The following is a 56,586-nucleotide window of genomic DNA, read 5'->3' on the forward strand; positions in this document are numbered from 1 at the left end:
CTCCCCAAGCCAAATCCTGGCCCAAGAGAATCACGATACGAAACGCTTCGCTACCGACTTCTTCAACAGCCTGCTAGGCCTTTGCCGCATCCTCGAGCAGCCTCGCCAGCTCCGCCGCCGTGACCTCGATCGCCCGGCCGCTGCGCTCGACGCGCGCCTGGATCAGGGCGCCCTGCAGCGCCGAGGTGCAGAGCACGGCGAGCGCTTCGGCGCGCGGCCGGGCAAAACCATCTTCCACCAGCTTGTCGCGGATAATCGCCACCCGCGCCGCATAGGCCTTGCGGCCGGCCTCCGATATCGCGCGCTCGCGCGGCGCCAATTCCAGGAGCACGGTCGTGATCGGACAACCGTTGCGAAAGCCCGAGCTGCGCATCCATCCCGCGAGCAGTCTCGCATGCGCGCGCAACAGCTCGCCGGTCGAGCGGCATTCGGCGGCGAGGTTTTTTACGGTTGCCGCCACGCGGCGGCCCGCCTCCTCGACCGCCGCCGCCGCGATCGACGACTTGCCGCCCGGAAAATAGTGATAGAGCGAGCCTTTTGGTGCGCCGCTGGCATCGACGATGTCGTTGAGGCCCGTGCGCGCATAACCCTGGCGGCGGAACAGCGTCACGGCGGCATTGATGATCGGCTGGCGATGTCGCGGAACGGCCGGCATCGGGGTTTCCTCCAGGCGCATAAACTATATTGATTGGTCTACATGAGCCTCCGACAGTCAAGCCGCAAGAGTTAAGGGAGAGCCTGATGAGCCAACGAGTGGGTTATGAGCTGAAGAATGGGGTCGCGCGGATCACGCTTGACGACGGCAAGGTCAACATGATGTCAACCGCGATGCTTGATGACATCGGCGCCGCGCTCGATCGCGCGGAGACGGACGCCGAGATCGTCGTGCTACGCTCGGCCCGCCCCGGCATCTTCTCCGCCGGCTTCGACCTCAAGGTGTTCGCGTCGGGCGACGCGGCCAAAAGCCTGGAGATGGTTCGCGCCGGTGCTGAGCTTGCGCTGCGGCTGATGGCGTTTCTGCATCCGACGATCGGTCTGATGGAAGGCCACGCCTATCCCATGGGCACTTTCCTGCTGCTCGCCTGCGACGTCAGGCTGGGCGCGGAAGGCCCGCACCGGATGGGCCTGAACGAGGTCGCGATCGGGATTGCGCCACCGAGTTTTGCCATCGAGCTCGCCCGCAGCCGCGTTCATCCCGCCTGGCTCAGCCGCACCGCAACGCTCGGCGAGATGTACGAACCCGCGGACGCGCTCACGGCCGGCTTCCTCGACCGCGTGGTCGCCGCCGAGGCGATCGACACCAGCCTGGCCCAGATCATCACCGCGCTGCGCGCCATCCACAAGCCGTCGCATGCAACCGCGAAGAAGCGGCTGCGCCAGCCCGCGATGGACGCCATGCGCGCGGCGATCGACCGCGAGCTGACGATGGCGGCCTACGAGGCCAGCAGCCGGGCACGGACCGCGGTGTTGGTGCCGGGCGCCGCCTGAGCGCGCTGCGGGGAATGAGCGCAACTCGGGCACTTCATGCCGCGAGATCGTGCAGGTGCACCCGGTACCCCGCTGGCGAAATCCGGTGGAACCGTGTAGATCGAGTGGCATGAGTGCCAGCAGCGTCAACGTCGTCACCCACCCCCTGATCCAGCACAAGCTCTCGCTGATGCGGGAGAAGGACCGCTCGACCAAGGGCTTTCGCGAGCTCCTGAACGAGATCGGGATGCTTTTGTGCTACGAGGTGACGCGCGACCTGCCGCTGGAGCTCGTCGAGATCGAGACGCCGATCTCGACGATGCAGGCGCCAAAGATCGCCGGCAAGAAGCTGACCTTCGCGCCGATCCTGCGCGCCGGCGTCGGCTTCCTCGACGGCATGCTGGCGCTGGTACCCTCGGCACGCGTCGCCCATATCGGGCTCTATCGCGACCCCGCCACGTTGCAGGCCGTGGAATACTACTACAAGGCGCCGCAGGATCTGTCCGACCGCACGGTGATCCTGATGGACCCGATGCTTGCGACCGGCAATTCCGCCTGCGCCGGGGCATCGCTGCTCAAGGCGCGCGGCGCCCGCGACATCCGCTTCGTCTGCCTGCTCGCGGCGCCCGAGGGCATCGCGCAATTCCAGCTCGAGCATGCCGACATCCCGGTCTGGACTGCGGCGGTCGACGAGCGGCTGAACGACCACGGCTATATCGTGCCGGGCCTCGGCGATGCCGGCGACCGGATGTTCGGGACCAAGTAGACGATCCCGCCCGCATCGGGTTACGGCCGGGGACTGTCTATTTCAGATAGTTCGCGAGATTCATGCTGAGGATTTTTGCGAGCGCCGAATAGGACGCGGTGAGCTGGGCCTGGTAGGTCGAGAGCTGCGCGGTGATCGCGGCGACGTCGACGCCGGTCAGATCGCTCGACAGCGTTTCGGCAAAGCCCTTGTAGTCGGTCTGGCGCGCGCTCGCCGTCTCGATCTGCGAGGCCGAGCCCGACAACTTCGCCTGCACCGCCGCCGTGTCGTCGAGCGCCGTGCTCGCGAGGTCGAGCGCCCGGGTGATGTCGGAGGACGACAGCGAGCTGCTGTTGGCCACGAACTTCAGGACCCGCATCACCTGCTCGAACGCGGAATTGTCGGCGGTCACGCCATAGGCCACGGTCTGGTCGGCCGAGACGCGGACCGAGGCGATTTCACTGTCCCCCGAATAATAGCTGGTGTCCGCCGTGGTGGTGGATCCCGTGCCGGTCGCAAAGCTCGTGAGGTCGACCGGCGCCGTTTCGGTCTTGCCGCCGGCAAAGACATATTGGCCGTCATACTGCGTGTTCAGCAGCGACCCCATCTGCTCCAGATATTGCTGCGCGGACGCAATCACCGAATTCACCTCGGTCGAGCTGCCGGTCGAGGCGGCGCTGAGCTGCGAGCGCAGTTGGGTGACGATGTCGGTCACCGAGCCGACCGCCGAATACATCACCTGCACCCGGCTGTCGGCGAGCGTCGCCGCATCGATATAGGACTGCGCGCGCGTGACCGAGACCTGGAGGTTGACCACGTGCTGGGCGGTCGAGCCGTAGCCGCCGAAATCGCTGGAGATCTGGCCCGACGATTCCTGGATCTGCTCGTTGGCCATCACCGACTGGATGCGCAGCGCATCCGCGATCATGGTGTTGGTCTGCGCGAAGGTCGCAACCCGCATCGCCATCGGCAACCCTCCCCTCTTTAGCCCGACTGCACGGCGTTCAGGAGCGCCGAGTACATGGTGTTGATGGCCTGGATCAGTGCGGAGGCGGCGGAGTATTTGTTCTGCAGCGTGCTCAGTCGCGCCGACTCCTCGTCCAGGTTCACGCCCGACTGCGAGGAGAGCGAATCCGCATAGGTCGATTGCGCCGTCTCTTTCGCCGTATAGGTGGAGGAGGCCTGCGACGCCTTGCTCGCGACATCCGAGACGATCGTGGCGGCGTAGTCGGCAAAGGAGCCTGTCGTCGCAGCAAGCCCGCCTGCGGACGCAAAGCTGCGCGAACTCGTCAGCGTGTCGTAGAGATTGTTGACCACACTGGCCGAGCCCGACGACAGCACCTGGCTGCCGACAGTGAGCGTCGACGAGGAATCCAGCGTGGCAAACGGCAGCTCGGAGGCGCCGGAGAGAATGCTGCTGTTAACGGCAAAGTCCGCGGCGCCGGTCCCTGTGACGACGTCGTTGAGGCCGAAATACGCAGAAAATCCTTCGCCCGAACTTCCGACCGAGCTCGTCATTTCGTTGATCGCGACGCCGTTGCCCGAACCCGTGGCAGAGACCGTCAGATGTCCGTTCGAATCGACCGACGCCGACAGGCCGGAGATGCCGTTGATGGCGGTGACGAGGTCGCCGACGGTGTCATAGGACGACAGGTCCAGATCGCCATAGGACACCAGATTGCCGCTCTGGTCGGTGATGGCGATGCGCACCGTGCCGGTCGCGGAGAGCGCGTCCGTGCTGGCGACCGCGGAGGTCCCGGACAGGCTGGTCGGCGGCGGCACCGACGAAGCGCTGTTGGACACGCTGTTCAGCGCGGAGGCCAACTGCTGGGCCAACTGCTCGAGCTGGGACTGCGCTGCCGGCAGCGTCTTGTCGCGCAGGGTGACCAGCGCCCCGATATCGCCGCTCGTGATCTGCGAGGTGATGTCGACGCCATTCACCGTGATGGCGCTGAAACTAGTTGACGACGTGACATTGGCGGCCGTCGTATAGCTGATCGTGTGCGCGCTGCTGTCGACCAGCGCCTGGCCGGAGGTGGTGTAGACCTGGAGATCGCCGTTCGACGCCGTGAAGTAGCTGACGTTCATCCTGGACGCGAGATACTGCAGCGCGGTGTTGCGCTGGTCCTCCAGATCCGCGGTCGACTGGCCGGAGGCCGCGACCTGCTTGATCTCGGCGTTGAGGTCGGCGATCTCTTGCAAATCCTTGTTCACGTCGTCGATCGAGGACGCGATGTCCTGGTCGGCATTGGAGCGCAGCTTCTGGATTCCGCTGGAGGTTTCCCGGAGCTGACTGGCCACGTCGTCGAGCGCACTCACCACATTGGATTGCAGCGAGGAGCTGCTCGGCGTGCTCGCGAGCGACGACAACGCCGACTCGAGGTCGGCCAGCGTATTGGCGAGCGATGTTCCGGTCGACGAGCTGTCGGAGGTGCTGGTCGAGCCGTAGAGTTTTTGTAGCGAGGTCAGGTAGGTATTCGTCGTATCGGCCGCGCCGAGCTCCGAGGTCGCTGATATCAGCGACTTCAGGAGCAGCTTGTCCACGGTCGAGGTGATGCCGGTCACGGTGACGCCGGTGCCGACGCCATTTGTGACGCTGCTGGCCTGGTTCGCGGTCTTCGTCGTGTAGCCGGTCGTGTCGGCGTTCGAAATGTTCGACGACGTCACGCTGATCTGGACTTGCGTGGCCGAGAGCCCGCTGAAGGCGATCAGTCGTGCGATATCGAGCGACACGGCGGCCCTCCCCGTTGCGTCAGGCGTGCCGGCTGGTGCCGCTGGAGACCGCCCGCGCGGCGGCGACGCGGCCCGAAGCGCCGTAGGGCGAGACAGCGGCGATCTGCTCGCGGATCGCCTGCATGACCGCCTCGATCCGGCGGTTGCTGGCCTCGATCGCCGCGCGCAGCCGCACCAGGTTCTCGTCCATCGCCGCGCGTAGTTTCAGGATCCGCTCCATCAGCTGCTCGCGCAGGATCCGGTCCCTGACGTGCAGGCTGGTGGTGCCCCCGGCGCATTCGGCGACCGTCCGCTCGAAGAGCTCGGCCAGGCGGTTCTTCTCGTCCACCTGCTTCAGGCGCGAGGCCGGCAACCCCTTGGCGAGTTCCGCATTTTCCTCGGCAACCAGGGTGGTCAACACGTCGATCAACCCGATCAGCGACTTGATCCGGGCATCGCCCGCGGCAACACTGGTCCTGGTAAGCTCTGCCTGTTTCATGTTCGTTGCCTTTATCGTTCTCTTAATTCTGCGGCCGGCCGCGGCCCGCCTGTGACCCGCGCAGATAGGCACCGATCGCCGTCGTTCTCGCCGCTGCGCGACGCATCTCGCCCTCGATCTCGGCGCACTCGCGCAGCAGACCGCGGCGCGTGGTCTCGATGTCATCGAGCAGCACGAGCAGCCGTCCACGATCGGCGCTGTCGGCCACACTGGCGCGCGCCACCAACCGCTTGAGGCGGAGCAGCAGCCCTTCGCCGCCGGCATGATCCCTGACGCCGCTCATCGCCTACCTCATCGCCGAGATCAGCGTGTCGTACATCTTGTTGACGGTCGAGATGACCTGCGATGCCGCGGAATAGGCCTGCTGCGCCGAGATCATGCTGGAGAACTGGCTGCTGGTATCCGTCGTCGAGGATTCCAGCTCGCTGCCGTAGATCGTGCCCGCGCCGTTCTCGCCCGAGGCCTGCAGCGCCGCGTCACCCGACGTCACGGTGGCCGAATAGATGCCGTTGCTCTGCGCCGAAAGGCCGTTCGGATCCGAGAAGGTCGCCACCGCGATCTTGTAGATCGGAATGGTCTTGCCATTGGAGTAAGTCGCCTCGACCAGGCCGTTCTTCCCGATCGCGATACTGGACAGTTTTCCGTAGGACAGGCCGTCCGACGTGATGCTGGTGAGGTTCACCGACGGCGTGGTCTCGCCCGAGGCATATTGCGTCAGGCCGTCGGTTGCGCCGACAGTGCCCAGATCGAGTGTGATGGTGCTGTCGGTGGCGCCGTCGGTCCAGCCGGTGACAGAGATCGTCGCCGGGCTCGGGCTGGTGCTCGCGAGCGAGCCGTCGCTGTTGAAGGTGATGTCGACGGTTCCGCTGGTCGTGCCTGTGGTCGTGGACGTGTCCGAGGCCGACGTCGGATTGGCAAAGCTCGCGCTCCAGGTGTTGGTGCCGGTCTTGGACCAGGTGATCTGGATCGAATTGGCGGCGCCGAGCGAGTCATAGACAGTCATCGAGCTGGTATAGGTATCGCCGGTGGCGGCATCCGACGGCAGGTTCGCAGCGATCGTCGTCTTGGTGGTGGCGCTGCCGCTGGTGGAGGCCACCTGGGTGTCGATGGCCTGGAGGCTGCTCGCCGACTCATTGCCCACCACGTTGCCCTCCGCGTCAGTGCGCCAGCCTTCCAGATAGTAGCCGTTGTTCTCCAGATAACCTTCGTTGTTGATCGTGAAGGCGCCGTTGCGGGTATAGGAAACCGTGCCGCCGGTCGTGGCGTCGGTCACCACGAAAAAGCCGTTGCCCTGGATCGCGACGTCGGTGGCGTTCGACGTCGCGGCAAGCAGACCCTGCTGGGTGATATTGGCGCGGCCGGATACGGTGACGCCACCCGAGGCATAGGAGGTCGCATTGCTCGACGCGGTGACGAGGGCGTCGAACATCGCCGACGTCGTTTTGTAGCCCGTGGTGTCGGAGTTGGCGATGTTGTCGGAGATCATCGACAGGGACTGGCTCTGCGCGCTGAGCGCGGAGATCGCCGAGGAAAGTGCGCCGGTGAGACTCATGAGAAAACTCCGGATGAAATCAGGACGTGACGCCGATGATGTTGGCGGCGCTGACGGAGACGCCGCCGACCGTGAGCGACGGCGTCGAGGTCGAGGTGTCGATGCCGGTCACCGTGCCGGTGACGGTCGTGTAGTTGAGGACCGAGTTTCCGGCCGAGTCCGTCGCGGTGACCGAGATGGTGTACTGGCCGCCGTCCGAGAGCTGATTGCCGCTGGAGTCCTTGCCGTTCCAGGTGAAGGTGTTGGAGCCGGAATTGCCGGTGCCCGTGCCGGTCCACACCGTGTTGCCCGAGGAGTCCTTGATGCTGATCGAGACGCTGGAAGCCGTCGAGGACAGCGAGTAGCCGAACGTGGCCGAGCCATTGCTGAGCGTCGCCGTGTCGGTCTTCGCCTCGACGGTGTGGCCGATGTAGTTGACCGAGTTCAGCGTCACGAGGCTGGAGAACGAGCTCGCCAGCGCCGAGAGATTGCTGTTGATCGACTGCTGCGAACTAAAATTGGCGTAGGAGGTGAGCTGATTGATGAAGTCGGTGGTCGAGGTCGCGTTCAGCGGATCCTGGTTCTGCAGCTCGCTGACGAGCAGGCTCAGGAAATCGCTCGACGTCAGTCCCGACGTGGAGGACGAGCTCGACGTCGTCGACGACGTCGTCGTTGCAGTTGAGACGGAACTCGTCGCGGACACGGTCATCGCACACCCCGGTTCAAGGCGACCGGCGCGCTTGCGCTACGGAGCAATTGCGCGCTGATCTCTGTGCTGATGAAACGGGTCGGGACGCGAATTCAGGCGCGGATTTGCGCGCGTTTGATCGCTGTTCGAGTCGGCAAAATCTGCCGTGCGTACAGCGTCAGCCGAAGATGAAGAATGATGAGATAGCGCTGGTGCGAAGGCGAGGCAGCAGGGGCTCAGCCCCTTGCCGTCTCACCCTCGCCATGCGCCTCGGCGGTGTCGGCGCCTCGCTTGGTGGCAGCGGCGACAATGCGATCGGCAAGACCAGCCGGCGCGCGCGCCGGCGGCGCAGCGAGGGCTTCGCGCAGTGCACGCGCCTGCGCAAGCAGGGCCTGCGCTTCGGTGGACCGGGACAGGAGCTGTTCGGCAGGCAGACGACGATCGTCGGGCCAGCGCGCGAGGTCCTCGCCCAGCCGATCGATCAGATCCTCAAACTCGGTGACGTCCATCGTCCGGATATCCGCCTCGCCAAGCCCGTCATAGAGCATTGCAGGCGTGGCGGAAACCGAATTCACGCTGCCAGCCGCGCCAAGCGCACCGGCATGGCCACAACGGCCGTGAAGGCGGCCGCTTGGACCGTGCCACCCCGGACATTCGCGGGGGACCGGAACCGCCAGACCGCCGTGGTTACCGCTTCGGTGCCGAATCTGCCTTGCCGCCCCGGCTCGCGGCGTCGACGAATTCCCAGGCTTCGCGCATCTCGGTCAGGCCGGCGATGATCCGCCCAAAACTCTCGCGGGCGTGCGGCCGGCCGTAGGCCTTGAGACTCGCCAGGATCAGCGCGCTGTAGGTCTGGTACAGCCGCTCGGCGACCGTGCCGCCATTGGTGAAATCGAGATTGTGGCTGAGCCCGCGCAGGATCGCGGTCGCCTTCAACAGATGCTCATGCCCTTCCTCGAAACGCCGCGCCTCATGGGCGGCCAGCGCCTTCTGGAGGAAGGTGATGGCCCCACCGAGCAGCATCGATACCGCCTTGAGCGGCGGCACGGTGGTCGCGGCTCCCCGATAGGCCTGGTTGGCCATATACGCCATCTGGTTATGCATCATCACTCACTCGATTCCACTCGATCAATCGCTCGACGAGGCGCTGAGCAGCGCCTTGAGATAGGTCAGCGTGCTGTTGGCGCTCTCGATCGCGGCCTGGTATTTCGCATACTGGGTCTGGAGCTGCGTTTGCAGCGTCGACGCCGCGCTGTTGATGTCGTCGACCTTCTGCTGCAGCTCGTCGTCGCGCGTCGTGAGATTGGTGATCAGCGTCTGCAGCGCGCCGGTCGACGAGGAGTAGTTCTTTGCGACCTGATAGAGCTGCGTGGCGATGCCGGAGGTCGACGTCACCGTGATCGACTGCGAGGTCGAACCGCTATAGGTGAACGCCATGCCGGCATAGATCGAGCCGGACGCGCCGATGATGGTGGTGCCGCTGACGGTGAACAGCGACGAATCGCCGCCGACCGAGGCCGAAGCGAGGTTTCCGTCGGAATCGACCGTGAGGTCCAGAGTAAACGATTGCGGCGACGTCCCGGTGTTGACGACGCTGAGCTGGCTCGACGACGTCGTGGTCTGCGCCGACAGCAGCTCAGTCACGCCGCTGAGATTGGTGCTCAGGATATCCGACAGCGTCGAGGTGTCGAGCTCGAGCTCGTTGTTCTCGTTAAAGGACAGGCCGAGATCGGCCATGGTCAGGCCGCCCACGGTGCTGTTCAGGGCGTTCTGGAGCGCGTCCATGATGTTGCGCATGGTGCCGTCGCCAAACAGCACCGCACTCGAGGACGCCGTGCCGTCGGTGTCGGTCGACTGCTGCGCGATGACCTCGTCCCGAAAGGCATTGTAGTTGGTGACGAACGTCTCCAGCGCCGATTCGATCTGGCTGGTGTCGGTCTCGATGCTGATGTTGAGCGTCGTTCCGTCCGGCGTTGCCTGGAGCAGGTTGAAGGTGACCCCGGTCAGCACATCCGAAATGTCGTTGGTGTCGCGGGCCATCGCGATGCCGTCCAGCGTGAACTCGGCCGACTGCGCCTCCTGAAGCACGTCGGCAAACTCCCCGGAGCTGTCGGTCACGCCAAGCTTGTTGAGGATGTCGTCGCCGGACGTGCTGGAATAGGCGATGTCGGCGGCGTCCTCGGTGCCCGTCAAGACCATCTCGTACGAGCCGCTCGACACCTGCACGATCGAGGCCTGGACGTTGGTCGTCGAGGTCTGCGCGTTGATGGCGTCGACGACGTCCTGGAGCGACATCGTGCCGGTCACCGTGATGTCGGCCGAAGAGCCGCCCTCGAGGCCGAGCGAGAAGGTCCCGGAATAACCGAGCTCGTCGGTCTGGCTCGACTGCGTGGTCCCCACCACCTTGTGCGCGGTGGCGAGCTGGCTGATCGTCAGCGTGTGGTCGCCGGTCGCGGCCCCGTTCTTGATCGTCATCGACAGCGTCGAGGACGCACTGACGTCGCCGGTCGAGCTGATGCTCGCCGAACGGGTCGAAAATGCGTTGGTGGCGAGCGAATTGACCACCGACGTCGCGAGCGACGCCAGCCCGGAATAGAGCGTCTTCAGGTCGCTCTGGAGCGTCTGATAGGCCGAGATCTTGGCCTGGTTGTTGGTGATCGACGTCGAGATCGTCGTCGCCTGCGTCGTCTTCGCGCTGACGGCGGCTTCGATCAGCGCCGACCAGTCGATGCTGCTCGAATTGGTCGTCCCGCTCGTGGTGATCGAGACTCCCGAACTCGTGGTGCTTGTGCTCGAGCTGACGCTGGTCACTTGCCTGACGATCCCCTGGGAACAACCGGGCCGACGTCATGCCGGCCCGGTCAGATCATGATCGGCCGAACGCTTAGCCGAGCAGCTTGAGCAGGTACTGCGGCATCTGGTTCGCCGCCGCCAGCGCCGACACGGCGGCCTGGGTCTTCACTTCCGCCGACGACAGCTTGGACTGCTCGGCCGCGATGTCGACGTCCTTGATCGCCGAGTTCGCCGCCTGCAGGTTCTGGGTCTGGGTCGAGATCGAATCGGCGCTGAAGTTGAAACGCGACTCCTGGGCGCCGATGCTGGCGCGCGCGGCCGAGACGGTGTCGATCGCCGTGTCCAGCGCGGTCAGCGCCGATGTTGCGCCCGACTGGGTGCTGACGTCGAGCGAGGACACGCTGAGCGAGGACGCAGTCAGGCTCGACAGCGTGATGGTGATGGTGTCGGAGCCGGACGAGCCGACCAGCACGGAGACGCCGGAGGCGAACACGCTGGAGCCGTCGAGCAGGCTCTGGCTGGAATAGCGGGTGCCGCTCGCGATGGAATCGATTTCGCTCGTGAGCTGCGAGAATTCCGAGTTGATATAGGCGCGGCTGGAGTCGGTCGTGGTACCCGAAGCGGATTCCGACGCCAGCGACTTCATGCGGGCGAGAATGTCGGAAATGTTCGAGGCGCCGCCATCGGCGGTCTGCAGGATCGCGGTGGCCTGCGAGGCGTTGGTCGCGGCCTGCTGCAGCGTGGTGACGTCGGAAGAGATGCGGGTCGAGATCGCAAGACCGGCGGCATCGTCGGAAGCGGACGTGATGCGCGAGCCGCTGGACAGTTTCGAGAGCGAGCTGGTCTCCTGCGCGGAGTTGACGTTGAGGTAACGGACCGCGGCGTTGGCGGCGGTATTGGTGTTGATCGCGGGCATTGGAGGCTCCTGTGCTGATGGGCATGACGCCGCATCGTTGAAGGCGATTGACGACGACGCGGGCGCAGCCCCGTCCACCCGCTCAAACGAAGGAGCGGCGGACGATCAGGCGGGAAATCTTTCGGAAGGAAGATTTTATGGTTAGCAGTCGGTAAACGCGGTCCGGATGTCGCGTTCGTGCCGGCACAGGAGCTGGCGAAGCTGCTGGCGGCCGCGCTTGAGGAGCGATTCCACCGCGGCGACCGTGGTGTCCATGACCTGCGCGATCTCGCCGTTGCTCATGTTCTCATGATAGGACAGGATCACCGCAATGCGCTGCTGCTCGGGCAGACGCTGCATTGCAAGCTCCAGCATGTCGTTCAGCTCGTTGCGCTCGATCACGCGCGAGGCGTCCGGCTGTCCGTCGGCGACCTCCGGCACGGCATCGACATTCTCGTTGCGCGGCTTGCGGCGCAGATCGATGCAGCGGTTGGAGATGACGCGATAGAGCCAGGTGGAGAATTTTGCGCGGCCGTGCTGCCAGCGGCCGCGATGGCTCCAGATCTTCAGCATGGTGTCCTGCACCACATCCTCGGCGTCGGCCGCGTTGCCGACGATGCGCAGCGCGATCGCATAGGCACGATCGATGTGACGTTCGACCAGCATGCGGAACGCCGTCTCGTCGTCGGCTGCCAGCCGATCGAGGAGCTCGCTGTCCTCGTCGAGCACGACATCGGCCGCAACAGGGTCGCTGTCCGGCGCGATCGAGGCCGACGAGACCAGCGGCGCATTCGCTTCCGTCGTGACTGTCGTCGCGATCTCGGCTTCGGCGGGAGCAAAAACGTCCAGCGCAAAACTCATCCCGCAATCTCCAACCCGCAATGCCGGTGGCGCATCTTCCACACGGCTTCCAGGCGTTGAACGCGGGGCGCGAACAATCCAGGCGGAGAATTTTTGTTATTTTTCAAGATGTTAGTCGGTAGCTTTTGCCGGTCGGCCGGCAAAGATTGCCGGTGACGCGCGACGAAGCGCGCATTCGTTGGGCAATCGTCGACATCGTCTCGCATCATCGCGGATCATTCATCTCGAACAGAGCTGCACAGAAAAACGCTGTGATTACGCGGCACTGAACTGATCGAGCACATCACGCAACGCGCGTGCGAATGATCGATTGTTTCCGAGTGGAAATGAACGCGAGACGACTTTTTCACTCGGCAATTTTTTCCGAATCACAATTCGAACCTAACGGATTTTTTGAATCTGTCAGTCGGCAGATGCGCGATTTTGAATCGCGCATCGATTTTTTTCGACGTCGCACGCCTGAATTCGCACGCACGTACGTTGATCGCTTCGATTGGCGGAGAATTTTGGGATGAACGTCGCAACGATCGACGCACAGCGTCGCGCGAAAATTGTTTCTGCTTGGTCGTTCGATGTTTTCGATACGTTTCTGATGCGCGCCTGCACGACGCCGGATGGCGTATTTGAAAGGACTTACGAGCTATCAGGCATTTCACGAACTTATCCGGATGTTTCTGCCAGTTTCGTTCAGCATCGAACGCAAGCCGAATCACGTGCGCGACGGACCGCGAAGGACACGCGCGGCACGAGCGAGGTGCACATCGCCGACATCTATTCCTTCTTTCCGTTCAGGCTGTTCGGCCTGAAACGCGCGCATCTTCGCGATATCGTTGAGGCCGAGTTCGAGGCCGAGCTCGAGCTTTGCCGCGTCAACCCGGACATGCTCCGGCAATATCTGGACATGAAACACCTGGGCCATCGGGTCGGTTTCATCTCCGACACCTATTGGAACTCGAACCAGCTCACGCGCCTGCTGCGTGCCTGCCGCCCGGGATTGTCCTGGGACTTCCTCTATGCGTCCTGCGACCACGGCAGCAGCAAGAGCGAAGCCTTGTTCGCGACATATCTGTCCGAACAGGGGGTCGATCCGGCGGCGTCCTTTCATATCGGCGACAATGAGCGCGCCGACATCAGGGGCGCGAAGCGCTACGGCCTCCGTCCGCGCCATTATCCGCAGGCCAGCCCGCAGCTCGCATCAAAGCTCCAGCGCGAAACCGCGATGTTCGAGCTGCTGTGTCAGGGGTGGCCGGCGCGGCTCGACCACGGCTCGCGCACGCTGCGCAGAATGGTGGCGGCGCGCAGTACCGAGACGTCGCCGGCCTTTCAACTCGGATTGACGGTGCTCGGCCCGGTCATGACGGCGTTCGACACCTTCGTCGCGGCTCGCCGCGAGGAGCTCGATGCACCCGATCGACATATCGCCGTCAGCTTCCTCGGGCGCGACGGTTTTCTGTCGCACCTGATATGGCAGAACGGTCGTGACGCCGCGTCCGCCTATATCGAGATCAACCGTCGCGTCAGCCTCATCGCCTCGGCCGACACCATGCAGCCGCTGCTCGACCTGCTCGGCAAGGTCCTGAAGATCGACGCTCCGACCTTTCGCGACATGATAAAGGTGCTGCCTCCCCCCGTAGCGGACTTCTTCGCGCAATGTCCCGACGGCATCGCGACCGGGGAGGAATTGGCGGAAGCCCTGCCCCATCTGATGGACGAGCGAGAGATCACCGCACTCGCCGCGGGCCTGCGCGCCCGACTGCTCGCCTATCTGCGCGAGGTCATTCCCGATTTCGACCGCTGCACCGATCTCGTGCTGGCCGATCTCGGCTATTCCGGCAGCGTACAGAAGGCGCTGCGTCGCATCTTCGACCAGGAAGGCATCGCGATCCGCCTGCACGGCGCCTACCTGATCTCGCTCGACGACACTGTTGACGATCTCACTGACTGCGACACCGCGGAAGGCTTCATCTCCGATCTCGTGGTCACCCCGCACGTCAAACGCATGCTGATCCGCAACGTGGCCTTGCTCGAGCAGATCTGCTGCTCCGCCGAGGGCTCGGTACGCGATTACCGGGACGGCGAGGTGCTGCGCGAAATCAATCCGCGACCCCGAGCGCAGATTGACCTGGCCTCAGAGATCCAGGCGGGCGCCCTCGCCTATGCCGCCAACGCAGGCGAAGTTGCCGCCGGTTTTGGGCTGCAGCCCCATGCGTCGCTCGATCTCGCGGCGCGCTGGAGTGCGGCGACGCTGGCGCGGCTCCTGTTGCTCCCGGACGACGACGAACTGGCGCTGCTCGGCGGACTGAAGCACGACGTCAACCTCGGCACGCACGCGCTGGCACCGATGCTCGACGCCGGCTTCATCCGCAATCAGGTCACCGCGCGCGGCCTGACCGCCGCCTGCACCTCTGCCGCTCCGCCGATGTGGCTCGCCGGCAGCTTTGCCAGCCTCTCTCCATCCTACGCTTACCTCTATGCGATGTTTGGCGCGAACCGCCTCCCTGCCGATGTCTTCGAGGAGACGCCTTGCGGCTCGTTGCAGGTGGGATTGTTCCGCGCGGGCGGCGACGCGTCGATGGAGACCGTTACTCTATACCGCACCGGTCTCGGCGAATTGCGCCTGCGCGTCCCGATCTCGCGCGCCATGGGCATCACCATGATCGTACTGCCGTTGGCAAGGGCCACGCGCGACGGCCTGCTTCACGCCGTCACCGTGCAATCAGGCGAAACCGTCCGCGACGCCGCGGAAAGCCAGGACGTGACGGCCATCCCCCGGGAGCGGCTAAGCCATGCGGGACTCACGCTGAACGGCGCCGCCTATCATGCTGCTGATGACGAGGGTTGCCTGCTGATCCCGGTCGCTCCGATGACGCAGGAGATCGCGATCCATTCCATTGCGATCACCCCGCTCGGCCACGCTCCCACCGTCCCAGACCGTCGAGAATAGTCCGCCTGATCGTGCCTCCCCGGCCGTTGAAGTGAACGGGCCGGCACGACGCAAGGGGGCACTGGAATTGACCGACGACACGCACGCACAGCTCGACGACCTCCTGCGCAAGACGGGCATCAGGCTCGGCCATGTCCAGCGCGACCGCCTCACCTGGCTGGTCGGCCGCTACGGCGCCCCGACGCTCGGCGGTCAGTATGAAGGCCTGCGCCATGGCGGGGTCATCGTCCTGACGGAGCCTCCGAGCGGAGCCGCGGCCGAGCTGTTCTATCGCTCGCTGCACTCCGGCTGCGCCGTGGTCATTCCCTTCGGTGAAAATCCCGGCTTCGATTTCCTCAAGTCAAAGCTCACCGAATTCGGCACGGTCAGCCCGAGCGCCGAGGGCCCGCACGAATTGTGGTGGGGCGGTATCGGCTGGTCAAAGCTGATCGCGAGCGCCGATGGCGCCACGATCCGGCCGCGCGTCATCTCCTTTTATCCCTATGGCAGTGATCCCGACAGCATCCGCAGCCTGAGGCAATCGCTCGACGAGCTGGAGCTGGACTCCCACATCGAGCCGATTGCAGCCGAGCTTGGCGAGCAGGTGCTGTGCTTCGAGAAGGCCGAGTTTTTGGCCCGGATGTGGCAGCGTTACAGCGAGCCGCTCCTGTTCCTGGAAGCCGGGGCGATCGTTCGCGAGGCGCCCTTGCTGCCGTCGGCGCTCGGCTGCGACGTTGCACTCCACAAGTGGAACCGCTGGGAAATGTCGGCGCGTACGCTCTATCTCGGCCGCACCGCGCGCGCCGAGCAATTGCTGCGGAGCTGGCATCATCTCGCGGCGTCCTATCCGGCGATCTGGGACGGCTATCTGCTCGACCAGGCCTGGAGCCTCACCTCCTCGCAAGGCCCGCTCGACACGGTGTGGCTGCCGCGCTGCTATCACGCGATGAGGGGCGACCTCGCCGCCGCGCGCGCCACCATCCAGTACAACGAGCAGACCACGACGACCAGCCTCGGCCCGGATCCGAGCTTCGCCGGCCTCGTCCGAGCAGCGCGTCGCGCGAGCCGGACCGGTGCGCGCGACGCCTTCATGGTCATGACGTCGGAGGCCGCCAACGAGAACGGCGTTGCCGTCATCCTGCGCGACGTCGAGGCCAATGACGCCCGCGCGGTGGCCGCTACGGTGGAAGCCGTGACCGGCGCGTTCGCGGCCGATTGCGGCGGTTACAAGCGGTTCGAACTGTCGCTCTGCGCCCTCAGAGACGATCTCGGTGCAGCCCGGGCCGCGGCGCAGCAGGCACACTACCGCATCCTGGAGATCGCGCCGGGCCAGTTGATCCCGCGCGATTTCTTCGCCGCGCACGCTCAACACGCGGTCGACCACACGGTCATGACTGCGCGCTACCTCTTCCCCTGACGGACATCCGCGACATGCTCAAGACCATCATTTTGCTCACCCACACCGTCCAGCAGCAGCGTCCGCTTGCGAACCTGCTCCGTGAATACAACCCGGATCTCGCCTTCTGCTCCGCACTCCGCGCGCAGGATCTGGCTGCCATCGCACCGGAGATCCTTCGGGATGCCCGCCTGGTGTGCTTTGCCAACGACATCCCGGTCTCCGAGAAGTTTTTGCTCCAGCTCGGTCATGGCGCCTACAAATTCCATATCGCGCCGCTGCAATATCCAGGCTTGCCGCCGGCGCCGGACGAGATCGACGGCGACGCACGGTGTTTTTCGGCTATCGCGCAATCGATGACGGTCTGGCCGGACTCGAAGACGGTGGTTGGACTGGAAACGCTGACCATTCCGGAGGGAACGGCGTTGGCCGAGCGCGAACGGATGGTCTTTGCCCGCCTCGCACATCTGTTCTGGCGCATGTCGCCGCTGATTGCCTGCGAGGCGACCGAGCTGCCCGGCGTCATCGATCCCGGCGACAGCCAGCGGCCTTCGCTGGCGATGATGAATTGAGGTCGATGGCTACGGCCCCCGTCACGGGCTAGTACGATTTCGCGAGGCCGAGCACCTTCTCCGCGATAAAACTCAGCGCGAGTTGCGGGCTCACCGGCGCGATGCGTGGGATCAGGATTTCGCGCAAATAGCGCTCGACGTGGAATTCCTTGGCATAGCCAAAACCGCCGTGGGTCATCACCGCCTGCTCGCAGGCCGAAAAGCCGGCTTCGCCCGCGAGATATTTTGCGGCATTGGCCGCCGCACCACAGGGCATGCCCTTGTCGTACTGCCACGCTGCCGACATCACCATCAGCCAGGCGGCCTCGAGCTCGACCCAGTTCACGGCGAGCGGATGCTGGATGCCCTGGTTCTTGCCAATCGGACGGTTGAACACCACGCGCGTCTTGGCGTATTTGGTCGCGCGCGACAGTGCGAGCTTGCCAAGGCCGACCGCCTCGGCTGCGATGAGGATGCGCTCGGGGTTCATGCCTTCAAGGATGTATTCAAAACCCCGGCCTTCCTCGCCAATCCGGTCCTCCATCGGGATCTCAAAATCCTCGAAGAACAGCTCGTTGGAATCGACGATCTTGCGACCCATCTTCTCGATCTCATGGACCTTGATCCGCTTGCGGTCGAAATCGGTGTAGAACAGGCTGAGGCCGTGGGTGGGCGAGCGCACCTCCTCCAGCGGCGTGGTGCGCGCGAGCAGCAAAATCTTGTGGGCGACCTGGGCGGTGGAAATCCACACCTTCTGGCCATTGACGACGTAGCGGTCGTTCTTGGCGACCGCGCGGGTCTTGAGCTGGGTGGTGTTGAGGCCAGTGTTCGGCTCGGTGACGGCGAAGCAGGCCTTCTCGCGGCCCTCGACCATCGGCGGCAGCATGCGCTTGCGCTGCTCCTCGGTGCCGAAGACGACGACGGGATTGAGGCCGAATACGTTGATGTGCACCGCCGATGCGCCGGACATGCCGGCGCCGGATTCAGCGATCGTCCGCATCATGATCGCGGCCTCGGTGATGCCGAGGCCGGAGCCACCATAGGCTTCCGGCACGCAGATGCCGAGCCAGCCGGCATCCGCTAGCGCTTTATGGAAATCATGCGGGAAGCCGCCGTCATGGTCCTTCTTCAGCCAGTAGGCATCGGGAAAGCCTTCGCAGATCTTGGCGACGGAGTCGCGGATCGCTTCCTGCTGATCGGTGAGCGCGAAATCCATGGACGTCCTGTTCCCCTTCTTGAGGTGCCGGGTTCTTGGTTGCCGGGAGGATTGCGGATGGATGCGGCAGATGCAAGCCAATAGGCGGCTTTCGGCTGGCGCATCCCAATGCGCGGCTCGCAGAGCTTCCCTCCCACGGCCAACGGTCTTGGCTTTTGGCGGCTGATGCGACACGCTGGACAAATCGTCGGAGAGGGGAGCCGCGAGGAGATCGACATGGCCGGGCTTTATTTCGAGGATTTCAGCGTCGGGCAGGAGTTCAGGCATCCGCTGACACGCACCGTCACCGAGATGGACAACACGCTGTTCAGCCTGCTGACGCTCAACCCGCAGCCGTTGCATATCGACGCGCATTTCGCTGCGCAGACCGAGTTCGGTCAGCGCATTTTCAACAGCCTCTACACGCTGGGGATCATGATCGGCATGACCGTCTATGATACGACGCTCGGCACCACCGTCGCCAACCTCGGAATGACCGACGTGACGTTTCCGAAACCGATCTTCCATGGCGATACGCTGCGGGCGACGACGAAGGTGCTCTCGGTGCGGGACTCCAAATCGCGGCCCAAGGCGGGCATCGTGGAGTTCGAGCACCATGCCTACAACCAGAACGATGAAGTCGTCGGCAAATGCCGCCGCATGGCGATGATGCACAAGAGGCCGGTCTGATGCGTTCGATGCTGTTCGTGCCGGGCGATTCCCCGCGCAAATTCGAGAAGGCCTCTCAGGGCAACGCCGATGCGCTGATCATCGACGTCGAGGATTCCGTCGTCACCGAGAAGAAGGATGAGGCACGCAAGTTGACCCTTGCCATGCTGAAAGGGCCGCGTGGGCCGCACCAGCTCTATGTGCGCGTCAACGCGCTCGACACCGGCATGACGCTCGTCGATCTCGCCGCTGTCATGCCCGGCGTGCCCGATGGCATCGTGCTGCCGAAATCGCAGGGCGGCGACGACGTGCGGCAGGTCGCGCTCTGGCTCGATGCATTCGAGGCGGCGGCCGGCTCAGAAGTCGGTTCGACCCGCATCGTCTGCGTCGCCACGGAAACGGCGGGATCGATCTTCGGGCTCGGCACCTACAAGAACTGCTCCCCTCGCCTCGCCGGCCTGATGTGGGGCGCCGAAGATCTCTCGGCCTCGATCGGCGCGACCGAGAAGGCCTCGGGCGGGGTCTTCCATAGCCCTTATCGCCTCGCGCGCGATCTCTGCCTGATGGCGGCCGCCGCGGCCGAGGTCGCGCCGATCGACACGGTCTATACCGACATCGACAATCTCGCGGGCCTGGAAGCGGAAACGCGCGCCGCACGACGCGACGGTTTTTCGGCCAAGGCGCTCATCCATCCAAAGCATGTCGACATCGTCAACGCGGCCTTCGCGCCGACGGATGCCGAACGCAAATGGGCCGAGAAGGTGATTGCGGCATTCGCCGGCAATCCCGACGCTGGCACGCTGCGGCTCGACGGCCAGATGATCGACAAGCCGCATCTGCGCGCCGCGCAGAAAATTCTCGGCCAGACCTAACTCCGGGATCGCGAGGACGGTCGAGCAGCTCCGCCCGAAGAACGCGGCGTAAGCCTCAGTCGAAGCTCTGCACGGGCGGCGCCGCCTCGGTCGGCTGCGGCGCAGGAGCCGCAGGAGACGCGACAGGCGCCGCTGCCTGAACCGGCGGAGTAGCGGCAGGTCTCATCTGGCCGCTGGCGTTCATCGCCTCGCGCGTGCGCGACGGTCCCGTTGCATTCGCGGCACGATTGGCGTCGCCACGCGTCCGCTGCCGCGTCGCCGATCGCGAACCTCCTCTGAGGCCCCATGAGCGGGCGATCGAGGGTCCGGCCGCGTAGCCGACGAAGGCGCCCGCCACCGCACCAACCGGTCCCAGCACGATGGCGCCGGAGACTGCGCCCAGGGCTGCATCGCCGGCGCGCTCCTGCGCAGCGGCACTCACTGGAATGAATGCCAGCATCGCGATTGCGGTGATCAAAGCCTTGTTCATCGGAGCGCCTCCCGTATCAGGGAAACCACTCGCCTCGAAATATGGCGGCACGACGTTTGTTTGTCGCCGGCTGGAGGGCAATACGCCGATGGAACTCGGGCATGGCTGGAACTTCCGCTGGCCCCGATCCGGCGGAGGTTCCGGAGTGCGCAGCATCAGACGATCTTGATCGACATATCCGGCAGGCCCTGGAGCTTGCACAAGAGCACATCGCCCTTGACGACGGGACCGACATTCTCCGGCGTGCCGGAATAGATGATGTCGCCTGCCTTGAACTCAAAGGCCTCCGAGAGCTTTGCGATCTGCTCGGCGACGCTCCAGATCATCTTCTCGAGGTCGGAATTTTGCCGTACCATGCCGTTCACCGCGAGCGAGATCGAGCCCTTGCTGAGATGGCCGACCTTCGCGACAGGATGGATCGGCCCGATCACGGCGGCCTGGTCAAAGCTCTTGCCGATCTCCCAGGGCTTCTTCTCCGCCGCCATGCCGTTCTGGAGATCGCGCCGGGTCATGTCGAGGCCGAGCGCGTAGCCATAGACATGGTCGAGCGCCTTGTCCGGCGAGATGTTGGTGCCGCCGGATTTCAGCGCGGCGACCAGCTCCACCTCATGATGATAGTTCTTGGTCAGCGACGGATAGGGATGATCGGCGACCGCGCCGATCGCAACGTTCTGGATCGCATCGGTCGGCTTCTGGAAGAAGAACGGCGGCTCCCGGTTCAGATCGGAGCCGCGCTCGATGGCGCGGCCTTCGGCGGCATGGCCGTCACCGTGCTCGGCCGCAGCGCGCTGGTGCCGCCGATGCGGGAGATCGGTCCCAACGAGGGCTTGCCGCCACTGCCGAAGGTCGAGCTGCTGCTCTACAAATCGAGCGGCGCCGCCTCGAAGGCGGCGACCGCCCTGCACGACTATCTCGCCCACCATCTGCGCCTAGATGAGGAGCTCGGCGGCCGGAGTGTCGGAATCGAATTGCCTTAGTCCTGTCAGCAAATGAGCTGTACAGGCGTACGTGAAATGGGGGCCGATTCACCGGCCCCCATCCGTCACTCCACGATCGCTGTCACGATTCCGGCACCGACGGTGCGGTTGCCTTCACGGATCGCGAAGCGCGACCGCTCTTCCAGCGCGATCGCCTTGTTGAGCTCAATCGTGAGCTCGGCGCTGTCGCCCGGCATCACCATCTCGACGCCATCACCGAGTCGGACAGTGCCGGTGACATCGGCGGTGCGGAAGTAAAACTGCGGACGATAATTGCCGAAAAAGGGTGTGTGACGCCCGCCCTCGTCCTTCGTCAGCACGTACACTTCCGCGCGGAAGGTCCGGTGCGGGGTCGCGGCTCCCGGCCGCGACAGCACCTGGCCCCGCTGAACGACATCCCGATCGATCCCGCGCAGCAGGCACCCGACATTGTCGCCGGCCTGCCCCTGATCGAGGATCTTCCGGTAGGTCTCGATGCCTGTCACCACCGACTTGCGGCTCTCGCCGAGGCCGACGATCTCGACGTCGTCCCCGAGCTTGACGGTGCCGCGCTCAATCAGCCCGGTCACGACGGTGCCGCGGCCGGAGATCGACTGGACGCCTTCGATCGGCATCAGGAACGGACGATCCTTCGCCCGCTCTGGCACCTCGATATAGTTGTCGAGGGCCTCGAACAGTTTCAGGATCGCCTGATCCGCGAGCGGACCGCTCTCGCCACGCAGCGCCTGGATCGCCGAGCCGCGGATTACCGGCGCGTTGTCGCCGTCGAACTTGTACTTCGACAGCAGATCGCGCACCTCGATCTCGACGAGATCGATCAGCTCGGGATCATCTGCCACATCGCACTTGTTCAGGAACACCACAAGGCGCGGCACGCCGACCTGCCGCGCAAGCAGGATGTGCTCGCGCGTCTGCGGCATCGGCCCGTCGGCGGCGGAGACGACCAGGATCGCGCCGTCCATCTGGGCCGCGCCGGTGATCATGTTCTTCACATAATCGGCGTGGCCCGGACAATCGACATGCGAGTAATGCCGCGCCGCCGTCGAAAACTCGACGTGGCTCGTCGCGATCGTCAGGATCTTCGAGTCGTCACGCGTACCTTGCGCAGCCGACGCCTTGGCGACGTCCTGATAGGAGACGAACGCGCCCCAGCCGTGATCGGCCGAGACCTTCGTCAACGCCGCCGTCAGCGTCGTCTTGCCATGGTCCACGTGGCCGATCGTGCCAACGTTGCAGTTGGGCTTGAGGCGCGTGAACTTCTCTTTGGACATAGGACACCTGTGGTGCTCGAGCTCCCGTGCTGGGTTTGCACGACTCGGGACACCGCGAGAGCTCGTTCGGCATCCGGAGCCGTTTCCGCTCCGGGCCGCATCGATTGTCAGGTGTGACGTTCGTTCAGGCGCAAAGCAGATCCACGGCGGAGAAGGGCATTAGCCCGTCCGTCATCATCAGCACTGATGTTTGCTGCGACTGCCGCATTGTTGGATGCCTGGTTCGCCGATTGCGAAGAGAGGCGCGTACATAGGGTATCGCCGCGCCGTTCGCAAGAGGGCGAGCCGCCTAAACCGGCCTCACTCACGGCCCATCGTTTAGACCGGCCTGAAGCAGCCGAGGATCAGGCGCTTGGCGCCGAACGGAGTCGCGCCCGAAACCTCAAAGCGCTTATCCTCGCGCATTTTCGCTTCAGCGGCTTCGAGCGTCGCCTTGTCGGGCCACACCTGCCACGAGAACACGATCTTCTCGCCGTCCCTCGCATCGACGGCGTGGCGGAGGTCGGCATATTGGCCGCTGGGACGTTGTCCTCCCACATCGTGCCGCAATACGGACGCCGCCGGCCGCCTGGAGCGTGATCCGCGGCCGCAGCCCCGGTTGTGGGTAGGCCTTCACAAGTAGGCCCTAGTCCAGCAGCGGCCCGATATGCTTTGATGCGTGGGGGCAGGAACCGAGACGCATGGGTGACCTGATGTACATGTTCATTCGAAAGTACACCAAGGTTCGTTCGGTCGCGGATGCCGCCCGCCGCGCCAAGAGCGGCGTCGGTCAGATCCTGAGGGCATCGCCCGGATTCAAATCTTATTATGTATTGGATGGAGGCGACGGTGTCGGGGTCGGGGTGATGATCTTTGAGGACCGCGAAAGCGCCAATGCGGCGAACGATAAGGTGCGGGAGTTTGTTCAAGCAAGCATGCATGACCTTGATCTTGGAGAACCCGAAATCATCGCCGGGGAAGTTCTGGTGAACATAAACACTGAAGCGTAGCTGTTCATAGGAGAGCCGCTCATCAGCTACGCGCAGCGAACATCAATGTCGGTAGGTCAGGCTACCGAATTTGCGAGTACGGCCCGGCTTGTCATTCACGCCTTGGCATGTGCCCGGCCGTGCTCGCGCTGCGCCAGGGCGGCCAGATTTTCGAGCGCGCACGAGAAGGCGTCAGGACGTGTATACATGGCGGAAGACGGAGCGGGTGACGCATTCACATAAAGCAAGCGCGCTGATGTTCGCGGTGTTCGCTGCGACATCGTGCGACGTGCATGCCGGCGAACAATTCGTCGCGCCGTCATCCCTGAAAACGATCGGCACGATCGACGCGCGCTTTCAGTCCTACAATGTCGAGATGGTGGAGATCACCGGCGGACGTTTTTGGAAGCCTTATCCGCGCGATACGCGCGCGCTCGTCGATCGGGATCGTTACGGCTACAGGCCGCCGATCGATTTGACCAATCGCCGTCTACGCAACCTCACAAGCGCATTGGCACCGGCCTATATGCGTGTCAGCGGTACGTGGGCGAACGCGACGTACTTTGCGGACGATGATCACACGCCATCCACACCGCTGTCGGGATTCAACACCGTGCTGACCCGCGCGCAGTGGCGCGGCGTCATCGAATTCGCGCGCGCCGTCAATGCGGAGATCGTCACATCCTTTGCCGTCAGTCCCGGCAGCCGCGATGCGCTGGGCGCATGGACACCCGACCAGGCGCAGCGTCTCGTCGCCTACACGCAGTCGCTCGGCGGCCGCATCGCCGCCGCCGAATTCATGAACGAGCCAACACTTGCGGCAACCAACGGCCCGCCGCCGGGATATGATGCGACCGCCTATGGCCGCGACTTCAAAATCTTTCGCGACTGGATCAAGCGAATCTCACCCGACACGTTGATCCTCGGCCCCGGCTCCGCCGGCGACGCGGCTTCGCCGTCGGCATCAGGTCTTAGCGCCCGCGCGCTGCTCACCACTTCCGGCGCAGGCGTCGATCGCTTCTCCTACCATCATTACTTCACGCTCTCGCCGCGCTGCAACGTCCACGACGATCCGGCGCAGGCGCTGACCGAGCGCTGGCTGTCGCGCACGGATCAAGCGCTCTCCATCTATCGCGCCCTGCGCGACGAATTCGAGCCGGAAAAACCGATCTGGCTGACGGAGACGGCGAACGCCGCCTGCGGCGGCAATCCGTCGGATGCGACCTTCCTGGACACGTTCCGCTATGTCGACCAACTCGGCCGTCTCGCGAGGGCCGGCGTTCAGGTGGTGATGCACAACACGCTGGCCGCAAGCGATTACAGCCTGCTCGACGAGAAGGACTTGCATCCGCGGCCGAACTATTGGGGCGCGCTGCTGTGGCATCGGCTGATGGGCACGACCGTGCTCGACGTGAGTTCGCCCGCGGCCGACCTGCATCTCTATGCGCATTGCCATCCCGCCATGCACGGCGCGGTGAGCCTGCTCGCGATCAACACGTCGCGCAGATCGTCGCGTTCCCTATCGCTTCCGCTCAGTGCCCGGCTCTACACGCTCGATGCCGCAAGGCTCCAGAGCGCAACGGTAAGGCTGAACGGCAAGACACTCTTGCTTGCGGCGAACGACGAACTGCCTCGTCTCGATGCCCGCGCGGTGCCGGCCGGCGCGACGCGACTGGCGCCGGCCAGCATCACGTTCCTCGTGATCCCGGACGCCGCGAACCCGGCCTGCGCCTGAAATCCCTCTAGGACCTCAGGCCATCGCGCGCCGTCTCCGGCGCAAGCAGCGTCGAGATGATCGTGATGATCGAGAGCGCGATGATATACACCGACACCGCCCATGAGGCACCGGCCCATGCGAGTAGCGCGGTCGCGATCAGCGGCGAGAAGCCGCCGCTCAGGGCCGCCGCGACATTGGCGCCGAGCGAGGCGCCGCTGTAGCGCACCTGGGTGCGGAACAATTCCGGCATGAATGCCGCCTTCGGCCCGAACAGCAATGCGTGCGTCAGTGTCATGGTGACGACGAGCGCCAGTGTGATCAGCGCGGGCTCCTTGGTGTCGAGGAACCAGAACAGCGGAAACGCCAGCGCCACCGAGAACACACCGCCGGCGAGATATAGCGCCTTGCGGCCGAACAGATCGGACAGCCAGCCGGCGAGCGGCAGCGTCGCGAACTCGACGATCGCGGCATACACGACGGCGTCGAGGATCACCTGCCGCGGCAGGCCGAGCCGCGTCGTGGCATAGACAACGGTGAAGACGGTGAGCAGATAGGCAAGGCCGACTTCGGAGACGGTGATGCCGATCGCCAGCAAGAAGCTGCGCCAGTCGCGCCGGAGCACCTCGAGCACCGGCTGCGCCAGCACCTCTTTCCGCTCCACCACCTCCTTGAAGTGCGGCGTCTCCGCGAGCTTGAGGCGCACGATGAAGCCGACGCCGACCAGCAAGATGCTGATCAGGAACGGCACGCGCCAGCCCCAGCTCAAAAAGTCGGCCTCGGGCAGCTTCGTCATCAAGCCAAAGATGCCGGTGGAGGCGGCGACGCCGACGGGAAAGCCGATCTGCACCAGGCTGCCATAGAAGCCGCGGCGATTGCCCGCATGCTCGATCACCATGACGACCGCGCCGCTCCATTCGCCGCCGAGGCCGATGCCCTGGACGAAGCGCAGGCACACCAGAAGGATCGGCGCCCAGATGCCGATCTGCTGATAGGTCGGCAGGCAGCCGATCAGGAAGGTGCCGAGCCCCATCGCGATCATGGTCGCGACCAGCATCGCCTTGCGGCCGAGCCGGTCGCCGTAATGGCCGATGATGGCGCCGCCGATCGGCCGCGCCACGAAGCCGACCGCGTAGGTCGAGAACGCCGCGATGGTGCCGACGAAGGGATCGAAGCTCGGAAAGAAAAGCTTGTTGAACACCAGCGCCGCGGCGGTGCCGTAGATCAGGAAGTCGTACCACTCGATCGCGGTGCCGAGTGCGCTTGCCCAGACCACGTGCGCCGTCGTCGATTTCTCCGTTGCGGTGGAGATGTCAGTCATTGCCGTCATGCGACCTGCCCCAGAATTCCCGCTTGCATCATGGACGACCCGATCAAGGCTTGCAACCTGTCCTTGTACTGCATCCCCACGCGAGCGCCTTGGGATGACGGGACCGGCCAGTTCAGGATAAGATCGCACGAAGGCAAGCTGCGGGAGGATGACATGACTGACAGCGCCCGCGGCACGGACGATGTTTTCGAGTGCGATGTGCTCGTGGCAGGATCCGGCGCGGCCGGAATGGCCGCGGCGATCACCGCCCGCTCCCGCGGGCTGAATGTCCTCATCGTCGAGAAGGAGCCGCGCTTCGGCGGCACCACTGCCCGCTCCGGCGGCTGGCTCTGGATCCCCGGCACCTCGCTCGCCCGCGCTTACGGCATCGCGGAGACGCCGGACCAGGCGCGCACATATTTGCGGCATGAGGCCGGCAATAATTACGACGCCGCGCGCGTCGATGCCTTCCTCGAAGCGGGACCCGAGGCCGTCGACTTCTTCACCACCAGGACCGCCCTGCGCTTCGACATGCCGCTGGTATTTCCGGACTATCATGCGGAGGCGCCCGGTGGCACGCAGGGCGGCCGCTCGATGGTGGCCCGCCCCTTTGACGGGCGCGAGCTCGGAGACCACATCAAGACGCTCGGCATGCCGCTGCCGGAGTTGACCGTGTTCGGCATGATGCTCGGCAGCGGCAAGGACATCGTCCACTTCATGCGCGCGACGGAATCGCTGACCTCGGCGGTCTATGTCGCAAAACGGCTCTCACGCCATTTGATGGACGTGCTGCGCCATGGCCGTGGCATGACGCTAACTAACGGCAACGCGCTCGCCGGGCGGCTGGCGAAGTCGGCGCTCGATCTCAACATTCCGCTATGGCTATCCTCGCCGGTGCGCGAGCTGATCGTCGAGAGGGGCGCGGTGAAAGGCGCGATCGTCGAACGCGAGGGTCGCACAATCCGCGTCAACGCCAGGCGCGGCGTGGTGCTCGCCTGCGGCGGCTTTCCGCATGACATCGCGCGGCGCAGAAAGATGTTTCCGCATGCACCGACCGGCGCCGAGCACTATTCGCCGGGACCGACGGGCAATACCGGCGACGGCCTGCGGCTCGCGGAGACTGCCGGCGGCTGCATCGAGGACCGCCTGCCGAACGCAGCGGCCTGGGTGCCGGTCTCGGTGACGCAGCGCAAGGACGGCACGCGCGGGGTGATGCCGCATTTCATCGACCGCGCAAAACCGGGCGTGATCGCCGTGATGCGCGACGGCCGGCGCTTTGCAAACGAGGGCAATTCCTATCACGACTTCGTCCAGGCCATGGTCAAGGCGGCCAAGCCGAACGAGGAGATCGCGGCCTTCCTCGTCTGCGATCACAAGACGCTGCGCAAATATGGCCTCGGCTGTGTGCCGCCGTTCCCGATGCCGCTCGGACATCATTTGCGCACCGGCTACCTCCTGCGCGGCGAGACGCCGGAAGCGCTCGCGGCCAAGGCCGGCATCGACGCGAAGGGTTTTGCCGAGACGGTCGCGCAATTCAACGCCGGCGCAGCGCAGGGACAGGACGCGGCGTTCGGCAAGGGCTCAAAAGCCTATAACCGCTACCAGGGCGACGCCCGGCACGGTCCCAACCCCTGCGTCGCGCCGCTCGAAAATGGCCCGTTCTACGCCGTCAAGATGGTGATCGGCGATCTCGGCACCTATGCCGGCATCGTCACCGATGCCAATGCCCGGGCGCTCGACGCGGAGGGCCGCGTCATTCCCGGGCTCTACGCCGCCGGCAACGACATGGCGAGCATCATGGGCGGCAACTATCCCGGTGCCGGCATCACGCTTGGGCCGGCGCTGACCTTCGGCTACATTGCCGGCCGTCATCTCGCCGAGAGTGCTGCGGAGCACAGCGCGGCGATGCGGGCGGCGGAGTGAGGGCGCACGGCACCCACAGCCACCGCTGTCATGCCCGGCGTGAACGCGCGCCAGTCGCCCTACTTGTCCTTCACCGGCACCGTGTAGTTCAAAATCAATCGCCCCCCATCCGGATAGATCGTCTGGCCCGTGATGTAGGACGCATCGTCGCTGGCGAGGAACGCGACGACGGACGCGACCTCGCTAGGCTCTCCGCCGCGGCCGATCGGGGTGCGAGACATCACGCTACGGCGCGCATCGTCGGAGGAGAAGATCGCTGACGACACCATATCGGTCAGAATCGTACCCGGCCCCACCGCGACGACGCGGATGTTGTGCGGGGCGAGCGCAACGGCGGCGACGCTCGTGAGCTGCTTCATGCCGCCCTTGGAAATCGCGTAGGTCGCAAGCGTTGGGATCGCGAGCAGCGCATTGACCGAGGACATGTTGATGATAACGCCGCCCCCCGCGCCTTGCGCGATCATCTGCTTGGCCGCGGCCTGCACGCCGAAGAAGGCGCCCTTCAGATTAACGGCGAGGACGTCATCAAAATCCTTCTCGGTGATTTCGAGAATATCCTGATTGCGCGCCACGCCGGCATTGTTGACCATGATGTCGAGCCGGCCAAACTCCCGAACCGCGGTGGCGACCACACGGTCGACGTCGGCGCGCCGCGCCACGTGGCAGTGGACCGCGCACAGCTCCTTGGGCCGCCCAAGTTCGGCGACCGTCTTGTCGAGCGCGTCGTTATCGACGTCTGATATCACCACCTTGACGCCGTCGCTGAGAAAACGCTCGGCGCAGGCCCTGCCGATGCCGCGCGCGGCGCCCGTGATGGCTGCGACCTTGCCGGAAAGTTTCATGGACGTCCTCCATCGTAGCTTGCAACAGAGATCACAAAAAGCGCGCGGGCGCGAACGGTTCTAGCGCAATCTCCGGCGCCGTGCCGCTCACGAGCTGCGCGACCAATCGCCCCGTGCGGGCCGAGCCGACCAGGCCAACATGGCCGTGGCCGAAAGCGTAGACGATGTCGCGCGAGGCCCGTGAATAGCCGATGCAGGGGCGCCCGTCCGGCATGCTCGGGCGATGGCCCATCCACATCTTGATGCGCGAGGCCGGAATGTTCTTCGGCAATTTCGGGAACATGCCGACCAGATAGTCGCGCAAAATCTCCGCGCGCTTCCAGTTGGGCGCGGCGTCGAGCCCGCCGATCTCGACCGTGCCGGCGGCGCGCAGCCCCTTGTTGGTCCAGTTCACGACCATCTTGGCGTCCGAGACCATCATCGAGTTGCGCGGACCGACCTCCGGATTTTCGATCATCACGTGATAGCCGCGCTCGGTCTCCAGTGGCAACGCGTCGCCGACGGAAGCCGTGAGCAGCTTTGAACGCGCACCTGCCGCGACCACCGCGGCATCGCAGGGGATCTCGCCGGTCTCGGTGACGACAGCGGCGAGCTTGTTGCCGTTGAGCTTGAGGCCGGTCGCCTTCGCACGCACGAATTCCGCACCGCTTGCCTGTGCGTGTGCGGCGAGCGCTGCGACATAGGCGCCGGGATCGCGGCATCGCCCGGCCTCTTCCACCACCACGCCAAACTTGTAGCGCGGATCGAGATCGGGCTCGCGCTGGCGCATCTCGTTGGCGTCAAGCTCCAGCCATTCGACGCCGACGCGCTTGCGGATGCGCCAGCCGAGATCGCCGTCAAAATTGTCACGCGACGGAAACACATGCATCACGCCGTTGCGCTCGACCAATTCGGGGACGCCGGCCTCTTCCGCGAGCTTGCGGTGCAGGAGCGGCGCGTCCTTGAGGAGATCGCGCATCGCGACAGCCGTCTTCTCGATCTTCGCCTCGGTCCAGCCCGCGAGCAGATATTTGATCAGCCAGGGCAGCGCTTTCGGCAGATACGACCAGCGGATCGCGAGCGGCCCGAGCGGATCGAGGAGATAACCCGGCACCTTCTTCCAGACGCCGGGCTCGGCCGGCGGGATCACCGAATGCGACGACAACCAGCCGGCATTGCCATAGCTCGCCGCCTGCTCGCCACCGGGCTCGCCGGGGTCGATCAACGTGACGCGATGGCCCTCGCGCAGCGCCTCGATGGCGCTGATGACGCCGATCGCGCCGGCGCCGATGATTGCAACGTGGCGGCCCATCAACGCGCCTTGTCTTGCGGAACGAAATCCTTGCCGACCGACATCGCGCGCGGATCGATCAGGCAGTGCAGGATCGACGGCTTGCCGGAGGCGAGAGCCCGCTCGAAGGCGGGCGCGAAATCCTCGGTGCGCTCGACGCGCTCGCCATGTCCGCCGAAGGCTTTTGCGTACATCGCGAAGTCGGGATTCTTGAGCTGAGTGCCGACGACGCGACCGGGATAATCGCGTTCCTGATGCATGCGGATGGTGCCGTATTGCGCGTTGTCGATCACGACCACGATGAGCGCTGCGTCATACTGCACGGCGGTCGCGAACTCCTGCCCGTTCATCAGGAAGCAGCCGTCGCCGGCAAAGGCGACGACGACGCGGTCGGGATATTGCCGCTTTGCGAGAACGCCGGCCGGCACGCCATAACCCATCGAGCCCGAGGTCGGCGCCAGCTGCGAGGCGAAGGCGTGGAAGCGGTGATGGCGGTGCAGCCAGCCGGCATAGTTGCCGGCGCCGTTGCAGACGATCGCGTTCTTCGGCAGGCGGTCGCGCAGCCAGGTCATGACCTTGCCGTACTGAAACGCGCCGGGCAGCTCGCGCGCGGTCTCCGTCCATTCCAGATAGTCCTTGTGCGCCTTGGCCGCCTCGCCCTTCCAGGCGGGCGCGGCTGCGGGCTTCAGAGTCTCGACGGCGGCGGCGAACGCCGTCGGCGTCGCCTGGATCGCGAGCGCCGGCTGGTAGACGCGACCGAGTTCGTCCGAGCCGGGATGAACATGGATGAGCTTCTGACTGGGCACGGGGATGTCGAGCAGCGTGTAGGACGAGGACGGCATCTCCGACATGCGGCCGCCGATCAGGAGAATGACGTCGGCGCCGGTGATGCGCGCCTTGAGGCCCGGGCTCGGGCCGATGCCGAGATCACCGGCATAGTGCGAGTGATCGGCGTCGATCAGCGAGGCACGGCGGAACGAGGTCGCAACCGGCAGATCGAAGCGCTCGGCGAAGCGCGCGATGCCCCTGGCGGCCTCGGCGGTCCAGCCCGAGCCGCCGAGGATGACGACCGGCGCCTTGGCACTGGCCAGCATCGCGCCGAGACGCTCGATGTCAGCCGGCGCAGGCCAGCTTACGGCCGGCTCGACGCGTGGGGCATCGGCCACAGCTGCGGTTTCGGTCAGCATGTTTTCCGGCAACGAGATCACGACCGGGCCCGGACGGCCCTGCAGCGCGACGCGGAACGCGCGCGCCACCAGTTCCGGGATACGATCTGGGCGGTCGATCTCGACGGCCCATTTCGCCATCGTGCCGAACACCGCCTCGTAGTCGAGCTCCTGGAACGCCTCGCGCTCGCGCATGCCGGTGTCGACCTGGCCGACGAACAGGATCATCGGCGTCGAATCCTGCAGCGCGATGTGGACGCCATGGCTGGCATTGGTCGCACCCGGCCCGCGAGTGACGAAGCAGATGCCAGGGCGGCCCGTCAGCTTGCCATAGGCCTCCGCCATCATGGCGGCGCCACCCTCGGCGCGGCAGATCATCACGTCGATCGGGCTGTCATGCAGCGCATCCAGTGCCGCGAGATAGCTTTCGCCCGGCACGCAAGTGACCCGTTCCACCCCCTGCGCGACGAGCTGGTCGATCAGGATCTGGCCCCCGGTGCGGGCGTTGCGAATGGTCATGACGGCTCCCTGCAAGGCTATTGCGACGCGCTCGATCGCGGCGCGCAAGTTTTGTTCCGGGCTGGCGTAGGATAGACGGAAATGCGGCGCAAGACTGAAAGGGCTCAGAGCAGCCCTGCGAGCCCGCAGGCCCGCCGAGCAGCACGCGCGGCTCGGCGAACTCGCAGCAGATTGTGCAACGCGCTTGACAAAGGTTTCGGCAAATACGGAGCGATTTAGCCGACGGCAGGCCAGCGCGCACGCTGAAACGATTTAGCGGGACCGGGCGCCGGGCCGCAGGCGGGCCACGCAGCGAAATCCGATATCGCTTGCCGAGGTATGGACCTGTTCCGGGCGGCGCGCGGCCGGACGGTAGCGACGGCAATGGTTCGGCGCGCAAAGATGCGAGCAGCCCTTCAAGACCTTTCGCGGACTGCCAGTCTGCGGCGCGCCGACATCGTGGCTGCCGGCCTCGCTGCCGCCGCGCGGATTACGCGAAACCTGCCACGGTCCGTGCGAACCGAACGTGGAATGCGACGACCACCAGTCCGAGGTCCACTCCCAGACATTGCCGATCATATCATAGACGCCGTAACCGTTCGGCGGAAACGCCGTCACCGGCGAGGTGCGTTCATATCCGTCCTCGCAGAGATTGTGCGCGGGAAAGTCGCCCTGCCAGATGTTCGCCATGTGCCGCCCGCCGGGCGTCAGGGTGTTGCCCCAGGCATATTCCTCGCCGTCGAGCCCGCCGCGCGCGGCATATTCCCATTCGGCTTCGCTCGGCAGCTCCTTGCCGGCCCATGTCGCGTAGGCAGCCGCGTCCCGGTATGCGACGTGCACGACCGGATGATCGTCGAGATCCCTGATGCTGCTGCCGGGGCCGTAGGGATGCCGCCAGTTGGCGGCGCGCATCAGCGTCCACCACTGACGCCCGTCGCCGAAATCGGTAACATGCGGGAGCGGCGCAAACACCAGCGAACCCGCATAGAGCGCACCCGTCAACGTTCCGGAGAGATCCTCCGACACGATCTGCGCCGTCGTCACGTAGCCGGTCGTGTTGACGAATTCCTTGAACTGCCGATTGGTCACCGGCGTGCGGTCGATCCAGAAGCCGTCGAGCGCGACGGGATGGCTGGGCGCTTCCTCGGAATAGTGACGATCGGAGCCCATCAGGAAGGTGCCGCCGGGAACGAAGACCATCTCGCCGGCCTTCTCATCGTCAGGCCGCCACTCGCAATGATCGACGTCCGCCCACAACATCGTGGAACCCCACTTACGACCACCTTCCCGCCTGCCTAAGAAGGCGGCTGCATCGGCGCGCAGCGAACGTGATCGCCCAGGTTGCAAAGGCTAGTTGAAGTTTTCGGGAATGTGACGTGCAATTTGTGCCAACATCGGGATGATGGTGTCCGGCGGCAGATGCCGCAGAATTGTCGCGCTTCAGTTCGAGAGTACGCGCATGGGGATGCTTCACGTTGATTCGCGCCGGCTCGACGGTTTCGAGGGCCTGCATCAAGCGGTCCACGGCACGCATGTCGACGTGATGCAGCTCGGCCGCGGCAAGCTGCGCGGCACATTGTCTCATATCGGCATCGGGGATTTTTCACTCAGCATCGGCTCGTTCAATGTCGGCATGCGCACGCGGCGCATCGCCAGCGACGAGAAGCTGATCATCGGCATGCTGCTGAAGGCGGAGGACCGCGTCGCCCATTGGTCGTTCGACATGCAGCCGTCCGACGTGCTGGTGATCCCGCCGCTGCTCGAGCATGACGGCATCTTTCATGGCGCGTCCGCCTATGCGGCCATGCGCCTCGACCTCGACGAGGTCGCCGAGGTGTTTGCCGGCCAACACAGATTGAACGATCCGGAGTACTGGCGCAGCAAAAACCATTTTCGGGCCGATCCCGCGCTCGGGCCGGCCGCCGCGGTTCGCCTCGCCAGAATTGTCGTGAAACTGACCGAGCACCACGCCGCGCTGACGGAACCTGCCGCCGAGTTCTGGCGGCGATCGATCGCCGAATGCATGGCCGCCAATGTGATCTGCTCGCTGCCATCAGACGACAGCGGCTGGCTGCCGGCGGCGAGACGGCTGATCGGCAAGGTCGAGCACTATCTCGACGAATCCGGCATGCGGCCGGTCCACATCTCGGAGATCTGCGCAGCGCTGCACGTCTCGCGCCGCACGCTGCACCGCGCCTTCCAGGAGGTGTTCGGCATGGGGCCGGTGACCTTCCTGCGCCACAAGCGCCTGTGCACCATTCACTCGATCCTGCGCGAAAGCCGTCCGGGCACCACGACCGTGTCAACGGTCGCGATGCAGCAGGGCTTCTACGAGCTCGGACGCTTCTCGCATTATTACCACACGATGTTCGGCGAATATCCGTCCCAGACCCTGGGCGTTCCGGCGCACGAACTCGTCGCCCCGCAGGGAGCCGGCTTGAGCGTTGCGCAAAACGCTTGATGTGGATCAAACGCCGGGCGGACTATTCGGCCTGCAGTGCTGCCGTTCCACGCCTTCGTGAGGGCGAGCCATGGCGATACTCGGCGAGATCAGGCACATCACGACCTATCGGTATGCGAACCCGGTCAGTTTTGGAACGCATCGGGCGATGTTTCTGCCTTGGCGTGGCTCGGCGGCCCGGCTCCTCAGCTGGTCGGCACGAACAAACCTTGCCTCGAAGATCCACTGGATCAGCGATTCCCGCTCCAACAGCGTCACGGTGATCGAGCCAAGCGAGCCTGGCACGGAGCTGACCTTCACTTTCAAGGTCCGCGGCGTCTATTTCGGCATCAAGAGGCTGGAGGGCTTTAACCTGGAGCCGCGCGCCGAGGAAGTGCCGGTGCAGTATACGCCGGACGAGTGGACCGATCTTGCCGGCTATCTGCGCCCGCATGACGACGATAACGACGCCAGCGTCGCGGCGTGGAGCAAGAGCTTCGTTGCCGGCGACCAGGATCGCGCGACCGACGTTCTGGACCGGATGATGGCGGCGTTCCGTCGCGACTTCAGCTATCGCGCACGCGACACGGAAGGAACGCAGTCGCCGGCGGAGACGTTGCGCACCAAATCCGGCACATGCCGGGACTATGCCTGGCTCATGATCGAGGCGCTGCGCCGGCTCGGCTTCGCCTGCCGTTTCGTCAGCGGATATCTGTACGACGCGGCACTGGACGGCGGCGCTGTGGGCATGATCGGGTCGGGTGCCACCCACGCCTGGCTCCAGGTGTTCCTCCCGGGCGCAGGCTGGCGGGACTACGATCCGACCAACAGCATCAGCGCCGGCTATGACCTGATCCCGGTGGCCTATGCCCGCCATCCCGCTCAGGCGATTCCGCTGGCCGGCTCCTGGTTCGGCGAGGCCAAGGACTATCTCGGCATGTCGGTCAGCATCGCGGTCCGCAAGATCGGAGAATTCGAAGATCCGTCAGAGGGTTAACGGGTCACCTGACGCGCGCGGCGCGGGGGCGCGCACCTTGAACCTAATCGATATAGAGTGCACCAATAGGAAGCGTGATTCCAGTCACACTTGCTATCCTGGCGCTCTGCTAGGTCGTGAACCGGACCAAGATCGAGTTGGATGAGACAGCCATGAAACGCCTGACCGGAGCCGTGATCGGCCTCTTTTGCCTTGCGGCGCCTGCCGCCGCTGAAACCCCGGCCGCAATCGTCGAAGACGTGCAGGGCAAGGTCCAGGGCGTCGAGTTCATGGACTATGTCGCACCCGGCAAGATCATCAAGCTCGCACCGAACGGCACGCTCGTGCTCGGCTATCTGAAATCCTGCTGGCGCGAGACCATCACCGGCGGCGTCGTGCAGGTCGGCCCCGAGCAGAGCGCGGTCCAGCTCGGCGACGTCCAGCGCGTCAAGGTGCCGTGCGACGCCAATGCCGCGCAGCTCTCCGAGCGCGAGGCGAACCAGAGCGCGGCAACCACCTTCCGCACCATGAAGTCCGACAAGCCGGGCGCTGCGCCGAAGAAGCTGACCACGCTCTACGGCGTCGCGCCGCTGGTCGAGGCCAAGAGCGGCGGCACGCTCAGCATCGAACGGATCGACGCCAAGGGCGAGCAGTTCAGCGTGCCGCTGACCGGCAACATCATGGTGCGCGGCAAGTTCTACGACTTCGCCAAGGCCGGCAAGACGCTCACGCCCGGCGGCACCTATCTGGCGACGCTCGGAACGCACCGCTTCACTTTCCAGGTCGATGCCAAGGCGACGACGTCGCCGACGCCGATCGTCGGCCGCCTCTTGCGGCTAGAGTAGACGGCCGCACCGGGGCGCGATGCGGCGAATTGGCAGGCGGGACATCGTTGCGGCGGCGCTGATCGCTGTGATCAGCGGGATCGTCTTCACGTCGCCGCCGCTCGCCACGCTGCAGGGACTCTCGCTCGACATCCTGACCGGGCTGCGCGCAAGGCTCGTCGGCGACAGCAGGGACCCCGCGGCCTCGCCGGTGGTCGTCCTGGCGATCGATCAGGAAAGCTACGAGACCCCGCCCTTCAAGGACTCCCCGACGATCACCTGGACGCGCGAGCTCGCCCGGGTGCTCAACGCCGTCATGGACGGCGGGGCCCGCGTCATCGGCTTCGACGTCATCTTCAAGTCCTCGATCGAGCAATCGGAGATTCCCTTCGGCGACGCGCCGCTGGGCACCCGCATGAAGGGCTTTGACCGGGATTACCTGCGCACGCTTCGGCAAGGAGCCGATGCCGGCAAGCTCGTGCTGGGCGACATCCAGAACGACCGTCCGGAGCGTCCCTTCCCCGGACAGGTTCTTGCGGCGCGCCCGCAGAACGTCCGCGCACTGAATGTCCATACCGATTCCGACCACGTCATCCGCCGGATGCCGCTGACCTTCACCATCGATGGCAAGCCCGTGCCGCTGATGGCACTCGAGCTCGCCTCGCGCGCGCTCGGGGCAACGCCCGAGATCTCGTCCGACGGCACGGTGAAACTTGCCGGCTACGCGATCCCGAGCACCCGGCCCAACACGCTCACCCTCAACTTTCGCGGCGCCGGCCGCGACGTCCCGTCGTTTTCCTTCGCCGACCTGCGCGCCTGCGTCGAGAAGGGCGATGCAGAGTTCTTCCGCAACGCGTTTGGCGGCAAGGTCGTAATCCTCGGCACCGTGCTCAATTTCGACGACCGCAAGCTGACCTCGATGCGGCTTGGCGGCAGCCGTGATGGCGCACCCGCGCCACGCTGCGCCCTGCCCGCTCCCGCACAGACAGCGACTGCTGCCCGCAGCGACATCGCCGGCGTCTTCGTGCACGCGACCGCCGTGCGCAATTTGATGGAGCGCGATGCGGTGTCCGAGCTCGGCTTTCCCTGGCGGAGCATCATCGCGATCCTCGCCGCGGCACTGATTGCGTTCGCCGCGTGCCTGCTCGCGCCGGCCGGCACGATCATCGCGTGGCTCGCCGTCACCGTCGTCTATGCGGCCTGTGCCGTCGCCCTGTTCGTTCACGCGATTGCGCTGCCACTGACCGAGCCCGCGCTCGCCGGCCTTGCTGCAGGCGCCCTGATGATCGGTTATCGCTTCGTCATTGCCGACCGCGAGGAGCGCTTCCTGCGCAAGAGCTTTGCCTTCTACCTCGCGCCGCAGGTGATCGACACCATGGTGGCGTCGGGCAAGATGCCGGCGCTCGGCGGCGAGATGCGCAATGTCACGGTCTTCTTCTCCGACCTGACCGGCTTCTCCTCGATCTCCGAGAAGATGACGCCGACCGAGCTGGTGGCGCTGATGAACGAGTATCTCTCCGAGATGACCGACATCATCGAGAGCCATGGCGGCTATGTCGACAAATATGTCGGCGATTCCATCGTGGCGGTGTTCGGCGCGCCGGCGGACGATTCGGATCACGCCGGCCACGCCGTGCGTGCGGCGCTGCAATGCCGCGACCGCCTCGACGAGCTCAACCGCAGCCATCCCGCATTCCGGGGCCGAGGGCTTGCCCATCGCATCGGGCTCAACACCGGCGAGGCCGTGGTCGGCAATATCGGCTCGCGCCGCCGCTTCAACTACACGGTCATGAGCGACACCGTGAACGTCGCCTCGCGGCTCGAGGGCGCCAACAAATATCTGGGCACCTCGATCATGGCCTCCGAGATGACGGTGGCGCAGACCGGTGGGACCTTTGCCTGGCGCGAGCTCGACTCGATCAGGGTCAAAGGCCGCGACGAGCCGGTCAGGATCTACGAGCCACTGGCGGAGCGTGGGGCGGAAACACCAGCGCAGGCGAATGCGGCTGCAGCCTATGCCGAAGGCCTCGCGCATTGGCGGGCGCGCGAGTTCGCCAAGGCTGCCGATTGCTTCACCCGGGTCGCTGCGACCGACCGGCCATCGGCGCTGTTCGAAACGCGCGCAAGAGAATTGGCGTCCAATCCGCCGCCCCCGGATTGGACGCCCGTCAACACGCTCGAAGGCAAGTGACGGCCGACTGCCGCACCGGCCTTACGGCGTGTTGCACCTGAAGCTTTCAGCCTTGTTCACGTCGCCGCCCTGGTAGTGCGGATAGGCGGAATAGCGACACATCGGACGTGCAGCCGTCACGGAGAAGGGCGGCTTCGTTTCCTGCAGCACCTGCGTCATCTCACCAGGCGCCTTGTCCTTCTCGACCCATTGCGTCAGAGCTTCGAAGAGATCGACGGTCGCGGGGGCACCGGCTCCCATGTGATCCACGCCGGGCGCCACGTAGAGTCGCAACGAGTCGTCGACCTTGGCCACACCCATCTTGGCTTGCACGGACTTGTAGTATTCGATGCCCGCGTAAGGGCTTTGGGCGTAGTCGGCCATGTTCTCGAACATGATGATCTTGCCGCCGCGCGTCGCGAAGACGGAGAGATCAGGATCTGTCGAATCCATCAGAGACGAGACTTCCTTCATCCGATCCGCCAATTGCGCAGGGTCGAACTTGGTCGCGTCATAGTTCGGATCGCGCGCAAAGAAGTACTGTACCGCCCCGCTGCCATAGAGCCAGGCGCGGCTGCCGGTCGGTCCGGGCGGCAGGGTCGGCGCGGCAGCGCCGGTTTCCCAGCCCACCCAGCCGCCAACCGGGCCCGTGCCCGCCGCCGCTTCGCCGCCAAATCCCCAGCCCGGATAGCTATCCAGGCCGTTGGCAGCCGCAAATCCCAGTGGCGACCGACCATGCAGCCGATCAACGACCTTGAGCTGCGTCTCCGACAGGCACGCAGTGTCTGATCCGGGCCGGCATGCGAGCCTGGCAGAATCGAAGGTCTTTTTGCACCCTTCGTAATTACTGACGATGCCGTCGGCGAGGCCGTCGAGCTTGTCGCATGCCGCGAGTACCGCCTCATGCACGGCCTTGACCTTGTCGGGATCGATCCACCCGCCGCCAAACTGCGCCATGCCGATGCGCGTTCCGGCAGTCTGAAGGGCAACCCAGTTGATGACCGGCACGCCGCTCAGGATTCCGTCGAAATCGTTTGGAAAGCGCTGGGCCATGGTGAGGCCTTCGCGACCGCCCTCCGAGAAGCCGACATAGTAGAGCTTGGCAGGAGCCTTGCCGTAGCGCCGCTGCATCAGCACGACGGCGACGTCGCGCACTTTCTTGTAGGCGGCGTAGGCGAAGTTCGTGAGGGCTTCATCGTTCAGAGCGAAAGCCTGAATCGGCACGTTCGGCGCCATCTGGTGCCCCGAATCGGTGCCATAGGTAACGAACCCTCGCGCCAGCGGCGAGGGATGATCAGCGGGCGCAAGCGGCGGCAAGCCCAGGCCCGTGATCAGCGTGCCGTTGAAGCCGCCACCGCCAAACTGCACCGATGATCCGTTCCAATCGGTCGGAAGGTTGACCTGAAAACGGATCGGCGGAGCCTTGGGATCAACCGGCGCAATCGCGCCCACGACCTTGCAATATTCCGGAACCGCCGGCACGACCGCGAGGTAAGGCGGTAAGGGTCCGAACGGCAACTGGGCCTGCGCCAGAGGCGCGGACTGAACCAGCTCCGCCGAATCGATGGTCGCACCGCCGCTCGGCAGACCGATCTTCGCCGCCTCGATCCCTTCCTTCAATTTCGCGCAGGCGTCGGTCGCCGGCTGCGCCTGGCAAATCGCTGGAAACAGCACTGTCGCCGCGACAATATTCATCAACAAGTAGCTTCTCGACATCGTCCTCGCTCCTCCCAAATTCTGCTGCGGCCGTTTCAGCCGCAATTGCTTCTTGCGTGCAGGCCTGGTCACAGGCCCGCAACGGGTCTCGATCAATGGATGGCAAAAAGAGCTGCTCGCGCCTGTCGCGCCTGCGGGCTAAAGCGCGATGGCCTTAGGTCGAATCATCATCGCGCTTTGGCTCTTTGTTTGGGCATGATCTCCGCGCAAACGCGTTCCGCGTTTGTCGCGATGGAAAACCGCTGCGCACTTTTCCGGATCATGCTTTAGAACGGCAGACCCACATAATTCTCCGCGAGCATGCGCTGCGCTGCCTCGGAGGAGAACAGATAGGACAGTTCCGTCTGCTGCAGCCTGTCCTCATATTCGATCCGGTCGGGGAAACGGTGCAGCATCATGGTCATCCACCATGAGAAGCGCTGGGCCTTCCAGATGCGTGCCAGCGCCTTGGCGGAATAGCCCTCGAGGCCGGAATCGTCGCCTTTCTGATAATGCGCGAGCATCGCGTGGTAGAGGTAGTAGATGTCGGAGGCCGCGCTGTTGAGCCCGCGCGCGCCGGTCGGCGGCACGATGTGGGCGGCATCGCCGGCGAGGAACAAACGGCCATAGCTCATGGGCTCTGCGACGAAGGAGCGCAGCGGCGCGATGCTCTTTTCGATCGACGGACCCGTGATGAGGCGGCCGGCGACCTCCGTCGGCAGGCGGCGCTTCAGCTCCGCCCAGAACGCGTCGTCCGACCAGTCCTCCACCTTGTCGGTGAGAGGCACCTGAACGTAGTAACGGCTCAAGACCTGCGAGCGCATCGAGCACAGCGCAAAACCGCGCTCGTGCTTCACATAGATCAGTTCGGGGTTGACCGGCTTGGTGCGCGACAGCACGCCGAGCCAGCCGAAGGGGTAGACCTTCTCATACTCGCGCAGCACGTCGCTCGGGATCGACTTGCGGCTGACGCCGTGAAAACCGTCGGCACCGACGATGTAATCGCAATCGACGCGGACGGTCTCGCCATTCGCGCGATAGGTCACATAGGGCTTGTCCGACTTGAGGTCGTGCGGCGTCACGTCCTCGGCATTGTGCACGACCTTGCCGCCGATCCGGTCGCGCGCCTCGTAGAGGTCGCGGGTGATCTCGGTCTGGCCGTAGACCAGCACCGAATTGCCGCCGGAATATTTGTGGAGGTCGACGCGGTCGAGCACGCCGTCATGGGCGATCTCGAAGCCGTCATGGATCTCGCCCTCGCGGTCCATCCGCTCGCCGCACTCGGCCTCGCGCATCAGTTTGGCAAAGCCGTGCTCGAGCACGCCGGCGCGGATTCGGGCCAGCACATGCTCGCGGCTGTACTTCTCGAGCACGATGGTGTCGATGCCCTTGAGATGCAGAAGCTGGGACAGCAAGAGCCCCGACGGCCCGCCGCCGATGATGCAGACCTGAACCTTCATTGCGACCTCCTCCTCCCGGTGTTGCGAATTTTTCGCAGAAACGGGCCTGCAAGCCGATGGAGGGATCGGCCTTTGTCTTGTACAATTCGAACATGGGAACCCTGCCGTCAAAATCATCCATCCAGGTCTTCAACCTGTTCGGGGAGTCCGGCGATCTGCCGGACGTGGTGCACTGCGAGACGATTACGTCCCGCTCGGTGCTGCACGACTGGACGTTCGCCGTGCACCGCCACGCCAGGCTGCACCAGGTCCTCCTGGTCGAGCGCGGCGGCGGCGAGGCGACGCTGGACGGGCGGGTTCACACCTTGAAGCCGATGCAGATCGTCAACGTACCGGTCGGCCACGTCCACGGCTTCCGTTTCATCCCGGGCACGCAGGGCTGGGTGCTGACCATCGCCGCCGAAATTTTGGACGAGGTGCTGCTCGCCTCCGAGGGCCTGCGCGCGGTGCTGTCCCAATCCGCCGTGCTGCGCGGGACGCCGCAGATCCGCGCCACCATGAAGCAGATCTTTGCCGAGCACGCCGCGCGGAATTTCGGCCGCGCGCATCTCTTGCGCGCGCTGTCGGCCGCCGTGATCGGGCTGGTGGCGCGCTCGCTCGCCGGCGAGAGCCTTGGTGGCGGGGCCGCCGAATCCGTCCTGTTCCGCCGCTTCGAGGCGCTCCTGGAAGAGCATCACCTGAAACGCTGGAGCGTCGCCGACTACGCGGACGCGCTCTCGGTCACACCGACGCATCTCAACCGCATCACGCGCGTGGCGACCGGCGACACCGCCTCGCATCTCATCCTCAACCGCCTGATCCGCGAGGCGCGGCGCAACCTCGTCTACACCAACCTGCCGGTGTCGACGATCGCCTACGCGCTCGGCTTCGAGGATCCCGCCTATTTCAGCCGCGTCTATACGTTGGCGACGGGCCTGTCCCCCAGTGCGTTTCGCGCCCAGATCCACGGCGGCGAGTGACGGCAGCCGTTAGGGCAGCGCCGCCGACAGCCTGGCCATTGTGCGATCGAGGATCTTGATCTCCTCCGGCGTCAGCACCGCGAGCAGCTTCGCTTCCTGCGCAAGCGCATCTGGCACGATCCGGCGGTAGAGCGCGCGGCCCACAGACGTCAGCGATGCGCTCGCGCCGGGCGGACGCACTCTCGCATCTGCGGGTCTGCGAATATTTGACAGGGAAGTTGCCCCTGATCGCGCAATCCGCCGGACCTACTTCGAAAGTATTCCCCGGCATCGACCCGTGCTTGATCTGGATCATGGAGCCCGCTTCGCCGGCGACACAATCTAGTCGGGCCTCCATCAGGCAGAGTGCTGTCTCAACCGGAAGAACTCCAGGGATCATTGATGTGAGCAACCTTGCAAAGATTGAAAGCGATCCGAACTACCAGGAGCTGGTGCGACGACGTTCGTCGCTGGGCTGGACGCTGTCGCTTGTCATGCTCGTTATCTACTTCGGCTTCATCCTGCTGGTCGCCTACGCACCTAAATTCCTTGGAACGCCGCTGGGGAGCGGGGTGACCACAATCGGCATTCCGATCGGATTGTCCGTCATCGTGCTCGCCTTCGTGCTGACCGGCATCTACGTGCGCACCGCGAATTCCGCCTACGACACGCTCATCCGCAAGATCCTGGAGGCCAACCGCTCATGAAAAAGGTTTCCTGGCTATCGGCATTCCTGCTCGCGAGCGTACCCTCCGTCGCGCTCGCCGCGGGCGCCATCGAGGCCGGCGCCAAGCAGGCGACCAACTGGTCGGCGATTGGCATGTTCGTCGGGTTCGTCGCCCTGACGCTGGCCATCACCTATTGGGCTGCAAAACGCACCGCATCGGCGGCGGATTTCTACTCGGCCGGCGGCGGCATCACCGGCTTTCAGAACGGACTCGCGATCGCCGGCGACTACATGTCGGCGGCCTCCTTCCTCGGCATTTCGGGTCTGGTCTACACCTCCGGTTATGATGGCCTGATCTATTCGGTCGGCTGGCTCGTGGGCTGGCCGATCGTCACGTTCCTGATCGCCGAGCAGCTCCGCAATCTCGGCAAGTTCACCTTTGCCGACGTCACGTCGTTCCGTCTCGGACAAACCGACATCCGCATCCTGGCGGCATGCGGCTCGCTGGTGACCGTCGCATTCTACCTGATCGCGCAGATGGTCGGAGCCGGCAAGCTGATCCAGCTCCTGTTCGGTCTCGATTACTGGATCGCGGTCGTCCTGGTCGGCGGGTTGATGATGATCTACGTGACCTTCGGAGGAATGAAGGCCACGACCTGGGTGCAGATCATCAAGGCCGTGTTGCTGCTCTCGGGCGCGACGTTCATGGCCGGTGCCGTTCTCTACAAGTTCGGGTTCAGCCCGGAAGCCCTATTCACCAAGGCAACCGAGGTGCATCCCAAGAAGCTCGCGATCATGGAGCCTGGCAGCCTGATCTCCAATCCGCTGTCCGCGATCTCGCTCGGCCTGGCGCTGATGTTCGGAACGGCGGGCCTGCCGCACATCCTGATGCGCTTCTTCACGGTGAAGGACGCCCAGGCCGCGCGCAAGTCGGTGTTCTACGCCACGGGCTTCATCGGCTATTTCTACATCCTGACCTTCATCATTGGCTTCGGCGCGATCACGCTGGTCTCCACGGATGCGGCGTTCCTCGACGGCGCCATTCTCGAGAAGACCAAGAGCGGCATCGCGGCGATCAAGGGCGGCTCCAACATGGCGGCCATCCATCTCGCGAACGCCGTCGGCGGCAACCTGTTCCTCGGCTTCATCTCGGCCGTCGCCTTTGCCACTATTCTGGCCGTCGTGTCGGGACTGGCGCTCGCTGGCGCCTCGTCCATCAGTCACGATCTCTACGGCATGGTGATCAAGGGCGGCAATGCGAATGAGCAGGACGAGATCCGCGTCTCGAAGATCGCGACGCTGGTCCTCGGCGTGCTGGCGATCTTCCTGGGCATCGTGTTCGAGAACCAGAACGTCGCCTTCATGGTCGGGCTTGCCTTCGCCATCGCCGCCTCCTGCAATTTCCCCGTGCTGGTGATGTCGATCTTCTGGCGGGGCCTGACGACGCGGGGCGCGCTGATCGGCGGCTTCCTCGGCCTCGTCAGCGCCGTGGTCGGCGTCGTGCTCTCGCCGGCCGTGTGGGAGGTGACGCTCGGCTACGCAAAGGGCTCGGCACCGATCAAGCTGGACAATCCAGCCCTGTTCTCGATGGCGCTCGCGTTTGCCGGCATCTGGCTGTTCTCCGTGCTGGATCGCAGCAGGCGCGCCGCTACCGACCGCGAAGGCTTTGATGCACAATATGTCCGAAGCCAGACCGGCATCGGGGCGGCGGCCGCAACGACGCACTAGGATAGTTTTGCGGAACACGCTTTGGCACCGGCCGGGCCCGTGGACCGGCCGGTGCCTTCGTTCGTCGCCGTCCGGTTCTGAACTGTCCCACGTCTTCGGAACGCCGAGATGCCCAAGGCATTCGACATCAGCAACCCGCCGTTCGATCGTCTGACGCCGATCGAGGCCGAGACGCTGCGGGCGTCGCTCGATATCGCCTACTTCCGCCCGGGCGAGGCAATCATCGGCAGCGATACTCCGGCGGATGCCCTCTATGTCGTCATCAAGGGCACGGTCGAGGAGCGGGACGAGGCCGGTCTGCTCGCACTGCTCGGCCCGAAGGATACCTTCGACAGCCGCGCGCTCGTCCACGACCAGAACGGGCATGGATTCATCGCCCGCGATGAGACGCTTTGTTACTTGATCCCCAGGAAGACTGCCCTTGACCTGATCAAGGCCAATGCGCGCTTCGCCGCGTTCTTCTACCGCGAAATTTCGCAAAAGCTGGATGAGCTTGCAAACGACGAGGAAGCCAGGCGCTACGGCTCGCTGATGAATGCAAAGGTCGGTGAACTCTTTCTGCATGCTCCATCGTTTGTGGCCGCGAGCGACACGATCGAAGCGGCCGGTCATCAGATGCGCGAGATCGACAGCAATGCACTGTTCGTCCGCGACGGTGAGCGAATTGGCATCGTGACGGGCATGAACCTGTCCAAAGCGGTGGTGTTGCGGCGCCAGTCCATCCAGGCGCCGGTGCGCGAACTCGCGAATTTCGACATCGTATCGGTGCGGCCCGACGATTTCGTCTCCTCGGCGCTGTTGCTCATGACGAAACACAACAAGCGGCGCCTCGCGGTTCACGATGGCGAACGGTTTGTCGGCATCCTCGAGGAGATCGACCTCCTTGGCTTCCTGGCAGGCAGCGCCCAGGTCATTGCCGGCCGCATCGATCGGGCCTCGAGTCAACAGGATCTGGCGATCGCCGCGCGCCAGATCGAAGCGCAGGTGCGGTTGCTGCGGCGGCAAGGCGTCAAGGTGGAGGTGATTGCCGAGATCGTCTCAGACCTCAACCGGCGCCTGATGTCCAGACTATTCGAAATGGTCGCGCCAGCCGAGCTGCGGACCAGCAGCTGCCTGATCGTGATGGGCAGTGAGGGGCGCGGCGAACAGACCATGCGCACCGACCAGGACAACGGTCTTATCCTCGGGAGCCCGGTCGAAAGTGAGATACTGGAGTCGTTCCGGAACGAGTTCTCTGGCGCTCTGGAGAGCTTCGGTTTTCCGCCCTGTCCCGGCAACATCATGGTGAGCAATCCGGCATGGTCCAGGCCGCTATCCGACTATCTTGCGGATTTCCGCCGCTGGGTCACGATTCCTGAGCCGACCTCGCATATGAACGTGGCCATCATTTATGACGCGCAGGCTTTCGCCGGCAGCGCGCATTTGCTTGACAGCGCCAAGACGGCGCTGATCGACCTGATCCGGGGCGAGCAGGCGTTCCTTGCCCATTTCGCGCGTGCGATCGATGCCTTCGAAACGCCGATCGGTCTCTTCAACAACCTGATCACCTCCGAGGGCACCGGGGACGCGCTCGACCTCAAGAAGGGCGGCATATTTCCGGTCGTGCACGGCGTTCGCAGCCTCGCCCTCGAGCATGGCCTGCGCGAGACCTCCACCGACAAGCGGATATCGCGGCTGTGCGACCTTGGAGTGCTGCGAGCAGACTTTGGCCGCGACCTGAAGCAGGCTTTCCGATTCATGCTGATGCTCCGGGTCGACGGACAGTTGGCGGCGTCCGCCGGCACGTCGGGCACGCTAGTGAGGCCGGCACAGCTAACCAGCATGGAACGTCATCTGCTGCGCGACGCGCTCCAGGTGGTAAAACAGTTTCGCGATATCGTTCGTCATCATTTCAAGCTCGGCATGTTCTAGATGCTGCCTCGTGGGATCAAACGGCTGCTTCACCAGGCGACCCTGAGCGACCAGTCGTACCGCTTCATGTTCGATCGCCCTCCGGACGACGATCTCGTCGTCATCGACTGCGAGACGACCGGTCTCAACGTGCGGACGGACGACGTCGTCACCATCGCCGCAATCAAGATCCGCGGCAACCGGATCCTGACCAGCGAGCATTTCGAGGCGGTCGTTCACCCCGACAGCGAGATGGGGGCGGAGGCCATCAAGATCCACCGCCTGCGTCAGTCCGACGTCGAGGCGGCGCCGATCGTCTGGAAGGTGATGCCGAGCTTCCTGCGCTTCATCGGCGCGCGTCCCCTGATAGGCTATTATGTCGATTTCGACGTCGCCATGCTGAACAAGTACATCCTTCCGCTGGTTGGGATCGAGCTGCCGAACGAGCGCATCGAGATTTCTCGGCTCTATTACGAGCGCAAATACGGCGATGCGCCCCCGAACACGTCGATCGACCTCTCGTTCGCCGCCATCCTCAAGGACCTTCGCATTCCGCCACTTGCACAGCACGATGCCTTCGACGACGCCTTGATGACCGCAATGATGTTCCTCCAGCTACGCGATATGGGCGAGCGCGATGTGCGGATCGCGCGGCAACGCACCAGCCCTGTGTTCAACCCGACCGGCGCATGACCGCGGCCCACTCCGCGCCCGAAAGCCATGACAGCTACGCAAGCCCTGCCGATAGCTTGCGCATCGCACGATCGAGGATCTTGATCTCCTCCGGAGTCAAGACCGCGAGCAGCCCCGCCTCCCGCTCAAGCGCATACGGCACGATCTTGCGATAGAGCGCACGGCCTGCCGACGTCAGCGAGACGATCCGCTCGCGCCGGTCGGCGGGATCATAGGTCCTGCTGACGATGCCGCGCGCCTCGAGGCCCTGCACGGCGCGGCTGACCTGCATCTTGTCGAGCGTGGTGAGCGGGCCGATCTCCTTGGTCGCGATCTCCGATCGCGCGCCGAGGATCGCGAGCACGCGCCATTCCTGCCGCGTCAGCGCAAAACGCTCGGAATAGACCTCGGCCACCGCCAGCGACACCTGCTCGGCGAGCCGGGCCAGCCGGTAGGGAAAATAGTGCTGGAGGTCGAGCCCGGCGCCGCCGTCCACCGCTCCTGCCGCCCCGCTCCGCGCCTGGTTCGAACGTCCCGTCATGTGCGCGCCCAAGCCTCGCAAAGATTCTTCCGGAACGATTGATCCGGATCAAATCCGGCAAATCGTAACATTTGATACTATTTTCGCAAATGGAAACGAGGGAGCCCGAAACGCCATGAAGATCGAGAAAATCCACCACGTCGCCTATCGCTGCGTCGACGCCAAGGCCACCGTCGATTTCTACAAGAAGGTCTTGAACATGGACCTGCTCGGCGCCATCGCCGAGGACAAGGTGCCCTCGACGAAGGCGCCGGATCCCTACATGCACATCTTCCTCGACGCCGGCAACGGCAACATCCTCGCCTTCTTCGAGCTGCCGAACTCGCCGCCGATGGGGCGTGATCCCAATACGCCTGACTGGACCCAGCACATTGCCTTCCAGGTCAAGGACCTCGCCGAGCTCGAGCAGGCCAAGGCCCGCGCGGAAGCCGCCGGCCTCGACGTCGTCGGCGTCACCGACCACACCATCTTCAAGTCGATCTACTTCCGCGATCCGAGCGGCCATCGCCTGGAGATCGCGGCCTGGACCGCCACGCCCGAGCAGATCGACCGCATGAAATCGGTCGCGCATGAGATGGTCGAGGAATGGTCGCGCACCAAGCGGCCGCCGCGCCACACCGCGTGGATGCACGAAAGGGAATTTGCGGACGCACGCTGAACTCACGGCGGGGAAACGGACACGATGACCTACGTCTATCCAAAATTCGGCTATCAGCGCTCGCAGGAGCAGGCGGACGGCATCGTGCGCCGGTATCCGATCGTGGTGATCGGCGCCGGCCCGATCGGCCTGACCGCCGCGCTCGATTGCGCGGCGCGCGGCCAGCGCGTGGTGGTGCTCGACGACAACGACACCGTCAGCATCGGCTCGCGCGCCGTCTGCTACGCCAAACGGCCGCTGGAGATCTGGGACCGCCTGCACTGTGCCGCACCGATGGTCGCGCGCGGCGTGAGCTGGCGCATCGGAAAAGTGTTTTTCCGCGACCAGCTCTCCTACCAGTTCGATCTGTTGCCCGAGCCCGACCACAAGATGCCGGCCATGATCAACCTCCAGCAATATTACCTGGAGGAGATCCTGGTGACGCGGTGCGACGCCAACCCGCTGATCGACCTGCGCTGGAAGCATCGGCTGACCGGCCTCGCGCAGAAGGCCGACCACGCCGAGCTCACGGTGGAAACGCCCGACGGCGTCTTCACCATGGAGGCGCAATGGGTGATTGCCTGCGACGGCGCCAATTCCGATACGCGCAAGATGGTCGGGGCCGAGTTCACTGGACAGTATTTCCAGGACCGCTTCCTGATCGCCGACGTCGCCATCAAAGCAGAGTTTCCGACCGAGCGCTGGTTCTGGTTCGATCCGCCGTTCCATTCCGGCCAGTCCGTGCTGCTGCACCGTCAGGCCGACAACATCTGGCGCATCGATTTCCAGCTCGGCTGGGACGCCGATCCCGACGAGGAGAAGAAGCCGGAGCGCGTCATCCCGCGCATCAAGGCAATGCTCGGCGATGATGCCCAGTTCGAGCTCGAATGGGTCTCGATCTATCAGTTCGCCTGCCGACGCATCGACCGCTTCCGTCATGGCCGGGTGCTGTTTGCCGGCGACGCCGCGCATCAGGTGTCGCCGTTCGGCGCGCGCGGTGCCAATACCGGCGTCCAGGATATCGACAATCTCGCCTGGAAGCTCGCGCTGGTGCTGCGCGGCGAAGCGCCGGAATCGCTGATCGACAGCTATCATGACGAGCGCGCCTTTGCCGCCGACGACAATCTACTGAACTCGACGCGCGCCACCGACTTCATCACGCCGAAGACCAGGGTGAGCCGGCATTTCCGCGACGCCGTGCTGGAGCTGGCCCAGGATCGCGGCTTTGCCCGTCCGCTCGTCAACAGCGGCCGGCTCTCGATGCCGACGCCCTACGTCGCCTCGCCCCTCAACACGGCGATCGACGACACGATCGCCGGCGAGATGCGCCCGGGCACCAACGCGGCGGATGCACCGATCTCGATCGACGGCAAGCCCGCCTGGTTCCTCAATCGCCTCGGCGACGGCTTCACCATCGTGACCTTCGGACATGCGACGAGCCGGATGCTGCTGACGGTCGGCCCGCTCACCGCCCGCATCATCCGGGTCGGGCACGACATCGACGACACGACTGGAATTCTCGCGGCGCGCTACGGCGCATCGGCCGGCACCACGTATCTGTTCCGACCGGATCAATACGTCGCGGCACGCTGGGCGGAGTTCGACGAGGCCAAAATCGCCGACGCGCTGTTGCGCACGGCCGGCTACGTCCCGGCACAGCACGGGGAGATTGCGGCATGATACTGAACCGCTCGCCGAACATCGCCGATCCCGACGGCTTCTACGCCGAGCTGATCGACAGCCAGCGCGATCTCGACGAGGAGCAGGCGCTGCGCATGAACGCCCGGTTGATCCTGCTGCTCGCCAACCACATCGGCGACCGCGGCGTGCTCTCCGAGGCGATTATCCACGCGCGCAACGCCGGCGGATAGCCTGGTCTGCCCGGCGGCACCGATAATCGAGCTCATCGTCGGTTGAGCCCGAGCCGTGCAGGCTGGGACCCAGGCCTGCCCCGGCGCGAGCGCTCCGCAAGACCGGCCCGGCATGCAGAGCCTGACCCTCGGCAAACCCACTGGTTGCGCCGCGGCGGCCACGCTAGAATTCGCCCATGACCGTGACCGACATTGCAAGCCGAACCTACAATCACAGCTGGCGGCTGGACCCGATCGTCCGCAGCCTGCTCGATACCGATTTCTACAAGCTGTTGATGTTACAGATGATTCGGGAATTCTACCCGGATCAGAAAGTGACCTTTTCGGTCATCAACCGCTCCCGCCATGTGCGGCTCGGCGAGATCATCGACGAGGGCGAGCTGCGCGCCCAGCTCGACCACGCCCGCACCATCCGCTTCACCAAGAAAGAGCTGATCTGGCTTGCCGGTAACACGTTCTACGGCAAGACTCACATGTTCTCGGCCGACTTCATCCGCTGGCTGGCCGAATTCCGCCTGCCCGAATACGAGCTGCGGAAGGTCGACGGCCAGTACGAATTACATTTCCACGGTCCCTGGACCCACACCACCATGTGGGAGATTCCGGCGCTCGCGATCCTCAACGAGCTGCGCTCGCGCTCGGCCATGAAGGGCCGCGGCCGGTTCGAGCTCGACGTGCTCTATGCCCGCGCCAAGGCAAAACTCTGGACCAAGGTCGAGCGGCTGCGCAAGCTCGAGAATCTGCGCCTATCCGACTTCGGCACCCGCCGCCGGCACGGCTTCCTCTGGCAGCGCTGGTGCGTCGAGGCGGTGAAGGAAGGTCTGGGTCCGTCCTTCATCGGCACCTCGAACGTGCTGCTGGCGATGGACAACGACCTCGAGGCGATCGGCACCAACGCCCATGAGCTGCCGATGGTGGCAGCGGCACTCGCCAAGGACGACGAAGAGTTGCGCTGGGCGCCCTATCGCATCCTCGACCAGTGGCGCCAGACCTATGGCGGCAACCTTTTGATCGCGCTGCCCGATGCCTTCGGCACAAAAGCCTTCCTGCGCGATGCACCGGAATGGGTCGCAGACTGGACCGGCTTCCGCCCCGACAGCGCGCCGCCGATCCAGGCAGGCGAAGAGATCATCGCGTGGTGGGAGAAGAAGGGCCGCAACCCCAAGGACAAGCTGCTGGTGTTCTCGGACGCGATGGATGTCGGCTCGATCGAGGAGACCTATCACCACTTCACCGGCCAGGTGCGGCTCTCCTTCGGCTGGGGCACCAACCTCACCAATGATTTCGTCGGCTGCCCGCCGGACGCCTCGATCAATCTCGATCCGATCTCGCTCGTCTGCAAGGTGTCGTCGGTCGACGGCAGGCCGGCGGTGAAGCTGTCCGACAATCCGGAGAAGGCGACCGGCATGGCCTCGGAGATCGAGCGGTACTTGCGCGTGTTCGGCGATGCCGGACGGGTGCGCAAGGCGGTGCTGGTGTGAGGCAATCGAATTTCACGCCTTCAATGCGCTGCAGCGGCTTGAGACGCAGCGACATTGCGCAGGCGGTGGATGCGCCTAGCATCCCGGTTCGATCACCGCGCATGGACAATCGGAGCATGGGATGTCGACATTCGTCTTGGTTCACGGCGCCTGGGGCGGCGCGCACGGTTTTCGGCATGTCCGTCGATTGCTCCGTTCCGAACAGCACGAGGTGTCGAGCCCCGGCCTGACCGGTGTCGGCGAGCGCATCCATTTGTCGAGCCCGATGGTCGGCCTCGGCACGCATATCCGCGACGTGGTCAACCACATCCTGTACGAGGATCTCGACAAGATCGTGCTGGTCGGCTTCTCCTATGGCGGCTTCGTCGTCACCGGCGCGCTGGAGCACATCGCCGAGCGCGTCTCGCACCTCGTCTATCTCGACGCCTTCGTGCCTGGAAATGGCGAGTCGGTCTGGTCGCATCTCGGGCGCGATGGGCGGCCCAAGATGGAACTCGGTCAGGATTGGGCGATCACAGGTCCCGTGCGCGAGTTCGACAGTCCGGAGGAAGCGGCCTGGATGGCCGCGCGACGGACGACCCAGCCGCAAGGCTGCTTTACGGAGCCCGTGTTCCTGGCTCAACCGCTGGAGTCGTTTCCGTTCACCAGGACCTATATCAAGGCAACAGCGGCGCCAGAGAATGACATCGGCAACAACGCTTTCTGGCGGGCGGCCAGACACGCGAAGGGGTCGCCGGCCTGGCGCTACCACGAGGTCGCCACCAATCACATGGTCGCAAACAACAGGCCCGAGGAGCTGGTCCGGATCCTGGCAGGCCTTGCCTAGCTTGGAGCCGACCGCGCTCGTCTGCGATCGTAAATCACGCAAGCAGGCAGCTTGCGCGTCACGTTCGAGTAAACGGCAATCCTGACATTTGAGACGATTGCCCTAACCAAACCCGGAGAGTTCCGGATGTCAGGCAATTTCGTTGATCTGCTCTCGTCCCTTTCACGATGGGTTCACTGTCGCGAACGGTCGTCACCCGCCTTCAGGCCGGATTAAGTTCCGCAGCGTCTACTCCACGTTGTATGCACAGAGCCACGCCAGGGTGGTCGTCGGATTGGGGAACGACTCTTGTTTCGCAGAACCGTCGCGTCGATGAAGGAGCGCAGCTTCCTTCACGTGATCAAGCTCGTCTCGCCGTTCGTGGCGGTCGCGCTGCTGCAAGCCTTGCTGGCCATCGGCAGCCTCGAAGTGCTGTCGTCGGTCCGCGCCTATGTTGCCGGCGAAGCGCTGTGGTCACGTGCGCAGAAGAACGCGGTCTACGACCTCGACCTGTACCTGCATTCGGGCGATCGGACTTTCTTCGACCAATATCAGGATGCGCTCGCTGTCCCGATCGGCGACAAGTTTGCAAGGCGCGCACTCGAACGCCAGCCTGAAGACCTCGATGCGGCGAGCCATGGATTTCTGCAAGGTGGCAATCATCCCGACGACGTCCCCGGCCTGATCTGGCTCTATCGTTACTTCCATCACGTCAGCTTCATGGATGCCGCGATCCAGCATTGGGTGGCCACCGACCCGATGCTGCTCGAATTGACGATCTTCGGGGAAGCCATCGACACGGAGATGAAGCAGGGGCCGATTCGAGACGAGCAACGCCTGCGGTTTCTGACCAGCCGCCTCCACGAGCTGAACAGTCAGTTCACCGAGCGTGCGGACCGCTTTTCCGCGGTGCTCGGTGAGGGATCGCGCACCATCAAGGTGCTGCTCACGCTGGCAAACCTCGCGGCTGCCGGCACGCTCATTCTGCTGATGGTGTGGCGGATCCGCCGCCTCGTCCAGCAGCGCGAAGCCTTCGAGAATGCCTTGAAGGCAGAGAAGGAGCGCCTGAGCTGGCAGGCCACCCACGATGCGATGACGGGCCTTGCCAACCGGCGCGACTTCGAGGTCCGGCTGGAGCACGAACTCGGCGAGGTCGGTCGCGCGCCGCTCGCCCTGATCCTGCTCGACCTCGACCAGTTCAAGGCCGTGAACGACAGCTGCGGCCATCTCGCGGGCGACCGTCTGCTGTGCGATATCGCACGCCTGCTGCAAAAGGACCGCCGGCCGCATGACCATGTCGCCCGGCTCGGAGGCGATGAGTTCGGGATCATCCTGCCACGCTGCACACCCTACGACGGGGTCGACATCGCCGAACGGCTGCGACGGTCGTTCGAGCTGTTCGCCTTCTCGTGGGACGATCGCAGCTTTGCGGTCACTGCAAGCATCGGGCTGGCCTGCATCTCGGACGCAACGATCGGCCTCGAGGAAGCGTTGCGGCAGGCGGATGCCGCCTGTTACGGCGCCAAGCAGAAGGGCCGCAACCGGGTGCAGGTCTATCACGCCTCAGAAGGCGCGCAGACGGACCCGCGGCGGCGCCAGGTGGCTTGAAATGCTATGACCTCGACGCGTCGTCGACGCAGCCGCGGCGCAGTGTTCGGCTTTGCGCTCTCGGGCGGCGGCACCAAATGGGACCTTGCGCAGGCGATCGGCGGCGGCAAGAGCGACGCGCTGCAGGCCGGCGTCTACACCGCGGTGCGTTCGGGACCGGCCTATCTCGCCGCCTCGCTCGCCGTGGCCAATCATTGGATGTCAACGGACCGCTTTGCGCCCTTCGGCAATCAGCTCACCGCGAAGTTCAACGCGCATCGAGGGCGGCTATCGGTTCGCTACGCCGATCGGCGGCTTCACACCCTACGCGGCAGCGCAGATGCAGTATTTTCGCACGCCCACCTATACCGAGACCGATCTCGCCGGCAGCGGCTTCGGCCTGACCTATCAGGGACGCAGCGCCTACGACACGCGGAGCGAGCTAGGCGCGCGCTTCGACCGCGCGGCGATGATCACCCCCAATTCCGTTCTGACGCTGCGCGGTCGTGCGGCTTGGGCACACGACTGGGTGAGCGATCCGACGCTGGTTGCCGCGTTCCAGACGCTGCCCGGCGCGAGCTTTATCGTCAACGGGGCCACGCCGGCGAAGGACGCCGGACTCATCTCTGCCGGAGGCGAGCTGAAATTCACCAACGGCATCACGCTCTCGGCCAAATTTGACGGCGAGTTCGCGGCTCGCAGCACCACCTATGCCGGCACGGCGAGCCTGCGATATGGGTGGTAGCGGGCAGGAAACTACCCCGCCGTCCGCCGCTCCTGCGCGTAGCGCACGAGCGCGGCGAAGCGATAGATGCCGTGCACGAATTTTCCATAGGGCATGGTGATGAACAGCGCGAACACGGCGCCGAGATGCAGAGCCAGCAGCGGCCCCATGGCTGAGGTTTCCCGCAGGAGCAGCAGGGCAAGGCCGGTGATACCGGTCAAAAACAGCATGGCGATGAAGCCGACATCCATGCCGTAGCGGCTCTCATCCACCAGCGCCGCATCGCGCTGCGTCTTCGCCAGGAAAAGGCCGATGGGCCCTGCGATGAGGCCGATGCCGCCGAGCGTGCCGAGCACGACCGGCAGGTCCCACCACGGATAGGGCGCCTCGCGTGCGAGGAGATAGTGATAGAGGGTTGCGACCGAGGTCGCGGCGAAGCACAGCAGGAAGCCGTAGAAAGTCAGGTGATGATAGAGCTTGCGCCGGTCGGTCGGCTTGTCATCCTCGTTGTAGCAGCCGACGCCGCCGCCATGGAGATAGCGCAGCTCGCCGGCATCGCGAATCGCCTGGAAGATCGAGCCGCCATCGGCGCGTCCTCGAATGGGTTCACCAATGTCGCGCCAGAAGGCGCGCATACTCAGCACCAGCGCCAGGATCGCATAGAGGAAAGCGGCGGAAAACAGCGCGGCCATCGCGTTATGCGGCATCAGCTTGTAGAAGGCGCCGGGTCCCGTGTGGACGCCGAACAGCGCCGTGCGATCATTGAACGCCGCAAAGCCCAGGATGAAGACGGCCATGCTGAGCGCGGCAACGATGCTGATGACGAGCCCGTTGCGCGCGAACGCACCGGACAGCGCCCGTGGCCAGACGTAGGCCGCGTAGGATTCCGCGCGCGCGACCGCGAGCGTCTTCGGAACATTGACGTTGAACTCGTGCGGCGGCGAGAACTGGCAGTCGACATAGCAGGCGCCGCAGGAATGGCAGAGGTTTGCGAGATAGTTGAGGTCGCCGTCGGAGAAGGCGCGGCGCATCTCCATGGCGGGGAAAACCGCGCACAGGCCTTCGCAGTAGCGGCAGGAATTGCAGACCGTCATCAGACGGTCGCTCTCCTCGAGGATCCTAGTTCTGTGCATGTTTTGCCGCTTCCCGTCCCGCGATGCGCCCGAACACGCTGCCGATGGTCATGCCCATGCCGGCCGCATAGCCCTTGCCCAGCACATTGCCCGCCATGATTTCACCCGCCGCGAACATGTTGGCGGCCGGCTTGCCGTCCTGC

General features: G+C 64.7%; 53 protein-coding genes and 2 pseudogenes (1 of these 55 only partly in view). 27 read left to right on the forward strand and 28 right to left on the reverse strand.

Going from position 1 to position 56,586, the window contains the following annotated elements:
• Positions 1–73: 73 nt before the first annotated feature.
• Positions 74–655, reverse strand: a complete 582-nt coding sequence (locus JQ632_RS24430) for a TetR/AcrR family transcriptional regulator (RefSeq protein WP_212405141.1) — start codon at positions 653–655, stop codon at positions 74–76.
• An 86-nt stretch (positions 656–741) separates the two neighbouring features.
• Between JQ632_RS24430 and JQ632_RS24435 the strand changes: the two genes are divergently transcribed.
• Both JQ632_RS24435 and upp read left to right on the forward strand, forming a co-directional pair.
• On the forward strand, positions 742–1,488 hold the full coding sequence (locus JQ632_RS24435; protein WP_212405142.1) for a crotonase/enoyl-CoA hydratase family protein: 747 nt from the start codon (positions 742–744) through the stop codon (positions 1,486–1,488).
• A 109-nt stretch (positions 1,489–1,597) separates the two neighbouring features.
• A complete protein-coding gene (gene upp / locus JQ632_RS24440; protein WP_212405143.1) occupies positions 1,598–2,233 on the forward strand; it encodes a uracil phosphoribosyltransferase in 636 nt (211 codons plus the stop codon).
• Between the two features lie 37 nt (positions 2,234–2,270).
• On the opposite strand, the gene JQ632_RS24445 is transcribed toward upp, so the two are convergent.
• The 11 genes from JQ632_RS24445 to JQ632_RS24495 form a co-directional block, all read right to left on the reverse strand.
• The gene (locus JQ632_RS24445; RefSeq protein ID WP_212405144.1) at positions 2,271–3,179 is read right to left on the reverse strand and encodes a flagellin; all 909 of its coding nucleotides are present in this window, start codon (positions 3,177–3,179) and stop codon (positions 2,271–2,273) included.
• A gap of 17 nt (positions 3,180–3,196) precedes the next feature.
• Positions 3,197–4,945 carry a flagellar hook-associated protein FlgK gene (flgK, locus tag JQ632_RS24450; protein WP_212405145.1) on the reverse strand — a complete coding sequence of 583 codons (1,749 nt, stop codon included), beginning with the start codon at positions 4,943–4,945 and terminating at the stop codon, positions 3,197–3,199.
• 19 nt (positions 4,946–4,964) lie between these two features.
• Positions 4,965–5,423 carry a flagellar protein FlgN gene (locus JQ632_RS24455; protein ID WP_212405146.1) on the reverse strand — a complete coding sequence of 153 codons (459 nt, stop codon included), beginning with the start codon at positions 5,421–5,423 and terminating at the stop codon, positions 4,965–4,967.
• Positions 5,424–5,445: 22 nt separating this feature from the next.
• A complete protein-coding gene (locus JQ632_RS24460; RefSeq protein ID WP_212405147.1) occupies positions 5,446–5,706 on the reverse strand; it encodes a hypothetical protein in 261 nt (86 codons plus the stop codon).
• Positions 5,707–5,709: 3 nt separating this feature from the next.
• Positions 5,710–6,975, reverse strand: a complete 1,266-nt coding sequence (gene flgE / locus JQ632_RS24465) for a flagellar hook protein FlgE (RefSeq protein ID WP_212405148.1) — start codon at positions 6,973–6,975, stop codon at positions 5,710–5,712.
• A 19-nt stretch (positions 6,976–6,994) separates the two neighbouring features.
• Positions 6,995–7,663 carry a flagellar hook assembly protein FlgD gene (locus tag JQ632_RS24470; protein WP_212405149.1) on the reverse strand — a complete coding sequence of 223 codons (669 nt, stop codon included), beginning with the start codon at positions 7,661–7,663 and terminating at the stop codon, positions 6,995–6,997.
• A 215-nt stretch (positions 7,664–7,878) separates the two neighbouring features.
• Entirely contained in the window at positions 7,879–8,151 is a 273-nt protein-coding gene (locus tag JQ632_RS24475) for a hypothetical protein (RefSeq protein WP_212405214.1), read from the reverse strand.
• Positions 8,152–8,329: 178 nt separating this feature from the next.
• A complete protein-coding gene (fliS, locus tag JQ632_RS24480) occupies positions 8,330–8,749 on the reverse strand; it encodes a flagellar export chaperone FliS (protein ID WP_212405150.1) in 420 nt (139 codons plus the stop codon).
• 21 nt (positions 8,750–8,770) lie between these two features.
• Positions 8,771–10,453: a flagellar filament capping protein FliD gene (gene fliD / locus JQ632_RS24485; RefSeq protein ID WP_212405151.1), complete on the reverse strand. Its 1,683-nt coding sequence runs from the start codon at positions 10,451–10,453 to the stop codon at positions 8,771–8,773.
• A 73-nt stretch (positions 10,454–10,526) separates the two neighbouring features.
• Complete coding sequence (locus JQ632_RS24490; protein ID WP_212405152.1) at positions 10,527–11,351, reverse strand: flagellin; 825 nt, start codon at positions 11,349–11,351, stop codon at positions 10,527–10,529.
• 141 nt (positions 11,352–11,492) lie between these two features.
• Positions 11,493–12,191, reverse strand: a complete 699-nt coding sequence (locus JQ632_RS24495; protein WP_212405153.1) for an RNA polymerase sigma factor — start codon at positions 12,189–12,191, stop codon at positions 11,493–11,495.
• Positions 12,192–12,702: 511 nt separating this feature from the next.
• On the opposite strand from JQ632_RS24495, the gene JQ632_RS24500 reads away from it, so the two are divergent.
• The 3 genes from JQ632_RS24500 to JQ632_RS24510 all read left to right on the forward strand — a co-directional run bounded on the left by JQ632_RS24500 (position 12,703) and on the right by JQ632_RS24510 (position 17,082).
• On the forward strand, positions 12,703–15,135 hold the full coding sequence (locus JQ632_RS24500) for a hypothetical protein (RefSeq protein WP_212405154.1): 2,433 nt from the start codon (positions 12,703–12,705) through the stop codon (positions 15,133–15,135).
• A 67-nt stretch (positions 15,136–15,202) separates the two neighbouring features.
• On the forward strand, positions 15,203–16,531 hold the full coding sequence (locus JQ632_RS24505) for a hypothetical protein (protein ID WP_212405155.1): 1,329 nt from the start codon (positions 15,203–15,205) through the stop codon (positions 16,529–16,531).
• Between the two features lie 14 nt (positions 16,532–16,545).
• Complete coding sequence (locus JQ632_RS24510; protein ID WP_212405156.1) at positions 16,546–17,082, forward strand: hypothetical protein; 537 nt, start codon at positions 16,546–16,548, stop codon at positions 17,080–17,082.
• 28 nt (positions 17,083–17,110) lie between these two features.
• On the opposite strand, the gene JQ632_RS24515 is transcribed toward JQ632_RS24510, so the two are convergent.
• The gene (locus tag JQ632_RS24515; protein WP_212405157.1) at positions 17,111–18,277 is read right to left on the reverse strand and encodes an acyl-CoA dehydrogenase family protein; all 1,167 of its coding nucleotides are present in this window, start codon (positions 18,275–18,277) and stop codon (positions 17,111–17,113) included.
• Between the two features lie 216 nt (positions 18,278–18,493).
• Here JQ632_RS24515 and JQ632_RS24520 point away from each other — a divergent pair, with 216 nt between their 5' ends.
• On the forward strand, positions 18,494–18,946 hold the full coding sequence (locus JQ632_RS24520) for a MaoC family dehydratase (RefSeq protein WP_212405158.1): 453 nt from the start codon (positions 18,494–18,496) through the stop codon (positions 18,944–18,946).
• Positions 18,946–19,797 (forward strand): CoA ester lyase, encoded by an 852-nt coding sequence (locus JQ632_RS24525; protein WP_212405159.1) that lies wholly within the window; start codon positions 18,946–18,948, stop codon positions 19,795–19,797. The genes JQ632_RS24520 and JQ632_RS24525 overlap by 1 nt, the downstream gene beginning before the upstream one ends.
• A 55-nt stretch (positions 19,798–19,852) precedes the next feature.
• Here JQ632_RS24525 and JQ632_RS24530 read toward each other — a convergent pair whose 3' ends face one another.
• Together JQ632_RS24530 and JQ632_RS24535 are read right to left on the reverse strand one after the other, a co-directional pair.
• Positions 19,853–20,266, reverse strand: a complete 414-nt coding sequence (locus JQ632_RS24530) for a hypothetical protein (RefSeq protein WP_212405160.1) — start codon at positions 20,264–20,266, stop codon at positions 19,853–19,855.
• A gap of 155 nt (positions 20,267–20,421) precedes the next feature.
• Positions 20,422–21,012 (reverse strand): annotated as a pseudogene (locus JQ632_RS24535) (fumarylacetoacetate hydrolase family protein); the annotation flags it as partial.
• On the opposite strand from JQ632_RS24535, the gene JQ632_RS24540 reads away from it, so the two are divergent.
• On the forward strand, positions 20,908–21,243 hold the full coding sequence (locus tag JQ632_RS24540; RefSeq protein WP_249152510.1) for a hypothetical protein: 336 nt from the start codon (positions 20,908–20,910) through the stop codon (positions 21,241–21,243). The pseudogene JQ632_RS24535 and the gene JQ632_RS24540 overlap by 105 nt on opposite strands.
• A gap of 65 nt (positions 21,244–21,308) precedes the next feature.
• On the opposite strand, the gene tuf is transcribed toward JQ632_RS24540, so the two are convergent.
• Together tuf and JQ632_RS24550 are read right to left on the reverse strand one after the other, a co-directional pair.
• Positions 21,309–22,514, reverse strand: a complete 1,206-nt coding sequence (gene tuf, locus JQ632_RS24545) for an elongation factor Tu (protein WP_212405161.1) — start codon at positions 22,512–22,514, stop codon at positions 21,309–21,311.
• A gap of 318 nt (positions 22,515–22,832) precedes the next feature.
• On the reverse strand, positions 22,833–23,051 hold the full coding sequence (locus JQ632_RS24550) for a DUF1428 family protein (protein WP_312015658.1): 219 nt from the start codon (positions 23,049–23,051) through the stop codon (positions 22,833–22,835).
• A gap of 155 nt (positions 23,052–23,206) precedes the next feature.
• Between JQ632_RS24550 and JQ632_RS24555 the strand changes: the two genes are divergently transcribed.
• A complete protein-coding gene (locus JQ632_RS24555; RefSeq protein ID WP_212405215.1) occupies positions 23,207–23,503 on the forward strand; it encodes a hypothetical protein in 297 nt (98 codons plus the stop codon).
• Positions 23,504–23,708: 205 nt separating this feature from the next.
• Positions 23,709–25,217 carry a hypothetical protein gene (locus JQ632_RS24560; protein ID WP_312015659.1) on the forward strand — a complete coding sequence of 503 codons (1,509 nt, stop codon included), beginning with the start codon at positions 23,709–23,711 and terminating at the stop codon, positions 25,215–25,217.
• A gap of 7 nt (positions 25,218–25,224) precedes the next feature.
• Here the strand turns inward: JQ632_RS24560 and JQ632_RS24565 are convergent, their stop codons facing one another.
• The gene (locus JQ632_RS24565; RefSeq protein ID WP_212405163.1) at positions 25,225–26,526 is read right to left on the reverse strand and encodes an MFS transporter; all 1,302 of its coding nucleotides are present in this window, start codon (positions 26,524–26,526) and stop codon (positions 25,225–25,227) included.
• A gap of 153 nt (positions 26,527–26,679) precedes the next feature.
• Between JQ632_RS24565 and JQ632_RS24570 the strand changes: the two genes are divergently transcribed.
• Positions 26,680–28,428: an FAD-dependent oxidoreductase gene (locus JQ632_RS24570; protein WP_212405164.1), complete on the forward strand. Its 1,749-nt coding sequence runs from the start codon at positions 26,680–26,682 to the stop codon at positions 28,426–28,428.
• A gap of 59 nt (positions 28,429–28,487) precedes the next feature.
• Here JQ632_RS24570 and JQ632_RS24575 read toward each other — a convergent pair whose 3' ends face one another.
• The 4 genes from JQ632_RS24575 to JQ632_RS24590 all read right to left on the reverse strand — a co-directional run bounded on the left by JQ632_RS24575 (position 28,488) and on the right by JQ632_RS24590 (position 33,464).
• A complete protein-coding gene (locus JQ632_RS24575) occupies positions 28,488–29,270 on the reverse strand; it encodes an SDR family NAD(P)-dependent oxidoreductase (protein ID WP_212405165.1) in 783 nt (260 codons plus the stop codon).
• Between the two features lie 31 nt (positions 29,271–29,301).
• Positions 29,302–30,561, reverse strand: a complete 1,260-nt coding sequence (locus JQ632_RS24580) for an FAD-binding oxidoreductase (protein WP_212405166.1) — start codon at positions 30,559–30,561, stop codon at positions 29,302–29,304.
• A complete protein-coding gene (locus tag JQ632_RS24585) occupies positions 30,561–32,225 on the reverse strand; it encodes a thiamine pyrophosphate-binding protein (protein WP_212405167.1) in 1,665 nt (554 codons plus the stop codon). Before JQ632_RS24585 ends, JQ632_RS24580 begins: the two co-directional genes overlap by 1 nt.
• A 252-nt stretch (positions 32,226–32,477) precedes the next feature.
• Positions 32,478–33,464, reverse strand: a complete 987-nt coding sequence (locus tag JQ632_RS24590) for a formylglycine-generating enzyme family protein (RefSeq protein ID WP_212405168.1) — start codon at positions 33,462–33,464, stop codon at positions 32,478–32,480.
• Positions 33,465–33,669: 205 nt separating this feature from the next.
• Here JQ632_RS24590 and JQ632_RS24595 point away from each other — a divergent pair, with 205 nt between their 5' ends.
• The 4 genes from JQ632_RS24595 to JQ632_RS24610 all read left to right on the forward strand — a co-directional run bounded on the left by JQ632_RS24595 (position 33,670) and on the right by JQ632_RS24610 (position 38,635).
• A complete protein-coding gene (locus tag JQ632_RS24595) occupies positions 33,670–34,665 on the forward strand; it encodes a helix-turn-helix domain-containing protein (RefSeq protein WP_409363513.1) in 996 nt (331 codons plus the stop codon).
• A 70-nt stretch (positions 34,666–34,735) separates the two neighbouring features.
• Positions 34,736–35,641 (forward strand): transglutaminase family protein, encoded by a 906-nt coding sequence (locus JQ632_RS24600; protein ID WP_212405170.1) that lies wholly within the window; start codon positions 34,736–34,738, stop codon positions 35,639–35,641.
• Between the two features lie 152 nt (positions 35,642–35,793).
• Positions 35,794–36,465 (forward strand): hypothetical protein, encoded by a 672-nt coding sequence (locus JQ632_RS24605; protein WP_212405171.1) that lies wholly within the window; start codon positions 35,794–35,796, stop codon positions 36,463–36,465.
• 19 nt (positions 36,466–36,484) lie between these two features.
• Complete coding sequence (locus JQ632_RS24610) at positions 36,485–38,635, forward strand: adenylate/guanylate cyclase domain-containing protein (RefSeq protein ID WP_212405172.1); 2,151 nt, start codon at positions 36,485–36,487, stop codon at positions 38,633–38,635.
• 21 nt (positions 38,636–38,656) lie between these two features.
• Here the strand turns inward: JQ632_RS24610 and JQ632_RS24615 are convergent, their stop codons facing one another.
• The gene (locus JQ632_RS24615) at positions 38,657–40,330 is read right to left on the reverse strand and encodes a tannase/feruloyl esterase family alpha/beta hydrolase (RefSeq protein ID WP_249152503.1); all 1,674 of its coding nucleotides are present in this window, start codon (positions 40,328–40,330) and stop codon (positions 38,657–38,659) included.
• 266 nt (positions 40,331–40,596) lie between these two features.
• Positions 40,597–41,769: a 4-hydroxybenzoate 3-monooxygenase gene (gene pobA / locus JQ632_RS24620; protein ID WP_212405173.1), complete on the reverse strand. Its 1,173-nt coding sequence runs from the start codon at positions 41,767–41,769 to the stop codon at positions 40,597–40,599.
• A 56-nt stretch (positions 41,770–41,825) separates the two neighbouring features.
• Between pobA and JQ632_RS24625 the strand changes: the two genes are divergently transcribed.
• Positions 41,826–42,728 carry a helix-turn-helix domain-containing protein gene (locus JQ632_RS24625; protein WP_212405174.1) on the forward strand — a complete coding sequence of 301 codons (903 nt, stop codon included), beginning with the start codon at positions 41,826–41,828 and terminating at the stop codon, positions 42,726–42,728.
• 9 nt (positions 42,729–42,737) lie between these two features.
• On the opposite strand, the gene JQ632_RS24630 is transcribed toward JQ632_RS24625, so the two are convergent.
• A complete protein-coding gene (locus tag JQ632_RS24630) occupies positions 42,738–42,908 on the reverse strand; it encodes a hypothetical protein (protein WP_212405175.1) in 171 nt (56 codons plus the stop codon).
• Between the two features lie 203 nt (positions 42,909–43,111).
• Between JQ632_RS24630 and JQ632_RS24635 the strand changes: the two genes are divergently transcribed.
• The 4 genes from JQ632_RS24635 (at position 43,112) to JQ632_RS24650 (ending at position 47,685) form a co-directional block, all read left to right on the forward strand.
• Positions 43,112–43,414, forward strand: a complete 303-nt coding sequence (locus tag JQ632_RS24635) for a DUF485 domain-containing protein (protein WP_212405176.1) — start codon at positions 43,112–43,114, stop codon at positions 43,412–43,414.
• Positions 43,411–45,102 (forward strand): cation acetate symporter, encoded by a 1,692-nt coding sequence (locus JQ632_RS24640; protein ID WP_212405177.1) that lies wholly within the window; start codon positions 43,411–43,413, stop codon positions 45,100–45,102. The genes JQ632_RS24635 and JQ632_RS24640 overlap by 4 nt, the downstream gene beginning before the upstream one ends.
• Before the next feature lie 108 nt (positions 45,103–45,210).
• Positions 45,211–47,013: a putative nucleotidyltransferase substrate binding domain-containing protein gene (locus JQ632_RS24645; RefSeq protein WP_212405178.1), complete on the forward strand. Its 1,803-nt coding sequence runs from the start codon at positions 45,211–45,213 to the stop codon at positions 47,011–47,013.
• On the forward strand, positions 47,014–47,685 hold the full coding sequence (locus tag JQ632_RS24650) for a 3'-5' exonuclease (protein WP_212405179.1): 672 nt from the start codon (positions 47,014–47,016) through the stop codon (positions 47,683–47,685).
• Positions 47,686–47,719: 34 nt separating this feature from the next.
• Here JQ632_RS24650 and JQ632_RS24655 read toward each other — a convergent pair whose 3' ends face one another.
• The gene (locus JQ632_RS24655) at positions 47,720–48,205 is read right to left on the reverse strand and encodes a MarR family winged helix-turn-helix transcriptional regulator (protein ID WP_212405180.1); all 486 of its coding nucleotides are present in this window, start codon (positions 48,203–48,205) and stop codon (positions 47,720–47,722) included.
• A 115-nt stretch (positions 48,206–48,320) separates the two neighbouring features.
• On the opposite strand from JQ632_RS24655, the gene JQ632_RS24660 reads away from it, so the two are divergent.
• The 7 genes and pseudogenes from JQ632_RS24660 to JQ632_RS24690 all read left to right on the forward strand — a co-directional run bounded on the left by JQ632_RS24660 (position 48,321) and on the right by JQ632_RS24690 (position 55,331).
• Entirely contained in the window at positions 48,321–48,863 is a 543-nt protein-coding gene (locus JQ632_RS24660; RefSeq protein ID WP_212405181.1) for a VOC family protein, read from the forward strand.
• 24 nt (positions 48,864–48,887) lie between these two features.
• Positions 48,888–50,522 carry an FAD-dependent oxidoreductase gene (locus tag JQ632_RS24665; protein WP_212405182.1) on the forward strand — a complete coding sequence of 545 codons (1,635 nt, stop codon included), beginning with the start codon at positions 48,888–48,890 and terminating at the stop codon, positions 50,520–50,522.
• Positions 50,519–50,713 (forward strand): DUF2783 domain-containing protein, encoded by a 195-nt coding sequence (locus JQ632_RS24670; protein ID WP_212405183.1) that lies wholly within the window; start codon positions 50,519–50,521, stop codon positions 50,711–50,713. Before JQ632_RS24665 ends, JQ632_RS24670 begins: the two co-directional genes overlap by 4 nt.
• A gap of 176 nt (positions 50,714–50,889) precedes the next feature.
• Positions 50,890–52,194 carry a nicotinate phosphoribosyltransferase gene (gene pncB / locus JQ632_RS24675; RefSeq protein WP_212405184.1) on the forward strand — a complete coding sequence of 435 codons (1,305 nt, stop codon included), beginning with the start codon at positions 50,890–50,892 and terminating at the stop codon, positions 52,192–52,194.
• 121 nt (positions 52,195–52,315) lie between these two features.
• Positions 52,316–53,020: an alpha/beta hydrolase gene (locus tag JQ632_RS24680; protein WP_212405185.1), complete on the forward strand. Its 705-nt coding sequence runs from the start codon at positions 52,316–52,318 to the stop codon at positions 53,018–53,020.
• A gap of 288 nt (positions 53,021–53,308) precedes the next feature.
• On the forward strand, positions 53,309–54,607 hold the full coding sequence (locus tag JQ632_RS24685; protein ID WP_212405186.1) for a GGDEF domain-containing protein: 1,299 nt from the start codon (positions 53,309–53,311) through the stop codon (positions 54,605–54,607).
• Positions 54,608–54,613: 6 nt separating this feature from the next.
• Positions 54,614–55,331, forward strand: a pseudogene (locus JQ632_RS24690) (autotransporter outer membrane beta-barrel domain-containing protein).
• Positions 55,332–55,342: 11 nt separating this feature from the next.
• Here JQ632_RS24690 and tcuB read toward each other — a convergent pair.
• Entirely contained in the window at positions 55,343–56,443 is a 1,101-nt protein-coding gene (gene tcuB, locus JQ632_RS24695) for a tricarballylate utilization 4Fe-4S protein TcuB (protein WP_212405187.1), read from the reverse strand.
• Positions 56,430–56,586: the 3' end of an FAD-dependent tricarballylate dehydrogenase TcuA gene (gene tcuA, locus JQ632_RS24700; protein WP_212405188.1), read on the reverse strand. Its footprint extends 1,235 nt past the window's final position; 157 of the gene's 1,392 nt are visible here — the last part of the coding sequence; its start codon lies off the right edge, out of view; it ends in the stop codon at positions 56,430–56,432. The genes tcuB and tcuA overlap by 14 nt, the downstream gene beginning before the upstream one ends.

The organism is Bradyrhizobium liaoningense (assembly GCF_018130955.1).
In the GTDB taxonomy this organism is placed as follows: Bacteria; Pseudomonadota; Alphaproteobacteria; order Rhizobiales; family Xanthobacteraceae; genus Bradyrhizobium; species Bradyrhizobium liaoningense_C.

What these genes read in the sequence shown, in the direction of transcription:
- JQ632_RS24430 (WP_212405141.1), bottom strand. Translation starts at nt 655, where the DNA reads ATGCCGGCCGTTCCGCGACATCGCCAGCCGATCATCAATGCCGCCGTG.
- JQ632_RS24435 (WP_212405142.1), top strand. Translation starts at nt 742, where the DNA reads ATGAGCCAACGAGTGGGTTATGAGCTGAAGAATGGGGTCGCGCGGATC.
- upp (WP_212405143.1), top strand. Translation starts at nt 1,598, where the DNA reads ATGAGTGCCAGCAGCGTCAACGTCGTCACCCACCCCCTGATCCAGCAC.
- JQ632_RS24445 (WP_212405144.1), bottom strand. Translation starts at nt 3,179, where the DNA reads ATGGCGATGCGGGTTGCGACCTTCGCGCAGACCAACACCATGATCGCG.
- JQ632_RS24455 (WP_212405146.1), bottom strand. Translation starts at nt 5,423, where the DNA reads ATGAAACAGGCAGAGCTTACCAGGACCAGTGTTGCCGCGGGCGATGCC.
- JQ632_RS24460 (WP_212405147.1), bottom strand. Translation starts at nt 5,706, where the DNA reads ATGAGCGGCGTCAGGGATCATGCCGGCGGCGAAGGGCTGCTGCTCCGC.
- flgE (WP_212405148.1), bottom strand. Translation starts at nt 6,975, where the DNA reads ATGAGTCTCACCGGCGCACTTTCCTCGGCGATCTCCGCGCTCAGCGCG.
- JQ632_RS24470 (WP_212405149.1), bottom strand. Translation starts at nt 7,663, where the DNA reads ATGACCGTGTCCGCGACGAGTTCCGTCTCAACTGCAACGACGACGTCG.
- JQ632_RS24475 (WP_212405214.1), bottom strand. Translation starts at nt 8,151, where the DNA reads ATGGACGTCACCGAGTTTGAGGATCTGATCGATCGGCTGGGCGAGGAC.
- fliS (WP_212405150.1), bottom strand. Translation starts at nt 8,749, where the DNA reads ATGATGCATAACCAGATGGCGTATATGGCCAACCAGGCCTATCGGGGA.
- JQ632_RS24490 (WP_212405152.1), bottom strand. Translation starts at nt 11,351, where the DNA reads ATGCCCGCGATCAACACCAATACCGCCGCCAACGCCGCGGTCCGTTAC.
- JQ632_RS24495 (WP_212405153.1), bottom strand. Translation starts at nt 12,191, where the DNA reads ATGAGTTTTGCGCTGGACGTTTTTGCTCCCGCCGAAGCCGAGATCGCG.
- JQ632_RS24500 (WP_212405154.1), top strand. Translation starts at nt 12,703, where the DNA reads ATGAACGTCGCAACGATCGACGCACAGCGTCGCGCGAAAATTGTTTCT.
- JQ632_RS24510 (WP_212405156.1), top strand. Translation starts at nt 16,546, where the DNA reads ATGCTCAAGACCATCATTTTGCTCACCCACACCGTCCAGCAGCAGCGT.
- JQ632_RS24515 (WP_212405157.1), bottom strand. Translation starts at nt 18,277, where the DNA reads ATGGATTTCGCGCTCACCGATCAGCAGGAAGCGATCCGCGACTCCGTC.
- JQ632_RS24520 (WP_212405158.1), top strand. Translation starts at nt 18,494, where the DNA reads ATGGCCGGGCTTTATTTCGAGGATTTCAGCGTCGGGCAGGAGTTCAGG.
- JQ632_RS24525 (WP_212405159.1), top strand. Translation starts at nt 18,946, where the DNA reads ATGCGTTCGATGCTGTTCGTGCCGGGCGATTCCCCGCGCAAATTCGAG.
- JQ632_RS24530 (WP_212405160.1), bottom strand. Translation starts at nt 20,266, where the DNA reads ATGAACAAGGCTTTGATCACCGCAATCGCGATGCTGGCATTCATTCCA.
- JQ632_RS24540 (WP_249152510.1), top strand. Translation starts at nt 20,908, where the DNA reads ATGATCGGCGACCGCGCCGATCGCAACGTTCTGGATCGCATCGGTCGG.
- tuf (WP_212405161.1), bottom strand. Translation starts at nt 22,514, where the DNA reads ATGTCCAAAGAGAAGTTCACGCGCCTCAAGCCCAACTGCAACGTTGGC.
- JQ632_RS24555 (WP_212405215.1), top strand. Translation starts at nt 23,207, where the DNA reads ATGTACATGTTCATTCGAAAGTACACCAAGGTTCGTTCGGTCGCGGAT.
- JQ632_RS24565 (WP_212405163.1), bottom strand. Translation starts at nt 26,526, where the DNA reads ATGACGGCAATGACTGACATCTCCACCGCAACGGAGAAATCGACGACG.
- JQ632_RS24570 (WP_212405164.1), top strand. Translation starts at nt 26,680, where the DNA reads ATGACTGACAGCGCCCGCGGCACGGACGATGTTTTCGAGTGCGATGTG.
- JQ632_RS24575 (WP_212405165.1), bottom strand. Translation starts at nt 29,270, where the DNA reads ATGAAACTTTCCGGCAAGGTCGCAGCCATCACGGGCGCCGCGCGCGGC.
- JQ632_RS24580 (WP_212405166.1), bottom strand. Translation starts at nt 30,561, where the DNA reads ATGGGCCGCCACGTTGCAATCATCGGCGCCGGCGCGATCGGCGTCATC.
- JQ632_RS24585 (WP_212405167.1), bottom strand. Translation starts at nt 32,225, where the DNA reads ATGACCATTCGCAACGCCCGCACCGGGGGCCAGATCCTGATCGACCAG.
- JQ632_RS24590 (WP_212405168.1), bottom strand. Translation starts at nt 33,464, where the DNA reads ATGTTGTGGGCGGACGTCGATCATTGCGAGTGGCGGCCTGACGATGAG.
- JQ632_RS24595 (WP_409363513.1), top strand. Translation starts at nt 33,670, where the DNA reads ATGCTTCACGTTGATTCGCGCCGGCTCGACGGTTTCGAGGGCCTGCAT.
- JQ632_RS24600 (WP_212405170.1), top strand. Translation starts at nt 34,736, where the DNA reads ATGGCGATACTCGGCGAGATCAGGCACATCACGACCTATCGGTATGCG.
- JQ632_RS24605 (WP_212405171.1), top strand. Translation starts at nt 35,794, where the DNA reads ATGAAACGCCTGACCGGAGCCGTGATCGGCCTCTTTTGCCTTGCGGCG.
- JQ632_RS24610 (WP_212405172.1), top strand. Translation starts at nt 36,485, where the DNA reads ATGCGGCGAATTGGCAGGCGGGACATCGTTGCGGCGGCGCTGATCGCT.
- JQ632_RS24615 (WP_249152503.1), bottom strand. Translation starts at nt 40,330, where the DNA reads ATGTCGAGAAGCTACTTGTTGATGAATATTGTCGCGGCGACAGTGCTG.
- pobA (WP_212405173.1), bottom strand. Translation starts at nt 41,769, where the DNA reads ATGAAGGTTCAGGTCTGCATCATCGGCGGCGGGCCGTCGGGGCTCTTG.
- JQ632_RS24625 (WP_212405174.1), top strand. Translation starts at nt 41,826, where the DNA reads ATGGAGGGATCGGCCTTTGTCTTGTACAATTCGAACATGGGAACCCTG.
- JQ632_RS24640 (WP_212405177.1), top strand. Translation starts at nt 43,411, where the DNA reads ATGAAAAAGGTTTCCTGGCTATCGGCATTCCTGCTCGCGAGCGTACCC.
- JQ632_RS24645 (WP_212405178.1), top strand. Translation starts at nt 45,211, where the DNA reads ATGCCCAAGGCATTCGACATCAGCAACCCGCCGTTCGATCGTCTGACG.
- JQ632_RS24650 (WP_212405179.1), top strand. Translation starts at nt 47,014, where the DNA reads ATGCTGCCTCGTGGGATCAAACGGCTGCTTCACCAGGCGACCCTGAGC.
- JQ632_RS24655 (WP_212405180.1), bottom strand. Translation starts at nt 48,205, where the DNA reads ATGACGGGACGTTCGAACCAGGCGCGGAGCGGGGCGGCAGGAGCGGTG.
- JQ632_RS24660 (WP_212405181.1), top strand. Translation starts at nt 48,321, where the DNA reads ATGAAGATCGAGAAAATCCACCACGTCGCCTATCGCTGCGTCGACGCC.
- JQ632_RS24665 (WP_212405182.1), top strand. Translation starts at nt 48,888, where the DNA reads ATGACCTACGTCTATCCAAAATTCGGCTATCAGCGCTCGCAGGAGCAG.
- JQ632_RS24670 (WP_212405183.1), top strand. Translation starts at nt 50,519, where the DNA reads ATGATACTGAACCGCTCGCCGAACATCGCCGATCCCGACGGCTTCTAC.
- pncB (WP_212405184.1), top strand. Translation starts at nt 50,890, where the DNA reads ATGACCGTGACCGACATTGCAAGCCGAACCTACAATCACAGCTGGCGG.
- JQ632_RS24680 (WP_212405185.1), top strand. Translation starts at nt 52,316, where the DNA reads ATGTCGACATTCGTCTTGGTTCACGGCGCCTGGGGCGGCGCGCACGGT.
- tcuB (WP_212405187.1), bottom strand. Translation starts at nt 56,443, where the DNA reads ATGCACAGAACTAGGATCCTCGAGGAGAGCGACCGTCTGATGACGGTC.